We start from the raw sequence: 57,671 nt of genomic DNA, 5'->3' as shown, positions 1-57,671 counted from the left end.
AAGAGAACGAAGGAATGTAAGGTCATCTTCTTCGAGGGTCACGTGGTTATAAATGGTTAGTAAATCATCTCTGTGCTCGTCCATACTATGGATGTATTGTTCTTTGGACATGCCCCTGTCAAACCAATTTGTTAGATCCATTGATCGCCCTCCTTTATTTGTGTCTAAATGAATTATACTACGAAAAAGCTCGAATTCCTTTTATACACAAGAGACTTTTCTCACTAAAGCATATTAATAGTGACATAACCATCAAAATGATACAATTGAGTCACTTAAAGGACGTGATAAAAGTGAATTCGGTCGGACCAATTCAGAGTAAAGAACAGATCGATCATTTAAAAAAAGTTTTATTAGAGCGATCGAAGCGAGATCATTTGTTATTTGTTCTTAGTATTAATACAGGGATGCGTCTAGCATCGCTTTTACATCTCACACTTGACCTTGTAATGATAAATGGTTCGATTAAAGAATACCTTGATGCCTCTATTACCGAAACAACAGATATCTACCTCAATTCAGAAGTGAAACGCGCTCTTACGCTTTATGTGAATGAGCATTCTTCAAATCATAACTTTTACCTTTTTCATACGAAAAAAGATCCTTCTCATCCAATTACAAGACAGCAGGTTCATCGTATCTTATCACAAGCGGGGAAAGATGCAGCACTTGAGCATCCCATTAGCTTTCATAGTTTAAGAAAAACGTTTGGTTATCATGCGTTCCAGCAGGGGGTAGCCGTGTCACTCATTCAAAAAATCTATGGACATGCGACGAGAAGTGAAACCTTAAAATATATCGGTATAAATTCTGAGCAAATTCCGAAACTGAAGATTGATGTGCATTTATAGAAGGGAGGAAGATCAATGGAGACAAATGCAGTAATCTTATTCAGCGCCATCTTTTTAATTGGTGGTGTTCTGATGGCCAAATTTTCTTCCCGGTTAGGTGTCCCGGCACTTGTCTTGTTTATTATTGTGGGAATGATTACAGGAAGTGATGGACTCGGTTATATTTATTTTGATAATGCTTCCCTAACACAGTCATTAGGTATTTTAGCACTCGTACTGATCTTGTTTGATGGTGGCTTACAAACAGAATGGCGTCGTACGAAAGCTGTTCTTCCTATTTCATTGTCTCTCGCAACAGCAGGCGTACTTATCACGTCAGGGTTATTTGGCGTTGCGGCTAAAATGATTTTAGATGTGAATTGGAATGAAGCGCTACTCTTAGGTGCGATTGTAGGGTCAACAGATGCAGCAGCGGTCTTTGCCGTGTTGAAAGGGAAGAACATTAAGCGGAAGTTGCAATCGACTCTTGAAGCAGAATCAGGATCGAATGACCCAATGGCTATGTTTTTAACGCTTACTTTATTACAGCTCGCCATTGGAGAGACTGCCTTTGGTGCGTCCGTCATTCTGTCGTTCTTCTGGCAAATGGGCGCTGGACTACTACTAGGTGTCTTGTTTGGATTTGCGGCCTCATGGGCGATGAAGAATATCGAGTTAGGTTCTAACGGGTTATACCCTGTTTTTTCAATTGCGATTGCCTTAATTACATATAGCGCAACAGATTTAATCAACGCAAGCGGACTGCTTGCCGTTTATGCTGCAGCGCTTGTACTTGGTAATACGAAAAGCCTTCCATATGGCCAAACAATTTTCCGCTTCCACGATGGAATCGCTTGGATGATGCAAATCTTAATGTTTATTATGCTAGGTCTCCTTGTGAATCCTTCCGAACTATTCTCAACGTGGATTGTATTGAAAGGGTTAGCCCTCTCATTTATCTTGATTGTGATCGCTCGCCCGATTGCTGTCTTTCTTTCAAGTATCCCGTTTAAGTTCACCCTGAAAGAAAAAACCTTTCTTTCTTGGGCCGGATTAAGAGGCGCCGTGCCAATTGTGTTAGCGACTTTCCCGCTATTAGAAGGATTAGAAAATAGCCAGCTTTTCTTTAACCTTATTTTCTTTATCGTTCTCACTTCTGCCCTTGTACAGGGAGCGACAATTCCTTTAATAGGGAAAAGGTTAGGATTGACTGGTCCTGAAGTTCATGTGCCTTCTCATTCATTAGAGCTCGTTTCATCGACTACGGTTAATGCAGAGATGATTCCTTATACAATTACATCATCCTCTAAGTTAATTGGAAAAGAGTTATCCGATATTTCTTTTCCCGATAAAGTGCTGGTTAGTGCGATTATAAGACGAGATGAATTAATCGCTCCTTCTGGAGATACACAAATCAAGGTAAATGATGTGCTTTATATTCTTGTTGAAAATCAGAAAAAGTCAGAGCTTGAAAAGGTACTAGGGATTCGAAAAACAATCGGAAGTTAGTTATAAAATGGATTAAAGGGGCTTTCCACTGGAAAGTCCCTTCAATCGTTTCGTTCATATTCAGTTAGGGAAAATTCATTTTACCTAACTATTTTCTAGTGTGGTAGTAGAAGAAAATAAGTGTCTAACAATGAAGAAGGAAGGTTATTGACAATGCCTGAAGGTCCTGAAATTAGAAGAGCTGCAGACCAGGTTGAGAAAGCGTTACGAAAAGGAAGCGTGATGGATGTATTCTTTGCTTTCGAACATTTAAAGGGATATGAATCCATATTAAGTGGGGCAGAGGTAACGAAGGTCGATACGAAAGGAAAGGCGATGCTGATTCGGTTTGATAATGGATATACGATTTACTCGCACAATCAGCTTTATGGGAAATGGGTGATACGGAATGCCTACAATTATCCAAAAACAAATCGGCAGCTACGTTTAGCCCTTCATAATGAGAAGAAGTCTGCCCTCCTATATAGTGCATCAGATATTGAAGTACTACGCGATGAAGAAGTGCCTCTCCATCCGTTTATTGCAAAGGTTGGGCCTGATTTACTGAGTGAAGACGTAAGTGCGGACCAATTGAAGGAGCGCTTTGTATCAAAAGCCTTCCATAAGAAAAAGTGGACTTCCCTTTTACTAGATCAGTCATTTATTGGAGGTATTGGAAACTATTTAAGAAGTGAGATTCTCTTTCTTGCAGGTATTCATCCGGATTTACGGCCGATTGATTGCTCAGAGCGGCAGTTAACGAAAGCGGCTGAAGCTACGGTGAAGCTCGTACATCAATCCTATCAACATAACGGGATTACAAATGATCTTGAGCTAGCAATGAAGCTGAAGGAGAAAGGACAAAAACGCCCCCAATATAGACACTGGGTTTTTAATCGAGAAGGGGAGGCATGCCGAATTGATGGTACAGAGATTCAAAAAGTCAGAGTGGGTTCTAGAAGATTGTATTTTTGCCCAACGTGTCAAACAAAATAGAAAAACCTTGCAAACGCATTCAAGGGTATGGTAAATTATCTGTAACCGGTTACACAAAGGTGAAGGAGTGAAGCAAATGGCTACAATTCGAGATGTAGCAGAACAAGCGGGAGTATCTGTCGCGACCGTTTCTCGTGTTCTAAATGATAATGGTTATGTAGGAGCGGAAACGAGAAAACGTGTGATGGCTGCGATCGAAGGTTTGAACTACAGTCCAAATGAAGTAGCACGCTCACTCTATAAACGTGAATCAAGGTTAATTGGACTGCTTCTTCCTGATATTACGAACCCCTTTTTTCCTCAGTTAGCCCGTGGGATTGAGGACGAGGTTCATCGCGCTGGATTCCGGTTATTACTTGGAAATAGCGATGAAGAAGCGAGTAAAGAGTTAGAATATATTCAAACCTTTTTACAAAATCAAGTTGTTGGCATCATGTCAGCAACAAATAATACAGATAGCGAGAATTATACAAATCTAGATTTACCGGTTGTTTTTCTAGACCGTGTGTCGAAACAACACCCTTCCGTGTATGCAGATGGAATAGAGGGAGGGCGACTTGCAGCACGAACACTTGTTGAGAGGGGTTCAAAAAGAATTACTCTTATAAAAGGACCTGGCCATATACAGCCCGCTATGGATCGATTTCAGGGAGCACTTGCAGTATTAAGTGAAGCGGAAGTTGATTTTTCTGTTCTCTCAACATCGTCTTATGCGTTTGATGATGCGCGTACATGGGCTGAAGAACTATTTGCAAAGTATCCTGATACAGATGGAGTGATCGCAAGTAATGATATTGTAGCGATTGCCATTTTACATGAAGCACTTCGTCTTGGCAGAAGGATTCCGGACGACTTACAGCTGATTGGATACGATGATATTCCGTTTAGTAGCTTGTCCTATCCTTCTTTATCAACGATTAGGCAACCTGCTTATGAAATGGGGAAGGAAGCAGCGAAGTTACTCATTCGAATGATTCAAAAAGAAAAAGAAGTTGAGCAGACGATTCAATTACCAGTGACGCTAATCGAACGAAATACAACAAGAAAGGTTGATCCAAATGCGTAAAGCAAAAATAGCTGTGATCGGAAGTTCTTCAATGGATCTTGTCGTAACTTCCAAGAAACGTCCAGGAGCTGGAGAAACGATATTAGGAGAATCATTTAAAACCATTCCTGGTGGGAAAGGGGCAAACCAAGCCGTTGCTGCTGCACGACTTGGTGCGGAAGTGTATATGATTGGCTGTGTCGGAGACGATCATTACGGCGAGGCGATCTTAAGAAACTTTCAAAATAATGGTGTTAACACTGAATATGTGGAACCGGTTACAGGTGTTGAAAGCGGAACAGCTCATATCATTTTAGCAGAAGGTGATAACAGCATTGTTGTTGTTAAAGGGGCGAATGATTACGTTACACCTCGTTATATCAATCAAACAGCTGAGCTTATTGAAAGCTGCGATCTTGTGATGATTCAGCAGGAAATACCTGAAGAAACAGTCGAGTTTGTGGCTGAACTATGTAAGAAAGTCGAAGTTCCATTGCTACTTAATCCAGCACCCGCTAGAGTCATCTCACAAAAAGTGATTGACTGTTCAACGTACATGACACCTAATGAACATGAAGCGAACGTTCTTTTTGATGGCCAAGCAATGAGCCATTCATTAAGAACTTATCCAGAAAAATTGTTCATCACGGAAGGCGCTGCAGGCGTGCGTTATTTTAATGGACAGGAAGAAGTGTTGGTTCCCTCCTTTAAAGTAGAGGCGGTTGATACAACAGGAGCTGGGGATACATTTAACGCTGCATTTGGAACAGCCATTGCGGAAGGGAAGACGCTTACAGAAAGCATAACGTTTGGTAATCGAGCAGCTTCTCTTTCTGTTACCGGGTTTGGTGCACAGGGTGGTATGCCAACACGTGAAGAAGTAGAAAGGATGCTAGCAGAATGAAGAAAAGAGGAATGTTAAATAGTCACATTTCAAAAGTGCTTGCCGATTTAGGACATACAGATCAGATTGTGGTTGCAGATGCTGGTCTACCTGTCCCTGATGGGGTAAAGAAAATTGATCTTGCCTTAAAACCGGGTGTGCCTGCTTTTACTGATGTTGTTAACGAACTTCTACATGAAATGGTTGTGGAGCGTGTCACGCTTGCAAGTGAAATTGAAGGCAACGAGAACGTACATGATTGGCTAAAGAAAGAACTTCAAGGAATAGAACAAATCTATGTTGATCATGAAGCATTTAAAGAGCAAACGAGGCAGGCAAAAGTTGTCATCCGTACAGGTGAGACAACGCCATATGCCAACTGCATTCTTCATTCAGGAGTAATCTTTTAAACGAGGTGAATAGCATGCAAATTAGCATGAGAGACATTCATAAAGCATTTGGAGCGAATAAAGTGCTTGAGGGAGTGAACATCGACATTCAAGATGCCGAAGTTCATGCGCTTATGGGGGAGAATGGAGCAGGGAAGTCAACGCTCATGAACATTCTTACTGGTCTTCATAAGAAAGATCAGGGAACAATCGAAATTGATGGAAAAGAACGTGTCTTTGACAATCCGAAAGAAGCTGAGGAAAATGGCGTCGCCTTCATTCATCAGGAGTTAAATATTTGGCCTGAATTAACGGTTTTGGAGAATTTATTTATTAATAAGGAACCGGTTACATCTTTTGGACTGATTCATACGAAAAAAATGAAAGCGATTGCGAATGAGCAGTTTAAGAAACTAGCTATCTCCATTCCTCTTCAGCAGGAAGCCGGAAAATGTTCCGTTGGGCAGCAGCAAATGATTGAAATTGCAAAAGCATTAATGACGGATGCGAAAGTGATTATAATGGATGAGCCTACAGCAGCGTTAACAGAACGTGAAATTCAAACGCTGTTTCAGGTCATACGCTCGTTAAAGAAGAGCGGCGTTTCCATCGTCTATATATCGCACCGAATGGAAGAGATTTTCACCATCTGTGACAGAATCACCGTGATGCGAGATGGAAAAACAGTGGATACAAAGCCAATCCCAGATACAAGCTTTGATGAAGTCGTTCGGAAAATGGTTGGTCGAGAATTAACCGATCGCTTCCCTGAGCGTGCTCCTAAGCCTGGTGAGACGATGTTAGAAGTAAAGGGCCTTGCAAGAAAAGGAATCTTCCAGAATGTGAGTTTTAAAGTAAGATCAGGTGAGATTGTAGGGGTTTCCGGATTAATGGGTGCTGGACGAACAGAAGTGATGCGCACCATTTTTGGACTGGATGGAAAATACACGGGTGATATCTACATTAAAGGCCAAAAAGTGGTCATTAAAAATCCTTCTCAGGCTGTTCAGCTGGGACTTGGTTTTATTACAGAGGACCGAAAAGAAGAGGGACTTGTGCTCGATTTCTCTCTTAAAGACAATATCGCATTACCGAGTCTTTATAGTTTTGCTCCTAAAGGCTTAATTAATGAAAAGAGTGAGCAAGACTTTGTTGAGCTACTCATTAAACGGTTAACGATTAAAACGGAGTCTGCTAAAACAAGTGCTAAAAACCTTTCTGGTGGTAATCAACAAAAAGTGGTTATCGCAAAATGGATTGGAATCGGACCTAAAGTATTAATATTAGATGAGCCTACACGTGGTGTTGATGTTGGAGCGAAGCGTGAGATCTATCAATTAATGAATGAGTTAACGGATCGTGGAGTTGCGATTATCATGGTTTCCTCAGAACTACCTGAAGTGCTTGGTATGAGCGATCGGATTCTTGTTTTCCGTGAAGGTCAACTGACTGGTGAAGTATCCAAAGAGGAAGCGACGCAAGAGAAAATAATGACGCTGGCAACAGGAGGTCAAGAAAATGAAGAATGAAATGAAAACAAATCATGTGGGTAACGTGATGCAGAAGCTTGGACCGCTATTAGGTTTACTGGTTCTTGTTGTAACCGTTTCCATATTAAACCCAAGTTTTTTAGAACCTCTTAACTTATTAAACTTGCTGCGACAAGTGGCAATTAATGCACTTATTGCTTACGGAATGACATTTGTTATTTTAACAGGCGGAATTGACTTATCGGTTGGTTCGATATTAGCGCTCTCAAGTGCACTAATGGCTGGCATGATGGTGTCAGGAATTGATCCGATTCTAGCGATACTGATTGGCTCATTACTTGGTGCTGTTATGGGAATGGTCAATGGACTGTTGATTACGAAAGGAAAAATGGCGCCATTTATTGCAACGCTTGCAACGATGACATTATTCCGTGGATTAACGCTCGTCTATACAGATGGGAATCCGATTACAGGGCTTGGCGATAGCTATGCTTTCCAGCTTTTCGGAAGAGGCTATTTCCTTGGTATCCCAGTTCCGGCGATCACGATGTTACTCTCATTTGCTGTTCTCTGGGTGATTCTTCATAAAACACCGTTTGGTCGTAAAACGTATGCCATCGGTGGAAATGAAAAAGCGGCTCTTATCTCAGGTATTAAAGTGAATCGTATGAAAGTGATGATTTATTCTCTAGCTGGACTACTTTCAGCTTTAGCGGGAGCGATTCTAACGTCGAGATTAAATTCAGCACAACCAACAGCAGGGACATCGTATGAGCTTGATGCGATCGCTGCCGTTGTCCTTGGTGGAACAAGCCTTTCCGGTGGCCGTGGTTTAATTGTCGGTACGTTAATCGGTGCGCTCATTATCGGTACATTAAATAACGGGTTAAATCTTCTCGGTGTATCATCATTCTTCCAGATGGTTGTTAAAGGAATTGTTATTATCATTGCAGTCTTGATCGATCGTAAAAAAGCGGCTTAGGAGGATTACTATGAAAAAGTTATTGCCATTCCTGCTCAGTTTGTCCTTACTTGTTCTTGGAGCGTGTTCGCTTCAACCGCCTGAATGGGCCAAGCCGAGTCAGGAAACGGATATAAAAGATATTAAAATTGGTTTATCTGTTTCAACGTTAAATAATCCCTTTTTCGTTTCAATGAAAGATGGGGTAGAAGCTGAAGCAAAAGAAAAAGGAATGGATGTTGTCGTCGTAGATGCGCAAAATGATGCAGCAAAACAAATTAGCGACGTGGAAGATTTGATTCAACAGGGTGTCGATGTTCTTCTAATTAATCCAACCGATTCAGCTGCCATTTCGACGGCGGTTCAATCAGCGAATAGCCTTGGCATTCCCGTCGTAACGCTCGACCGTTCAGCTGAAAAGGGCGAGGTCGCAACCCTCGTTTCCTCTGATAACGAAAAAGGTGGAGAGATGGCTGGCGAGTTTTTGGTTGAGCAGTTAGGAGAAGGCGCCAAAGTAGCTGAGCTTGAGGGGGTACCAGGTGCATCGGCTACTCGAGAGCGCGGGAAAGGATTCCATCATATTGCTGATGAGCAGCTTGATGTTGTTGCAAAGCAGACAGCTAATTTCGATCGTACAGAAGGTTTAAATACGATGGAAAACTTGCTCCAGGGTAATCCCGATATCAAAGCGGTATTTGCTCACAATGATGAAATGGCGCTAGGAGCCCTACAAGCCATTCAAAGCTCAGGGAAAGACATTCTCGTTGTTGGATTTGATGGCAATGAAGATGCCATTAATAGTATTCAAGATGGAAAGCTATCAGCGACAGTTGCACAGCAACCTGAGGAAATTGGTTCACTCGCCGTTCAGGCTGGAGTGGATGTACTAAAAGGAAACGAAGTCGATGAAACGATACCTGTTCCATTGAAACTTGTATCAGAAGAAACAAAATAAGACGAAGCGCTCCCACTTATGGGGGCGTTTTGTCGTTTAAGAGGAAATGGAAGAGAAAAGTCGAACTCAATTACTAGAAGTGAAGGAGGTTGTGGAGATGGAAGCATGGATTGAAGCAATGTTCTCAGAAAAGATTGTTGATGAAGCGATTAACCGGTTTGGAATCGAAGCGACAAATATAAAGAAACAAGGCGACTTCGAAAACTATGTTTTTGAAGTAGAAGAAGATGAAAAGGCATGGATTCTTCGTTTGACTCATAGCTCTCACCGTACGGTTGAGGAAATAAACTCCGAACTTGTTTGGGTTAATCAATTACATCATGAAGGCGTTCATGTTGCATGCGCCTATCCTTCAAAAAATAACGACATGGTGGAGTGTTTTTCAACAGAAAAAGGGCAATTTTTTGCGTGTTTATTTGAAAAAGTTCCTGGAGATGCGGTTAAAGTGAATGAGGCCATATTTGGACCTCCTCTATTCGAAGCGTGGGGAAGAGAGATCGGGAAAATGCACCGTCTATCGATGAAAAGGAAGCTATCCTTTCAGCGACAGAGATGGGACGAAGGAGACTTGCTTCAATTCGACCGCTATCTCTCCAAAAGCGAAGATGCCAAAATCATAATAGAAGGCAAAAGACTCATTGAAGAAATACAAACATTCCATGAAACAGGGAAAACGTTCGGACTTATTCATTCGGATGTTCATCACGGTAACTTTCATTATGACGGTCAGCACATTCATCTCTTCGATTTCGATGATAGTATGTATCATTATTATATTAGTGATCTTGCTATTCCTGTCTATTATGCGGTATGGCATAAATGTGGAAATGCGTCTCTTACTGAGCGTTCAAGCTTTGCCACAGCATTTTTACGCTCGTTTTTGAAAGGGTACCGTGAAGAAGAGAATGTCTCCTATGAATGGCTTAAAACACTTCCGTATTTTCTTCGATTAAGAGATTTTGAGCTTTATACCGTGTTTCATAAAAAGTTTGATATAGCTAAGATGAATTCAAAAGAAAAAGCCCTATTGAATGATATACGTGAACGTTTGATTCACTCTGAATTAATCGCAGAGCCTGCTTTTGAAGATAGAGAGAATTGGGTTGAAAGCACGTAACGATGTTTTCCAATTACTAAGAAGTGGTAATGTACTTTGCGTAGCTTTTAACAGAAAGGATGATTGAAAGTGGCAAAAGTACAAATTGGAAATTCAGGTTTACAGGCAAATCCAATCGGGTTAGGTACAAACGCTGTTGGTGGACATAACATTTATCCGAATTTAAATGAAGAAACAGGGAAAGACCTTGTAAGAGCAGCATTAGATAATGGCATCAATTTATTGGATACAGCTTATATATATGGCCCTGAGCGTTCTGAAGAACTTGTTGGCGAAGTGATAAAGGAACGTGGAAGCCGAGATGATATCGTGCTCGCAACAAAAGGAGCTCATGAATTTAAAGGAGAAGAAGTTGTTTATAATAATTCACCTTCGTTCCTAAAACAATCGGTAGAGAATAGCTTAAAGCGACTTCAAACGGATTACATCGATTTATTCTATATTCATTTTCCGGATGAACAGACTAACAAAGCTGAAGCTGTAGGTGCTCTTAAAGAATTGAAAGACCAGGGGAAGATAAAATCAATTGGTGTTTCTAATTTTGATTTAGAGCAGTTGAAAGAAGCAAACCAGGATGGCTATGTTGATGTGTTGCAAAGTCACTACAACTTATTCCATCGTGAGGCTGAGGAAGATCTCCTTCCTTATACAGCAGAACAGGGGATTTCTTTTATCCCATACTTCCCACTTGCCTCCGGACTTTTAGCAGGTAAATATGATGAAAAGACAACGTTCGATGATTTTCGCTCAAAGAATCCTCTCTTCCAAGGAGAAGCTTTTAAAGCAAACTTAAAAAAAGTCGATCAGGTACGCAATATTGCGAATGCGAAGGGTGTTGAGGTGCCACACCTTGTCCTTGCGTGGTATTTAACACGTGATAGCATTGATGTCCTTATCCCAGGGGCCAAGCGACAAGAACAAGTGGTTGATAACTTGAAAACACTTGATGTGAAGTTAACAAGTGAAGAAATCCAGCGAATTGACCAAATTTTCAAGTGAAAAAAGGAGAAGCCAGGGGCGTTCACGTCCTCTGGTTTTTTAGTAGGCAATACCGGAGTTTACTGAAAGGAGTCAAGACACGATGAAAAAAAACGTGCTGTTTATCTTAACTTTAACGATCGTGCTCATTGCTATTCTCCTTATTTTTCTTTTCGAAGAAGACCGCGCCGCACGTCCGGGAATGATTCTATCTCTTGGTGCAGTGGCCGTGGTCTTTCAACGGGTTATCTGGTTAGTGGCAAAAAGAAAAAAGAAGAGGCAAAGAAGATAGCTCTGGAAATCATGAACGTATCGCCTGTTACAGAATGGAAGTAGTTGGTGAAAAAACCTTAGATGTTTGCCTAAGAGGGAAAGCTTGTTCTTACATAAAAAAAGATTTGAAAGGCTGCTACGTTATGTGTTGGTAGACACTAAAAGCAAAGCGCTAGGTAACTGTCATCTAAATGAAATATCAAATTCAGTCCATATTCTTTCAATGCGTAGGAAAGACTACTATAATGAGTACTGGATGGGGAATATAAAGTTCCTATCTTAGAATAAAGGGTGAACATCATGGAACGTAAATCAAATGAAGCTGAGATTGCGAGTTATGTTGGAAAACTGTTAAGAGATAACTTTGGGAAAGGCCCTTCATCGGTATACGTCTCGATTCATGAGCCGTATATGACGATTTACTTTCGCGATTTTCTTGCTCCGATGGAACGTGTTCTTGTGGATCAGAAAGAAGACATGCGTGTAGAAGAAACGCGCGATTTGCTCATTCAAGGCCTATTGCCCGAAATTAAAGCGTCGATTCGAGTCATGACAGGTGTTGAAATCGAGTCCTTTTATCATGATTGGTCGCTTCAAAATCGATCTGGTGTTATTGTGGGTGTGATGAAAAACATTCTTGCACTGGAAGGAAAAGAACTTCCTGCATACGATGAGAAAGAACGTGTCCATGAGGAAATTATTCGCGTGAGTATGCTTGCGGAAAAAGCGCCAGAAAAAGTAGACTCCTGTATGTTAAATGATCGAACGCTCGTTGTTCTTCGAGATGGCATTCTTGTTCGCATCGAAAAAGAGTTAATTCGCGATGGTTTTGAAGAGCAATTGAAATTAACAAAAAGGCGACTTGAGAAAAGTTTGCTTCATGATCACCAATTTGAATCAATCCTTTCTACAAAAGTGGAAGATATCTTTGTAGATTGGGATTTTAATTTAGATAAAAGCTATATTACATTAATCCTTAAACCAAATGGATAATAGGTGGAAATAAACTGGGCGATAGAACCAGTTATAAGCCAAAAAGAACCAGACCTCTGGTTCTTTTTGGCTTTTTTTATTTTACTATCCTTCCAATGCAACTATAGACACTCTATGAACAAAGAATCAGTCAAGGAGGAAGATAATGAAATACCTTATCGATCATTCAAAAAGAACCATTCATCGAACACCATTTGCTGGTGATCAATGTGAATTCCACACCACCCCTATTACCAAAAGAGAAGGAACGCACGATCATCTTTACCTTCAAAAGCTAATCGATAAAGAATCATATGAAATTTGCAGTTATTGTAAAGGTAGTATTCGGTAGGCGTTCACTGATCGTAAAAAGAAGGAAGTCCCTCCTCTCGAATCGAATGGCTTAATGATGTGGAGCAGTTGGTGAGGAGGGAAGACATGGGTCGAAACAGAGCTGGAGTGATCATCATTCAAGATGACCAAATCGCGTTAATTGAGCGAAAACGACATGATGAAACGTATTATGTTATTCCAGGCGGTGGAGTGGAAGAAAATGAAACTTTCAACCAGGCTGCCAAAAGAGAAGCTCTTGAAGAACTAGGAGTAGACGTCTGTGTAAAAGCGTTGTATACGTCTTTCCAATTTAATGGGAAACATTTTTACTTTACGGCTGAAATCACCGGTGGAGAATTTGGAAACGGAACCGGTAGTGAATATCAGTCTTCTTCTCATAAACAAGGTACGTATAAAGCGGTTTGGATACCATTAGATGAATTAAATGAATTATGTATCTACCCTGAAGCTGTGATGTCAGTATTGGTTGCTGACGCTAGGCGTAACCTGACTGAAGGAAATCGAGAGACAGAAGAGAGAAACGATCATTTAAGCTGGGTGGGAAGTAAGGATCCTTATTTAGATAAACCAAACTGCACTCTCATTGGGAAGGTCTGGGTAGGACGATTCGGGGGGGATTTGACTGCTGGCCAGGTCAAGAATGAAGATGGATGTCTTATCTGGAATGGAGCGGACTGGGAACTGGCCATCGTGTTAGATGCCCATAAATCAGCGAGTAGTGCAGCTCTTATTATAGATGAATTTGAGCAGAACCAATCGTACTTGACAAACATCCTTGCTAAGGAGACAGCAGAAGCGATGATGGTATTGCCGAATGCGATTTTAGCCCTTTTTCAAAACGAAGCATTTAAGCAAAAGTGTCGGGATGTGGAAGGGGAAACAGCCTGTTTGATCGCTGTCCGAAAAGACAAGTATCTCTGGTGGTTCTCAGTAGGTGATTGTCTCTTGTTTTTGATGCATCCAGAGTTAGAATCACTTGGAGAATCGGTACAAAATCATCGGAGCTTCTACGAATGGGTCGGCGAAGTTAACACATTTGATGCGACCGTTCCATGCTATAGTACAGGCACAAAGGAATTGAGAAAAGGAAATAATCGCATCTTGTTAACGACGGATGGGTTATTAGAGTGTCCTCATACAAATTTCTATTTACCAGAGCAAGTTGTCGCCATGATGAAAGATAAATCAGTTCGAAAAGGTTTACAACTGCTATTAAATGAGATACAGGTTAAAGGCGTAAGAGATAGCACGACGATCTTGGCATGGGATCAATTCATTCTTGAAGAGGGCACTATGCCGAGTGACATATAATGAACGAAGACGTCGCATCCATGCGACGTCTTCATTTAGAATGAATTGATAAGCTGAATCACATACCCTCCTATGATTCCAATTCCCACGATCATCCATGCTGGCCATTTCCAAATGGATAAAAGTGCGAATAGCACCGCGGCAAGAGCAAAATCTTCTCCTGACAAGATGGCGCTTTTGAAAACTGGATCGTAAAAGGCCGCTAACAAAATCCCTACCACGCTTGCATTCACGCCTATTAAAAGTTTTTGGAAGGATGCCCGTTTTCGTAACTCGTTTAGAAAAGGCAGGGCAGCGGTAATCAATAGAAAGGATGGTAAGAAAATCGCAATCGTTACAACAATTGCGCCTGTTACGCCCCCTATCATCGTACCGAGATAGCTTGCGAACGTAAATAAAGGACCTGGAACTGCCTGTGCCATTCCATAACCTGAAAGAAATTGATCAGCTGTAAGAAGTCCTTCGGGAACAATTTCTCGTTCAATCATAGGTAGGACGACATGTCCTCCCCCGAATACCAGTGCACCGACTCGAAAGAAGGTGTCGAATAAATGAAGTAGCGGGTGATCGGTTAATCGCTTAAGAATCGGAAGGACAATTAATAGTGATCCTAATAAAACAAGCGCAGAAACGCCAACTTTTTTGGATAAGGAAACAGGAAATGGCTCTACGTTTGTCTCTGTTTTGTCGCTAAAAAGTCGTAATCCAAGCAATCCAGCACCTGCAATAATAAGGAGTTGCATCCAGGCAGACGGATAGAGTAGCAAGATAAAAGCTGCTGCTAACGCGATCGCCATTCTTGTGCGATCAGGTGTTAACTTTTTCCCGAGTCCAATAACTGCGTGAAGCACGACCGCAGCTGCAACGATCTTCAAACTATGAATGAATGTGCCGTCTCCTAGCGAAAAGGTTTGATAAAGCAAGGCGAAGACGACAAGAATAAAAACAGAAGGTACTGTAAAGCCGAACCACGATAGAAAGCCACCGAGCATGCCACCGCGCATCATCCCGATTGCAATTCCGACTTGACTACTAGCGGGTCCAGGGAGAAATTGACAGAGCGCAATGATGTCAGCATACATTTTGTCATCAAGCCATTTTCTCCGATCAACATACTCATCTTTAAAATAAGCAAGATGCGCCACGGGGCCACCAAAAGATGTTAAGCCAAGACGCGTTGATACGAGAAGAATTTCAATAAACGTTTTAAATGAGTGTTTTGCTGGCATGTCGATCCCCCATTAGTCTTTGATTTCTTTAAAAAGCTCGTATGCTTTTGATTGCGCCTCTGATAGAATTAGTGCGCCTTTCTCAGTTGTTCGATAGTATTTTCGAATTTTCCCATTCACATTACTTTCTTCCTTAGAAAGCAGATCATCCTTCTCCATGTTGTGAAGGATAGGATATAATGTACCAGAGCTCATTTCATACCCATGCTCACGAAGTTCTTCTAGCATCCAGGATCCATATATAGGCTCTTCCTTAGCGTGATGGAGAATATGAATTTGTATGAATCCTAAAAATAGCTTTCGCAGTATCTTATTATCCACTTGTTTCCCTCCTCAATATCTAACACCGATATCGAAAATCGATATTGGTGTTCTAGATTAGTGTAGATGGAAATGGGAGAGGGTACAAGAGAAATCTAATACTTTTAATTAAGCTTTAACAATAATCTTCCATATAGGTTGTAAAAGAACATCCAATTAATCCGTAATCATGATGGAGCGCTTATGCTTAATTTCTTTTCTTAACGCTTCAGGTATAGTAAGATATTGACTGTTGTTTAGAAAATGAATAGACAGTAAATTCTAATGGAAGTAAAATAAATTGTATTTCATGATTATCGAAAAGGGAGGGGAATACATGGAGGAAAAACAGACATATGAATTTTTAGCTGATGATCCGGATTTTAATGTGAAACCAGTTATGATTTCCCTTATTATTGGCGCGTTTTTTGCTATCTTAAATGAGACACTTTTAAATATCGCTTTAACCACATTAATGGATAAATTTAGCGTAACGCCTGCAACGGTCCAATGGATGGCCACCGGCTTCTTATTAGTAATGGGGATCTTAACGCCGATTTCGGCTCTTCTTCTCCAATCATTTACCACAAGACAGATGTTTATTGGAACAATGACGATCTTTACAATCGGAACGCTTATATGTGCAGTAGCGCCAACGTTTGCCGTTCTATTAACTGGTCGACTACTTCAGGCAGTTGGAACGGGATTGTTAATTCCAATCATATTTAACACCTTTCTTCTTATATTTCCGCCTGAGCGTCGCGGAACGGTTATGGGAACAGTTGGACTTGTCATCATGTTTGCACCAGCGATTGGGCCAACACTTTCAGGAATCATTGTGGATCAGCTCGGTTGGAGATATCTATTTCTTACAGTAATCCCATTTGCTTTGTTTTCAATTGCATTTGGCTATAAATTCTTAAAGAACGTTGGAGAAGTAACAAAGCCAAAAGTGGATGTCCTTTCTATCCTTTTATCTACAGTTGGGTTCGGTGGAATTGTACTAGCATTTAGCTTTGCGGGAGAAGGAGAAGTGAGCTATTTAGCTCCACAAGTCTTTTTTCCTCTTATCATTGGAATCGTAACATTAATCCTATTTGTCATGAGGCAGCTTAAATTAGAGGAGCCATTGCTCGATGTTCGAGTCTTTAAATATCCAATGTTCACCGTTGCGGTATTACTCTTCATTATCATTATTATGGCTATGTTCTCATCGGAGATTATTTTACCAATGTACATGCAAGGGCCGCTAGCTTTATCTCCTCAAACGGCTGGCTTAATTCTACTTCCTGGGGCACTGTTAAATGGATTGATGTCACCAGTTATGGGGAAATTATTTGATAAATTTGGTCCGAGAAAACTCATTATTCCAGCAAGCTTTGTGCTAGTTGGCGTTATGTTTACTTTTAGTAAAGTTGGATTAGACACCTCCATCACGTTAATTGTAGTCACTTACATCTTACTCATGTTATCCATATCAGCGATCATGATGCCAGCTCAAACGAATGGGTTAAATGGACTGCCGAAAAAGCTCTATCCCCATGGAACAGCCATTATGAACACGCTCCAACCTGTTTCAGGAGCGATTGGGGTCTCGGTATTCATTAGTATCATGACAAATCGTCAACAAAACTATCTCGATCATGCTTCAAATCCTGCGAGTGCACAAACCATTAGTGAGTCTCTTGTATCAGGAGTTGAGCTTGTCTACCTTGTTGCCTTTGGATTTACGATTGTTGGTTTCTTCGTTTCTCTCTTTATTCGTAAGGCATTACCTGAAAACCATTCAGATCAGCCCGAGGTTCAAGCTGTAAATGAATAACAAAAAGCGTCTCTCATTGAGACGCTTTTTTTAGTTGTCACAACTCTGTAACGAAATATCCGACTTTATGCTTTTATGGAGAAAGAGGAACTGTAATATAATTGAAAAGATATGTAATCAATGTTTAGAAGCTGTGAAGAAAAGGTAAATGATGAGAGGGTTTTTCGTTACATTCCTAGTTATCCCCTGGTTCTTTCCTTATTTTCTCTATTCTTTAACAGGAAGGTTACGATTCATGGAGCAACTTTACGACAGTATTAAAAGAACGTTTTCATGAATAGACGAGGAATTGGACACCCTTTATATGAAATTTGACATTAAATTTTTTAGGGAGTATTATACTCAAGTATTAGGATTTAAACAAAATTAACATTTTTACATTTAAAATATATTCTTAAACGTATTTTACAATTTACAAGGAGGTTTACAACTGACATGCGAAACAAATTAAGCAGTCAGATTAATAAGCCATGGACATTGTTCTTTGGAGTCATTCTATTATTCTGGTTAAAAACGTATGCCGTCTATCAAACTGAATTTGATTTAGGAATTCAAAATAGTATGCAGTCGTTCCTATTAGTATTAAATCCGATTAGTTCTTTGCTTCTATTCTTTGGATTTGCGCTATTCTTTAAAGGGCGCAAACGGGCGTGGGCTATTCTAATTATTGATTTTATCCTTTCATTTATTCTTTATGCAAATGTTGTGTACTATCGTTTCTTTAATGACTTTATTACACTTCCAACCGTCATGCACACAAATGACGCCGGTGAATTGAAAGACAGTGCGTTTGCATTGATGCATTTCTCAGATGCGTTCTATTTTATTGACACGCTGCTAATTCTCGGATTAATTCTCTTTAAAGTGGTTAAACCTCAAGTAGCGATCAAGAAGAAGAAGATTGCGCTCGTATTTGCATCAGCAGCCGTTTTCTTTACCGTGAACCTTGGCCTTGCTGAAGCAGATCGTCCTGAACTTCTCACACGTGCTTTTGATCGTACGTATCTTGTGAAGTATATTGGACAGTTTAATTATCAAATTTTTGATGTTGTCACTACTGTTAAGTCTAGCTCTCAAAGTGCATTTGCAAGCAGTGATGACCTAACGGATGTTCGAAACTTCGTTGAAGCAAACCGTACAGAGCCAAATCCAGAGTATTTTGGTAAGGCTGAGGGAATGAATGTTATTTATATTTCCCTTGAATCGCTTCAAAACTTTGTGATTGGAAAAGAAGTTGATGGTCAAGAAGTTACTCCATTCTTAAACAGTCTTATTGAAGATAAAAATACGTTTTATTTCGATAATATCTTCCATCAGGTTGGACAGGGGAAAACATCGGATGCTGAATTCATGATGGCAAACTCACTCTATCCACTCCCAAGTGGATCAGTAGCGATGGAAAAAGCGCGTAACACCTATCAGGCGCAGCCAGCTATTTTGGAACAAAAAGGGTATTCAACGGCATCCCTACACGGTAATGGTAAAACGTTCTGGAACCGTGATGAAATGTATAAATCATTCGGTATTCAGAAATTCTTTGATTCAAGCTACTATGATATGAATGAAGAAGACGTTCATAATTATGGTTTAAAAGATAAGCCGTTCTTTAAACAATCGATTCCATATCTTGAAAGTCTTGAACAACCGTTTCATGCGAAAATGTTGACTTTATCAAACCACTTTCCGTTTACAATGGACGAAGGTGATGTTGATTTCCCAACCCCTGAAACGAATGATTCAGTTGTAAATGGTTACTTCCAAACGGCAAAATACATGGATGAATCCATTGAACAATTCTTTAATGATTTGAAAGAATCAGGGCTTTATGACAACACTGTGATTGTGATGTATGGGGATCATTATGGTATCTCAAATAACCACAATACAGCTATGTCAGAAGTAATGGGTGAAGAAGTAGGTCCTTACGAAAATGCTCAACTTCAGCGCGTACCGTTATTCATTACGGCACCTGGTGTAGAAGGGAAGCAAGTGCATAAATATGGTGGTCACATGGATGTTCGTGATACTGTGCTTCACCTACTTGGTGTTGAAACAGATGATTACATCTCATTTGGTTCCGATCTTCTATCAGAAGATCACCGTGAAATCGTGCCATTCCGTAATGGGGATTTCGTGACCCCAGAGGTTACGTCAGTTAACGAGAAATGTTATGCTAATCCGACCGGTGAAAAAGTGGATGCAGAGAAATGTGAGCAGGCAGGACAATTTGCAAAAGAGTCACTCGAACTTTCAGACAAAGTCGTTTATGGTGACTTGCTCCGCTTCTACGAACCTGAAGGATTTACTCCAGTTGATCGTAATGATTACAACTATACAGTTGACCAGGTAGAACCGACTCAAGAGGATCCTGCACAAGAAAAAGAACAGAAATAAAGACAAAGCATCCCGCCTCGCGGGATGCTTTTTTTTAGTCAAATAAGACCATTTTACATCTAAAGTTGTAGAGAGAGATGAGACAATGTTTGGTGGTAGTTAATAGATTTATAGGGTATCATTTCCATATAAATAGGAAGTGAGGAGATCATGATGAAACGACCAATATGCATCACATGTGGAACTCAGTACGAGGAAATGGAATCCAACCCAAGTAGTTGCCTGATTTGTAAAGAAGAAAGACAATATGTAAATCCGGATGGGCAGGAATGGACGACGCTTGTGGAAATGCAAAACAAACCGTTTCAGAATCAAGTGATTGAAGAACAACCAGGATTATATAGTATCACGACAGCCCCGACCTTCGCGATTGGCCAAACAGCGTATCTGGTGCAGAGTAATGGATTTAATGTGTTATGGGACTGCATTTCCTATCTTGATGAAGATACAATTCAAGCGATTAATGAGATTGGAGGGATTGATGCTATTGCTCTTTCGCATCCTCATTATTATTCTTCTCAAGTAGAATGGGCTGAAGTCTTTAATGTCCCAATCTACATCCATGAAGACGATACAAAATGGGTGATGAGAGAGAGTGAAAGAATGATATTCTGGCATGGTGAGTCGTGGGAGCTTGCCCCTGGCTTAACCATTCATCGTCTTGGAGGACACTTTCAGGGTGGCGCAGTACTTCATGTGAAAGAAGGTAATGAAGGGCAGGGCTTACTGTTAACCGGTGATATTATTCAGGTTGTTGCGGATCAGGAGTGGGTGAGTTTCATGTATAGCTATCCTAATTTAATACCTCTTCCTGCTAGTAAAGTGAAGGAAATGGCTCATAAGGTCAAGCTGCTGAAGTTTGCTCGCCTTTATAACGCCTTTCATCGTGTCGTCAAGTCTAACGCAGATCAAGCTGTCCAGCGTTCAGCTGTACGCTATCTTAAAGCGCTTGAAGGCACGCTTTTTCAAACGTAAAAACAACACCTCCTTTAAAAAAGGGGGTGTTGTTTTGAAGAAGAAGGAGAAGGGAAAGAGCTTTTCATAATCGAATACAGTTAAAAGAGGAGAGGATAAGAGATGAGAATTTACAATTATAGTCGATCGGCTGGAAAAGAAATAACAAAATTCGGATCGCAGTTTGTCATGTCTCGTATTACTCAAACTGAATCAAGTGTACATATTGGCGCCATGTACCTGGATAAAGAGGGACTTATAGGCTTTCACCAGGCAGTGACACCGCAATTATTATTAATCATAAGTGGAGAAGGCCTGGTAAGAGGAGAAGAGAATGAGTTAGTAAAAGTAAAAGAAGGAGATGCTGTGTTTTGGAATAAAGATGAATGGCATGAAACGACGTCTGAAAAAGGGTTAACGGCCATTGCGATTGAAGGTGAATTTGACCCGGATTTGTTTTTGGTTGAAAAAGAAAAATCAGAAGCACAAGAGGAAGTTTAATCGTAATGAATAACACAGTTGGAGATAAGAACACAAAAAAGCTCTTCCACCGGGGAAGAGCTTTTTTAATATGATTTACGCTTTAACTACGTTAGTAGCTTGTGGTCCGCGGTTACCTTGCTCAGTGTCAAAAGTAACTGTTTGACCTTCTTCAAGAGTTTTGAAACCTTCGCCTTGAATAGCTGAGAAATGTACGAATACGTCGTCTCCGCCTTCAACTTCGATGAAGCCAAAACCTTTTTCTGCGTTAAACCATTTTACTGTACCTTTATTCATGTGTGTATCCTCCAAGTGCATTTTGCACAAATATTACTATTCCTGCTCTACATAATCATTTGAGATGTAAGTACTTCCTAAAGTAGCCTGCTCTTTAATAATCAGTACCGAACAACAATAATTAACCTTAGTATAACACGTCTCCCAAAAAAAGCAAACCTCTTCTGAAAAATCCTGTTTTTTTTGCTTTTAAAATAGAAAGTGGACTGAAGTTGATTGTCACTTTTGTTAGCGTTTATTCCTGATTCTAATAAAGCGAAGTGAAAATATTTAATGTAAAATGAAATGCGTTCCTCTATGATAGAATAGAGATTCGATTTATCAGCGGAGGTAAAAGAGATGCCAGTTCAAGAATCCATAATTGCCCAAGAAGTTCAATTAATTGGAAAGCAGTTAGAAGCACGAAAATTAGATATTGCAAAAAGCTTATTGAAACCTGGTGAGGGTACTGCAGAAGCCCTTAGGTTACATACTGAGCTTGTTCAGCTATGTGCAGATACAATTTTAATTGGTTTAGAAGACACAATGCCACGGATCACAAAGTGGGGAAGAGAGACAGGAGATCTGGCTGTTCAATACGGTTCAGAATTAGATGAATCTCTAAAAACGACGTCAGAATTTAGGCAGGCCATTTGGGACGTTATTGAACTCATAACGGTTGAAGTGAATCAAACGGTTCAAAGTGTTTTTAGAGCTGGTAAGTTGGTTGATCGGTTACTTGATCAAGCAGTTTATGCCTACAGCACTGCTTACGTTACCTCATATAAGAATAATCTCAGTCATGCGCAAGAGGTATTTCTTGAGCTATCTGTTCCGGTTGTGCCAATCCTTGAAGGCGTCGCTGTCTTACCAATTATTGGAGATATCGACACGCATCGTGCCAGCCTTCTTATGGAAACAGCACTGAGAGAATCAACTGTAAAAAGCTTAACGCATTTATTTATCGATCTTTCTGGAGTCACGATTGTTGATACTATGGTTGCCAACAATATTTTTAACATTGTTTATTCTCTTGAACTTCTTGGAGTAAAGGGGATTCTATCCGGTATTAGGCCGGAAGTGGCTCAAACGATGATCCATCTTGGAATTGATTTTTCATCTATTCAAACACATAGTACGTTAAAACAAGCATTGGCTAGACATATATTGTAGTTTCAACACGGTGGAGGAAAAAAACTGTCCAAATGGGCAGTTTTTTTTTGAACTTTTTCTGAAAAAACGGAAAAAATTCAATCCATTGACGATGAAGAAAATCACTAATAAAATGGTCTCGAAAAATCTTAGTTATATCCTCTCTTCCACAAGCAAGAACAAAGCCATCTTAACGGTTTGTTTCTAGTCCAATTGTCTAGCAGAGGGAATCAAGATGCTTTTTCTAAGCATCATGTCATAAGATTTTCTTTATTTATTAGGAAGGGAGGATGTCGTAATGCTTTATCGAATTACGGTTTATCTTCTAGGTATGTTTATAAACTTTTTTGGTGTTGCGCTTGTGATTCATGCAACCCTTGGAGCTGGATTTTGGACATCCTTTTTTATTGGGTTATCAGATTTAGCCGGACTGACAGTTGGTTTTTGGTACGGGGTGTTTCAAATTCTTGTCATTTTTCTCAATGGCAGCTTAATGAAAAAGAAACCGGAATATGGTGCAATTCTGCCAATTATTCTAGAGAGCTTTATACTCGATTTCTGGTTAGAAATCGCTTTTGCTTCAGTCCAGTTAACGACAGCCCCACTAATGGCGAAAGTGGGAGTCCTGATTTTAGGGATGATTGCAATTGGTTTAGGGGTAGCTATTTATATTTTGCCGCAATTTCCACGAGCCCCGTTCGATCAGCTATTTCTTGTCATTAGTGCTAGATTCAACCTAAGTCTGCAAATGGGACAGACGATGGTCGCAGTTGTGATGGCAACTCTTGCTCTACTAATTGGCGGTCCGGTTGGGATAGGGACAATTGCGCTCGTGTTTCTACTTGGCCCAATTATACAGTTCTGGTATGAAAGAGCGTACCCGATGTATTATATGCTTTATCCAGCGCAAGCACCGCATGAGGAATATTTATAAATGTGTATCACAAGACGCTTTTGTTCAAATGCAAAAGCGTCTTTTTCTTGATAGAGGTATTCTGTCATTTAATTTAGACTTTTGCGAACTTTAAAACAAGGGTATACCCATTCTGGGAGGGGTTAACTGATGAAGAAAATAATCAATCAACCAGATGACGTTGTAAGCCAAATGCTGGACGGAATGGTGAAAGCACATCCCGAATCCTATCTACGACTGGAAGGTACAACTGTCCTAGTGAGAAAAAATCTGTCGGAAAACAAAGTAGGTATTGTTAGCGGAGGAGGAAGTGGACATGAACCTGCACATGCCGGTTTCGTTGGAGAAGGTATGCTTGATGCAGCTGTGAGCGGAGAAGTTTTTACGTCTCCTACACCTGATCAGATGTTAGAAGCGATTAAGGCAGTTGATCAGGGGGCTGGAGTTCTCCTTATCACTAAAAATTACACTGGGGATGTCATGAACTTTGAAATGGCGGCTGAGATGGCAGAGGACGAAGGCATATCTGTCGAACAAGTGATTGTCAATGATGATGTTGCCGTAGAAGACAGTACTCATACAACAGGACGAAGAGGTGTAGCAGGCACTATTTTCGTTCATAAAATTGCAGGGGCGGCAGCAAAAGAAGGGAAGCCATTGAAGGAAGTGAAAGCGCTTGCTGAGGATGCGATTCAAAACGTGAGATCAATGGGGGCGGCGCTTCATCCAGCCCAGGTTCCTGGCTCAGGAAACCCGGGGTTTGATATTAAAGAAAATGAAATGGAGCTTGGAATTGGTATTCATGGTGAGCCTGGAATGGAAACGATCGGACTGGTTTCGGCAGATGAATTGGCAGAGCGTCTTGTAGAAGAAGTACTACCCGAACTAGAACTAAAACAAGGCGATGAAACAGCGGTCATTGTGAACGGAATGGGAGCAACTCCATTAATGGAACTTTACATTCTAAACAATCGTATTCAAGATCTCTTAAAGGAAAAAGGCATTAAATCGGAATTAACGTTAGTTGGCAACTATATGACTGCGCTTGAAATGGCAGGTGCTTCTTTAACAGTTCTAAAATTAACGAATGAACGAAAGAAATACGTGACAAACCCATGTCAGACGATTGCATGGACGATAAACGACTAAGGAGGATCATGTATGTTTACGGCAGAGATGGCTAGACAATGGATCAAAGAGTCTGCTAAAAAGATAGAATCGAATAAAGAACAGCTAACTGATCTTGACCAGGTGCTTGGTGATGGCGATCATGGGCTTAACATGACAAGAGGCTTTAAGGCTGCTGTCGAACAGCTGAATGAAGAGACAGATGAACCAGGGAAAGTACTGAAGGCTGTTGGAACGAGTCTGTTGTCTAAGATAGGCGGTGCTTCAGGACCGCTTTACGGTACTCTTTTCATGAAAGCTGGAAATCAGTTAGAAGGAACAGAAGTGCAGCTCAGCGATCTTTCTTCAAGTCTTCGAGTTGGCGTGGATGGAATGAAGAAACGAGGGAAGGCTGATCGAGAAGAGAAGACGATGATCGACTTACTTGAACCTGTAATTGAGTTAATGGAAGAGAAGGGAAATGAGCTTACATCTGCTCATTTGATCGACAAGGCGAAGGAAGCGCTTGAGCATGTAAAAGAGTATGAAGCCAAGAAAGGGAGAGCCGCTTACTACAAAGAAAAATCAAAAGGGAAACAGGATGCGGGGGCGCAGTCTTCTTATTATTTAATAGAGTCTCTTGCGACAGTACTCGATAAGGACGGTGAAGCTTAATGGTCAGTCTTGTCCTTGTCTCACATAGTCCTGATATTTCAAAGGGATTAAAAAAGATGCTTGATGAAGCTCAGCCTGAAGTCACTGTGATCGATGCTGGAGGAACAGATGATGGGGATATGGGAACGAGTGCTATTAAAATTCAGACAGCTATTGAAAAGGCGGACCATGGGGATGGCGTCGTTATTCTCGTGGATTTCGGAAGCTCAGTCATGAATGCAGAGATGGCAATCGATTTATTAGAGGAGTCACATTCCGTTAAGATTGCAGATGCGCCATTGATTGAGGGCGCCTATAGTGCGGTGATGGAAGCAGGATTTGGCAAGTCACTAGATGAAGTGGTGGAATCTGCAGTTCATGCAAAAGCTGCGAAGAAAGTGCAGTGAAAAGAAGAATTGATAAAACAACAGCGCATCCGCCAGGATGCGCTGTTTTCTATATTTTAAGCGCCAGCCCATACGTCTTTCGCATATCGGCCGTCTCGCTCAAGTTCTTCTAGCCATTGAATCGCTTCTTGCTCAGTTGTTTCATACATCGATTGATAGCTTGTAATAATCGTTTGCTCTACTTCAGGAGCCATATGACTACCATCGCCACAAACGTATAAGCGTCCACCATCTTTTAATAGTGGGATGACATCTTTCGCGTTCTCAGATACAAGGTGCTGAACATATGTTTTTTTCTGTCCAGGGCAACGTGAAAAGGCTGTATGAAGGGTAACAAGTCCATCTTTTTCAGCCTGTTCAAGCTCTTCCTGATATAAGTAATCATGTTCAGGATTACGGCAGCCGAAGTAAAGGTGAGCTGCACCAAGCTCGTTGCCCTGGTTGCTTAATTCCCGGCGGGCTTGAATGAATCCTCTAAATGGTGCAATACCTGTTCCAGGTCCAATTAAGACCATTGGTGTTTCTGGATCTTCTGGAAGCTGGAAGTTGGATTGTGGCGTATTGATAAAGCAGGCTACTTTGTCACCAAATTCTCGCGTTGCCAGGTAGTTCGAAGCAACACCTTTGTACTCTCCCTTTCCATTCCATGCTGGGTCACGAACGACACTAACCGTCATGCTTGCTTCTCGTTCTTTATAGAGTGGAGAACTTGAAATTGAATAATAACGAGCTTTCAATGGTGGAAGCAGGGCAATGAATCGTTCAAATGGAATCTCACAAGCCATATAGTGCTCAACGAGTTCGAGCATGGTCACGCGCTTCTCAAGCACTTCTTTTTTATATGTGGTGTCTTCAAGTAATTGCTCGAGCTCGACAACATGAGGTGGACACACTGTATGTGCCGCTAGCGCACGTATTTGTGAACGAGTGGCTGGTTCTTGAAGCTCTACATAAGAAGAAAGGAGCTCCTGGAGTTTCACTGGTTTGTCCGTAGGAAGATGCGCTGCTTTCCCTGAATCCCCAGTTAGTAGTACGTGATCCTGACCATTAAGTGAGAAGCGATCAAGAACACGGTTAACCATCTCATCACTATTCTGTGGAAGGATACCGACATGATCCCCTTCTTTGTATGAAACGCCATCAGGAAGCATAAGTTCGATGTGGCGCGTGCTTCTACCGCTCTCTGTATGCTGTAATTCAACATTTCGATTAATAATAGCAGTGAAAGCATGATGCGTTCTAGCGAGAGGCGTATCACTTACACCACTTACAAAGCTCATTGAAATCGCACTGTTTTCTGAGTTATTTTCATTTAGTTCAATATTCATTGCATTTGCGAGATTTGGCCAAAGTGTCTCTTCCCATTTCTCATAATCGCCTTCAAAGTCATCGCTAGCGTCGCCAAATCCAGTCTCTGCAATTCGCTTTGCACCCTTTGTAGACAATTGATTATCAATGAAAGATGGAATACGTTGATACGTATTGGCCCAGTTGCGGTCACCGCAACCAAAGACTGCATATTGAACGCCATTCACCGCACCGTCTTCCATCTGCTCGAGCCATTGGACAAACTCATCGGCATTGTCAGGAGGATTTCCATTATAGGAAGCTGAGACGATTAAAACAGCTCCGTTCTCAGGAAGCTCATTTACATAGTCGTTCAGTGGAGCAACATTCGTGCTAAAGCCTTGTTGTCGACCTGTCTCAGCCAGATCACGGGCAATTCCTTCAGCTGTGCCAAGGTTAGATCCGTATAAGACGAGAAGAGGAGTACCGTGCGCATTTTCAACTGCGACAGGCGCTGTTTTTTTCTCTTTTTCATTCGCTTCAGAAGCTGGTACAGCAAAAGAAATCGATTCCTTTCGTTGCTTCACTTTCATTTTTAGACCATCGGGTTTGAGCGTTAATGTTTCTTTAACATCAAGTTGATAATTCGAATGATCGATCAGTTCAAAGTGTTGAATAATCATACCAAGGACGAGTGTCGCTTCATGTAGTGAGAATTGTTGCCCAATACATGCGCGCTGTCCATTTCCAAATGGCTTATATGCGTGTAGTGGGATAGAAGACGGGTCTTCAAAGCGTTCAGGCACGAAATCTTCCACATTATCGCCCCAAATGGATTTATCACGATGTAGTTCTGGGAGTAGGAGAGTGAACTCGTCACCTTTTTCGACTTCGTATTCTCCATTCAATGTTGTATCTTCCTTCGCATAAAGTGAAAAGGCAGGAGCGGTTGGCCATAGGCGAAGGGATTCATTTAGAATCATTCGAACATATTTGAGCTGCTTCACTTGCTTATAATCAGGAATAGCATCGCCAACGACACGATCTACCTCTTCTTGAGCTTTGGCAAGCTTATCTGGATTATTCATTAGATAGTAAAGTGTAAAGGAAAGCAATCCACTTGTCGTTTCATGTCCAGCGATGAGGAATGTGATAATTTGGAAGCGGATATTTTCATCATCAAGTGGTTCACCCGTTTCAGGGTCTTTTCCTTTTAGCATATGTGCTAAAAGATCATCCTCGCCTTGATCACCATTCTTCTTACGGTCTGCGATTAAGCCATCGACAAGAGAAAACATATAGTCGATATCATCTTTAAATTGTTTTTTGGAGCGCACCATCAGTTTATCCTGAACCCCTAGACGCTGAGATTGATTCATCGCTTCATCTAATGCCCGTACCATTGCATCAACAAATTCATGATTGGTTTCTCTGTAAAAGCTATTAAAGCGAAAGTCAAATCCACAAAGCCCAATTGTATCAAGAGTCAACCGCGTCATATCTTCGGGTACGTCAATTTCTTCATCTGGATTAAGACGTGCCCACTTCTGAATAAGTTGAGTGGCAAGATCGACCATTTTATTATGATAGCCTTTCATCGCTTGTTGACTAAAACTTGGAAGCAGGATGTTATGTGCTTTTTTCCAATTCTTTTCGTTCGTTTCACTTGTAAATAAGCCATCTCCTCCAAAAGCACGAACTTTTTGAAGAACTGGTCCTACTTTTTTATCGAAGCGTTTTTCATTTGTTATTTCAGCAACAAGAGAGGCACTTGAAACGAACGTACTAGTACGTCCGGGGAATTGGAATTGATAAATAGGTCCAAGCTCTTTTGAAAGCTTCATAAAGGACTGAATTGGTTTTTCTTTATCAATAAGAGGTAAATTACCTAGTGGTCCATAGGTTTTTGGCTGTGGGAACGATTTCTTAGTGGTCATCATTTATCACCTCAATAGTTATTTGAAAGCGGAATGAACGTTCATTCATTTGGTGTTGTGAAGAGAAAGATCTCTTCACGCATGTAATCGAACAGAATCCCATAAACTTTCTTCAATTTTTGAAAGAAGTTCAGGTTCTGAGGAAAGCTCACCTGCTCGAACAAGATTCTGAAGTTCTAGAAAAGCACCGTATAGAATGGCGATCAATGCTTCAGAAGGCAAATCGCGAATCTCTGACTGTTTCTTTCCAGTATCAAAAAAAGCTTTCAACAGATTGAGAAGTTCGGTGAAATCACTTTGACTCTGGTTATCCAGAAAGTGACCGGCACTGTGTTTCTTAATGAAATAAAGCGCATGCTCATTTTGATTGGTAAAGAGAATCATGGTTTTATAAATGTGTTGAAACTGCTGACGAGTCGATTGGTGATATGGGAATTGATCTTCAATCGTTTTTGTAAATGTAGCAACCGTGTCCTGAAAGAGCGTGTTAACGAGCACCTCTTTGTTTTCAAAATAACGGTAGATTGTGCCGGCACCAACATTCGCTGAATTGGCAATCATCGGCACAGTCGTAGCATCAAAACCTCGCTCGGCAAATAACACAAGAGCGCTTTTCAAAATACTGTCCCGTTTATTCAGGGTCGTCATACGCAGCTTCCTTTCTTACTTAGCATGCGGAATGAATATTCATTCCTGTTTTCCATTTTAAACCTGTTGGAAAAGCTTAACAATAAAGCAGAGGTCCTAAAAAGATTGAAGATCTTGTTAACTAGAGGGTCTATTCACCTATTGTAATGCTATTAAATGGAAAAGATCATTGGAAGTTCTAACAATTTCATCTCGGGATATTCGTTCCAATCCTCCCATCATATAGGCGACAGTTTCCTCTATTATCGTTTTCATTCTTCTATTTCCATAATAATTTTGAATGAAACCTTATATTTCACCAAAACAAAAAGGCTTCTTAAGAAAAAAGCCTCCTTCATCTTCATTATCTTCTTAGTCGATTGGATCCTCAGCTTTCCCAAATCTGATAACATCGATAATCGCCATGCCATCACTCGGTTTTCCTGCATCATTTCGATAAGGCATAAGAGAAAAGAAAATAAAATAAATCGAGAAGTAAGTAAATTGATAGAAAAAGAGATCCACTGGAAGAACTTCGGCATAAATTAGCGCGTTTAGAATGAGAATAACAATAATGTTAAATAGGCTACCGGCCGCATAAATGGCGACGTGAGCCCATGTTTTGTTATAGGTTAAATCTTCATATTGGCACCAACCTTCCATAAAATATTTCTTTTTCACTTCAAGGGGACCAATATGAAAAATGGTCTTGCCGGTACCGATACAGAATTTGATTTTGCCTCCAAAAACTCTTGCTATAAGAACATGGCCAGCTTCGTGTAGGAGCGTGATGATTGGTAATATAATGAAAAAGTTCACGAAGAACATTGGAATATCGCTTAAAGTAAACATTGAAAACCTCCAAAAAAATCGTTTAAAAATTGCTCTTTTCGTAAATAGTACACTGAGATAGAGCGTTCCCGATTAAAGGAATTCCAAACCTGTATGAAGAAGTTTCTTTTTGATATAAGTAATAAAAGCATGAGGGTTGCTGAATAAAGAAAAAAAGTTTATGATAATGTTATATACCCCATGGGGTAATTAAAAACTGTTTCTAGGAGGATAAAGACATGTATTTACGTACGTTTTTTGATGAGAAATTGGCTCAGTATTCTTATATGATCGGCTGTCAACGAACGGGTGAAGCGCTTGTAATTGATCCGGCACGAGATGTTAGACCGTATTTAGAAACAGCGAAAAAGGAAGGCTTTCATTTAGCAGCAGCAGAGACGCACATTCATGCTGATTTCGTCTCAGGTGCAAGACAATTAGCAGAAAAGCATGACGTAAAGCTGTACTTATCCGATGAGGGTGATCAAGACTGGAAATATGGTTATCTCGATGGTTTAAATGTGGAACTTGTAACAGATGGTTCTATGATTCATGTAGGTAACGTGGAACTTCGCGTGATGCATACCCCTGGGCATACCCCAGAAAGTATTTCGTTCGTACTGACAGATCGCGGTGGTGGCTCTGAAGTACCAATGGGAATTTTTACAGGAGATTTTGTATTTGTAGGAGACATTGGTCGTCCAGATTTGCTTGAAAAAGCAGCAGGGGCTGTGGGAACAGCTGAAACGGGAGCGAAATCAATGTTCAAATCTCTCCAAAAGTTTAAAGAGCTACCAGAATTCGTAACAGTCTGGCCTGGTCACGGCGCAGGAAGCGCATGTGGAAAGTCACTTGGTGCTGTTCCACAATCAACAGTTGGTTATGAACTTCGTAATAACTGGGCATTGAAGGAAGAAAAGGAAGAAACGTTTGTAAAAGAACTATTAAATGAACAGCCGGAAGCTCCGACTTACTTTGCAGTGATGAAGAAAGTAAATAAAGAAGGTCCCAACGTCTTAACAGGTGAAGAACTTGAAAAGGTTGAGAGCGTTGATGAAGTTCGTGCGCTTGCAACAAATGGGCAGACGACAATCGTAGATACCCGTTCGGCCCAGGATTTCGCGGATGGTCATATCGACGGAGCGATTAATCTCCCATTCAATAAAGCATTTACGAACTGGTCAGGTTGGGTGCTAAACTATGAACGAGACTTGCTTCTTATCGCAGAGGATGATCAAAAAGAAGAGATCGTAAAAGCATTACACTCCATTGGCATTGATCGGATCAAAGCATACGCTGGTCCTGAACTTCTCTCTCAATGGGATGATCTTGAAGGCTATTCCTTTGTGACAACAGAAGAATTGAAAGATGTTTACGACAAAGACGATGTATATGTCGTTGATATTCGAAAAGAAAATGAATGGAATGCGGGTCACATCCCTGGGGCCAATCACCATATGCTTGGGTATTTAGAAGATCAGGCGAAGGATATTCCAGAAGATAAAACAGTTGTGGTGCACTGCCAATCAGGAACACGATCAGCGATTGGAACAAGTTTATTGCAGTCCCTTGGCTTTAAGGACATTTTGAACTATAGCGGTGGCTTTGCTGCGTGGGAAAAAGAGGGAGATAAAATCGAAAAATAAGATAAGAAAGAGCGTAAAGCTAATGCCTTACGCTCTTTTTTCTATGCACTCATTTCGCTTTCGATTGTAGCCGGTTTCGGTTTCATCACCATTAGACCAATGCCCCCAACACTAAGGACAGCTGCCACAAGGAACGGTGCATGAGCAGAAACACTCTGACCGATTAGTCCTGATAAGACAGGAGCAATGGCTGCGCCAAGCCAGCGAAGGAAGTTATATCCCCCAGAAGTAATGCTTCGTTCGTATGGCGATACTTCCATAACGTAGCTTGTAAACAAAGCGTTGTTTAGCCCGGAAGCCAGTCCAGATAGGATAACAAGTGTGATGAGTAACGGTGTTGATGGAACAACAAAGAGTAGTCCAAGTAACACAGCAAACGTTAGTAAGCTATACGGTAAGATTTTTTTCGGTAAAAACTTTTTCTCAAGCTGGTGACTTAAAATCGCTGAACCGTATGCCAGCATAAGGCCCCAACCAAAGAATACAAATCCAATTTGAATGGCATCAAGTCTGATAATCAGTGGTGTATACGCTAAAACGACGAAGAAACCATAATAATAAAGCATCGCCGCGAGAGCGGATGTAACAAATGGTTTGTAAGAAAACAATCCTTTTAACTCATGCATGCCAACAGGTTTACGTTTTTGTTTGCCATTAGGTTCAAACACAAAAAAGAGTACAAGACAGAAAGCAGCTAGAATTAAAACGGATGTTGCGAAGAAAGGAAATCTCCATGAATAGCCACCAAGAATCCCACCAACAAGTGGTCCGCCTGCCATACCTAATCCAATGGCGGCTTCATAGTAGCCGACAGCTTTTTGTGGATCTTTTGATAAGGCTATTAACAGTGTCATCGCAGTAGCGAAGAACATTGAGTTACCGAAGCCCCAACCTGCTCTAAATATGGAAAGACTTGCAATCCCGTTTGAAAGCGCACAGAGGAGCGCAAAAACGGTCACAATACACAAGCCAAATACCATCATGCGCTTATCTCCAAAGCGACTTGCAAAAATACCTGCAGGAATCATCATAATGGCCATTGTTAAAATGTAGGCGGTGAACAACATTTCTACTTGCCAGTGGTTTGCACCAATCTGCTCGGCAATCGTTGGAAGGATTGGATCCACAATTCCGATCCCCATAAAAGCAAGAAAGGTTGCTGCAATTGTAATCCACCGAGCTTTTGTAAATTTCTTCTCATTCATTTCATTTAACCTCCTATAAAAATCGTTCAAAAAGAACAACGGTTGTTATTTATACAACAAGTGTCGTAAAATATTGTAACAGAGTCATGAAATTGAGCAATAATCAAGTTATTGAGTTATGTAGTCTAAACGACAAAAGAGGAATAAACGTCGATAAAAAGTTGATTTTGGAGGGGATTTATCATGAGAGAGAAGGAAGACCCACGTGTTAAGCGAACACGAAAGCTTTTACAGGATGGATTTATTCACCTTATGTCAGTCAAAGAATATGAGAAAATCACGATTGCAGATATTACAACAGAAGCAACGGTTAACCGCGCTACCTTTTACTTGCATTATCAGGATAAAGAAGAATTGCTTCTTCAAACAGTTGATGAAATGCTTCGGCAGCTCTTTGGTGAAGCCCTGACAATTCCTCCTGGTAATTTACCAATTGATGAACTTCAGCGTTATATCGCAGAACATATTTTCTCAAGCATTGCAGAATACGATAAATTTTTTCACGTGATGTTAATTAAAAAAGGTATGCCGAACTTCCTTGATCATATGCGCAGCTTCTTTTTTGATTTCTATGACAATCGAATTGCAAAGGGAAGGTTTGATCCTCTCCCCTTACCAAGTGAAGTGATCGCAAGTTATATTGCGTCTGCCTATACCGGAATGATTTCATGGTGGCTTGAAAATGAGATGCCTTACACACCAAAAGAGATGGCAGAGCAAATGATTCTGTTAAATCAAAAAGGACCTACGGGGATATTGAAAATGCACGTTAAGAAACAAGAAGAGCGATAGGAAGTCCTCCTATCGCATCATTCGCTCATATCGTTTTAGTAAAGAGTAAAGCAATAGAAGGTGATAAAGGATGCCAATGAAAAGAATGAGGAAAGCGGAAAGATTCCATCCATCTAGGAGAAGGAGGTATCCTTTTATGGGCCAGTAGGGAGGAAGAATTCCAGTGAGCATGATGGCTGGATGCTCAACGAAGAAAATAGCGATTGGAATAGCAAGAAGAATACTCACTACCTTTGCGGCAGCTAAGCCTTCTACCTTATTTTCTGCCATACTTGCCATAAAGAGGGCGATAATGGGGATTTCTAATAAAATTAACAATAAAAAAGGCAGAAGACGTAACGTTAAGATTTCTGTAAACCCTCCAATTAAGAGTACCGGATAAGCGAGTATTAGACTAACGAGTATTGGCAAAGTCAGGCGATAGAGTAAATATCCTTTTAATTGAAACGGTGTAACGGCAATCGACATGGCGACGCCTTCATCTTTTTCATCGAGAAGGATAAATCCACTCATGATGCCAAGCATGACTGGTGTTGCGAGAAGGAGAAGTAAACCGATGACCAGATTTTGATCAGTAGAAGTAAAGGATGTTCCTTCAAAAAACATTTTATTTAGAACAGGAGTGATAAAACGAAAGAAAAGTGCCATCAAAATCGGTGCGAAAATGGCGATCATCGTCATCAAGTCTTTTTGAATTGATCTTAAATCATAAGATAAGAGAAATAAAAGACGTGCCACATTAGACACCTGCTTTCTTAGAAAGAATACGTTCATAATGATACTTGACGAGAAAGAAGAAAAGAAAAATCCAGCTACTTAAAATAAATAGATGAAATGCTAAATCGGAAATCGAGTGAAATCCGCTTATTAGCTGCAGCGTACTATAACTAGGCGTCCACTCGAGAAACGAGGGAGCTGGTAATGAGAAGTAGTTTGCGAGCGGCAGAAAAAAGATTGGTACGAATAAAGGTGTGATAAGCAAGTATTGGTTAACAGATTTCGCGTTAATGGCAATCATCATCCCAAGAAATGTTGCAAACAAAGAGCAGCCAAACACGGCTAACAGGATAGACGTATAGGGAAGTGAAGGACCAAAGCTCGCAAATAAAATAACAAAGCTTGCTAAAGTGGCAAGGCAAGAAAGAGATAATGCTTTGCTAAGGATATATTCAGATATTCTAAGTGGACTGATCAGAAGTTGATCGATCATTCCCTGGTCTTTTTCAAGGAGAATGATGCCACCGATGAAAAAAGATCCGAGAAAAGAACAATCAGAGAATATAAGGAGTATAGCGCCAGTTTCTTTCCAGTCTAATGGGATGAATCTAAGAAAAATAATATAAATAATGGCGATGATAAAATAAGCAAGATAGAAACCATGTTTGACTTGAAAAGCAATATCTGTCTTTATCTGTGCCACGATCCTCACGTCAGTTCCCTCCCTGTTACTTCAATGAAAATATCCTCAAGTGTTGCTTCCTCCGTATACATCGAAATAAGTTGATTACTTTTTAGAACCTTCATAAATTGTTGGTTGCTAGCTAGATTTGTAATTGGAAGTGTAAGTGATGACATTCCTCCAGATTCCTTATGGTAAGTAAGGTGTAACGTCTGTTTACTTCGCTCTCTCATTAGCTTGTGTGGAGAATCAATTAACTTTACTTTCCCTTCAACAATAAATGCCACGCGATCACAGATCTCCTCAGCAATGTGCATGTTATGGGTAGTGATAATGATCGTTTTTCCCTGTTGCTTCAAATCCAAAATATAATCAATCATCGTGCGTGCATTTGTAGGATCAATACCTGACGTAGGTTCATCGAGAAATAGTATAGCTGGATCATGGAGTAGTGCTCTTACGAAATTCAAGCGCATCTTCATGCCTTTTGATAGGGAGGATGCTTTCAAGTGAGCAGCGTTCTCAAGACCAACATGCTTTAGGAGTTCAAGCGGCTCCTGACCTTTTCTATTATAAAATTTGGAGAAAAGCTTTAAGTTCTCCATCGCTGTAAACTTAGAATAGAAATTTGGAAATTCAAATGCTACCCCTATCTGCTCATAGAAATCAGAAGTCGTTTCACGAATTTCATAGCCATTGACAGTCGCAGAGCCCTGGTAGTCTTTGATTAAACCAATCAAAATCTTTTGAATGGTACTCTTTCCAGCTCCAGAGGGTCCAAGAAAGCCGAAAATTTCTCCCTTTGGAACAGTAAAATTAAGTTCAGTTAAGGTTTGATGGTGAGAACGTGGATAACGATAACTTAGTTGATTGACCTTAATCATTTCCTAATCCTCCCTTAGTATTTCATGTGCTAGTGCCCTTGCATAAAAATGAAGCGTGTCTTGAAACTCGTCCATCCCAATTTCCCTCTTATGCATAGTAAGAAGAAAGAATGCCCGTATCGCACTACTAATCGTCTTCTTTTTAGGATGATTTTGAATGGGAAGGATCTTCTCAATTGAAAATTGGTCTTGTTTCATATGACGATCAAATTGTTCCTTAGGTATTTTGCGAGAAAGTGCGCTCATTTGAGTAGGCGACAACATGAGCTCAATAAAAGGGTTGTCACTGGCTAGCTCAATCCCTCTTAATAAGAGAGAAGCAATCTCGTCTGCTGATGTAACTTGCTGGAATTCATTCGCCAAGGTTGCTTTAATTGACGCTTCTTCATTCTCGAGAATGGTAAAAATAAGCTCTTCTTTAGAAGAGAAAAATTTATAAAATGATCCAGGAGCGATTCCGATTGCATCCGTTACGTCTTTGATCCCGGTTTTAAATCCCTTTTTTTGGTACTGTTCTTTTGCTTCATCAATCAGTTGTTGACGAATCTCTCTTAATTCCTGTTCAGAAAAACCTCGGGCCATGTTAAAAACTCCTTCTTATGAATGTATGAATATTTTATATTTATATTCATATTAACACATTCTGTTTTAATGTGAATGTGGATTTTTATTTGACTAAAAATTCAATTTATTGTAAGGTGAATGTATTAGCTCATACTTCCCTTTAGAAAGGCAACCCCTTTCAAAATCAGGACAGTAGGGCATCGACTGAATGATAACAATCACAATAACTGATAAAACTGTTAAAGCTCTTGCCGGAGTTTCGTACGCAGTTTAAAGCCAGTATCTTTTTCTCGGAGGACGGGAGAAGTGTGCTGGCTTTTTTGTTTTTCTTGTCATTCTAATAACTATCTAAAGGAGAGATGTGTGAAATGGAACTTACAAGTATGAAGCAGGATGCAAGAAGTGTGAAAAAGGGCAAGGGGTATGAGATTAAACCGAGTGGTTCCCATGATCGACTCTATGTAGTAGAGCTAGAACAAGAGGTCATCAGCCGCTTTTTTGAAGACGTTCGCGAGATTAGCAGTCAGCAGTTAGAATATATTCCTTACATGCGTTTTATTCTCACCGAGAAACTATCAAGTCTTTTAGATAAAAACTTTCAAAAAACGGTTCGAGCGATTCTCCATGACCGAAAGACAGGTGGATTTACCGTTGGAGTGAACAAGCAAACGACTGATCCAGAGGACTATGTAAAGTTTTCAACGGCTTTTTCACATCTCGTAGGAATTCCTAATTTCGATGCAATGTCTGGAAACTACTACGCTCGTTTTTCAGTGAAACATACGGATACGAGTGATTCCTATCTCCGTCAGGCGTATCGTCTTTTTACGCTCCATACCGATGGGACGTATGTGGATGAAGCAACGGACTGGTTGTTAATGATGAAATTTGATGAGCAAAATGCGGTTGGGGGCCGTTCACGACTTCTTCATCTTGATGATTGGGAAGAACTTGAGCGGTTCTATCAACATCCGATGGCTTCGCAACGATTGATCTATAAGGCACCACCAAGCAAAAATGTCGCAAAGGAAGTGTTCCGTACGACGTTCTACGAACAAAACAATGAACCTTGTATTTGTTTTATCGACCAGTTCGTTCATCCAGAAAATATTGAGCAGGCGACTTATTTACAGGAGCTATCAAGTTCCATGGAGAATTCTTCTGCCACAAAAGGACTTGAGCTTCCGGCGGGAGAATTAATTATGTTGAATAACCGTTTTTGGCTTCATGGAAGGGAAGCTTTTGAAGAGAATACTGGACTGCACCGCGAACTTCTACGTCAGCGTGGGCGATTTGCTTAATTGGAATGGGAGGAAGCAACATGTATGATTATCTCGTGATTGGAGGGGGAATCGTTGGCTTGTCCACAGCCCTTTCGATTCAAAAGCGCTACCCTCACGCTACTCTTGCAGTAGTTGAAAAAGAAAACAAATGGGCAAGTCATCAAACAGGTAGAAACAGTGGTGTCATTCACTCAGGAATTTACTATAAGCCCGGAAGTTTAAAGGCTACTTTAGCGAAACTGGGCAGTGAATCAATGGTTCGTTTTTGTCAGGAAAACGGCATTGCGCATGAAGTATGTGGAAAAGTCATCGTAGCGGTTGATGATACGGAAAAAGCGAATTTAAATCATTTGTACGAGCGAGGTATAGAGAATGGACTTCAGGTTCAGAAGCTTACTAAAGAATCCCTTTTGGACATCGAACCACATGTGAAAGGCGTTGAAGGAATTCGTGTTCCCTCGACCGGAATTGTAGACTATCAAAAAGTGACGAAAAAACTAGCAGAAATTCTAGAGTATCAAGGTGCTCACTTGTTTTCTGGAACAAAAGTAACAAACATAGAAGAAGATAAGGATGAAGCAATCATTGATACAACCATGGGAACATTTAAATCCCGATATCTGATTAATTGCGCTGGACTGCATAGTGACCGAATGGCCCGTCTCGCCAATATTTATACCGATCTTAAAATTGTGCCATTTAGAGGGGAATATTTTGAGTTAAAGAAAGAAAAAAGCTACCTGGTGAAAAACTTAATCTACCCCGTGCCGAATCCTGACTTTCCGTTTCTGGGCGTCCATCTCACCCGTATGATGGATGGAACCATTCATGCGGGACCAAATGCGGTACTTAGCCTAAAGCGGGAGGGTTATCGTAAGCTTTCGTTTAATGCCAAAGATGCATTCGATGTTCTTGGATTTGAAGGTTTTTGGAAAATGGCAGGAGGTAATCTAAAAGAAGGGCTTAAAGAAATGGGACGGTCGTTTCACAAAAAATCGTTTGTGAGAAGTCTTCAGCGACTTGTTCCAGAAATTCAAGAGCAAGACGTTGTACCGACACACTCAGGCGTAAGGGCACAGGCTCTCTTGAAGAATGGTCAGCTTGTGGATGATTTCTTTATCATTCCGGGCAAAAGATCGCTTCATGTTTGTAACGCCCCGTCTCCTGCTGCAACAGCATCATTAGAGATTGGAGATGCGATCGCAGGAAAAGTGCCATCGTTTACTAGAAAAACAATATCATTATCGTAATTTGTTAGCCATCGAGGAGATCGATGGCTAATTTTTATAGAAAGGAAAATTTGGGAGAGGGATAGAATCGTTTTTTGAAAGTGGAGGGGATGAAAAGTGTTCATAGTAAAGAAATATTGGGTTCCCGTGTTTAACGAAGAAAGATCGCTTCGAATTTATTTACCAGAAGGTTATCATGAATCTAAAAAGAGCTATCCTGTTCTCTATATGCATGATGGACAAAATGTGTTTGAAGATCGTGATGCCGTAGGCGGAAGGTCATTACGAATGGAGGACTATCTTAAGAAAAACCATGTGCCACTTATTATTGTTGGAATTGATTCAGGTGCTAACCGGATGGAGGAATATCGCCTATGGGCTCCAGGAAAGCTGAGTGAGGAGCTGACAGGAAAAAGCGTTTCTCAGGAAGCAAAGGGGCGGGAATATCTCGATTTTATTGTCAAAGACCTAAAACCATTGATTGATGCTACGTATCGAACCCAGATCACCTCAAGTTATATGGCTGGTATTTCCCTTGGGGGATTGCTAACAGTCTATGCCCTATGTCGTTACCCAAATGTGTTTACTAGAGGAGTGGGGATTTCTTCTGCTTTTTTTCGCAATCAAGAGAAGTTGGAGGAGTTTATTTTAGAAATGGACTGTATTCCTATCGCTCGTCTTTATTTGGACTGTGGTGATAAGGAATCAGGTGATGAGCGAATTGATCGTGCCTTTTTAAATTCAAATGAACGAATTTATGAGATGTTAGAAAAAATAGGTGCGAGTGTTGAATTTAAGGTGATGAAAAATGGTGAGCATCACTATGAGTCATTTTCTAATAGAATCGATGAAGTTATGTCATTTTTATTGAGGGAAAGTTAAAGATCGAGAAAAGTTCATTTTCTAAATTATTGATTTAACTAAAAAAAAAAAAGCACGACTAGTTGTCGCACCTCTTTTATATGAAGATTAATTTGGAGTCCTTTTAAGAAGCATTTGATTCTTTCATAATTTTATTAATCTCATTTTTGTATAAATCAGAACGCCCACCGAAAATAGCTTGAATGTTTTGATCGACTTTCACAACACCAGCTGCGCCAAGTTCCTTTAGGCGATTTTCGTCAATTGCTTTTACTTCCGCTACTTCTACACGAAGTCGAGTAAAGCAGGCATCAACATGCTTTAAGTTGCTTTCGCCTCCAAGTGCTTCCATAATTTCTAATGCGAGTTCTTTGTTCTTGCCTTTTCCAGGCTTTTTCTTGTTGTAGTCTTTTCTAGTGAAGAGTTTGTTCTCTTGTCCACCTCGTCCAGGGGTAGCTAAATCCCATTTCTTGATTGCAAAGGAAAACGTGAAATAGTAGATGAAGAAAAAGACAGCACCAAGAACAAGGTTCATCCACCAATTATTCGTTCCGGGAATAGCATTAACTAAGACAAAATCGATTAATCCAGAGCCACCAGCCCAACCAAGATGGACATCTAGCATGTACGTTACAGCGAAAGAAATCCCCGCAAGGATCGCATGTACAAAGAATAAAACGGGCGCTACAAATAGGAAGGTGAATTCGATTGGTTCAGTAATACCAGTAAGAAAAGCAGTACCTGCTGCAGCAATTAACATCCCTTTGACTACTGGTCTGTTATTTTTATCTGCCTGACGATACATCGCAAGTGCTGCACCTACGAGTCCGAACATAATCACAGGGAATTTACCTGCCATGAATCGTCCCGCTGTCACATCAACGCCTTCTGCGATTTGAGCAAGGAAAATATACTGATCACCTGATACCATGCTGCCTGCAACTTCTGTCGTTCCACCAAGGGATGTCCATAAGAATGGGGCATACCAGATATGATGAAGACCCGTAGGAATTAATACGCGTTCTAGAAATCCGTATAATCCGATGTACAAAGGATTTGTTGAACCATTTGCAATGACATTTGCGACTGCATTGATGCCTGTTTGGATCGGTGGCCAAACGACCATCATAGCCATGGCTAGGAAGATCGAGGAGAAGACCATTGCAATGCCAACTGAACGATCTCCTGCAAAGAATCCTAGAACTTCAGGAGGATCGAATTCATGAAATTTATTGTAAATAAATACGGCGAGTAAACCGACAATAATTCCTCCGAGTACACCCGTTTCAAGTGTTGGAATTCCGAGAGCCATTCCATAGGCACCATTTTCCGCTACCATTTCTGGTGTAATCCCTAATGCAAAGGAGATGGTTTTGTTCATAATAATGTAGCCAAGCAGGGCGGCAAGTGCAGCAATACCTGAGCCACCTGTTAATCCGATCGCTACGCCAATTGCGAATATAATGGCTAGATTATTGAAAATACTAATTCCTATATCTGACATGCCTTGACCGATAAACTGAACCGTATCATTTTGTAAGAAAGAGATTGTTTCTGCGAGCGGTCCTGTTAAAGCAGCGCCAAGCCCTAATAAAATACCAGCTGCAGGAAGAAGAGCAACAGGGACCATTAATGATTTCCCGAATCTTTGTAAACTACCAAAGTATTTTTTCACTGAATAAAGCCTCCTCTGTTCATAAGCAAGCGTTTTCTTATGGTTGTGATCGAAAGACCCGGAAGTTCATCCTGGGTCTTTCTGTTTTTATTTGGTTAATACAAGTTCTTTTTTACGATGAAGTTCAGGCCATAATTCTTTATTAGTTTCAATCAAATCGTCGAGAATTTGACGAGCAACAGGCGCATCAACGACTGTTCGATTTAATGTCAGAGCTTGAAGGGCTTTCTCATAGCTGTTCTCGAAATAAGCGTCAACAACTAATTTCTCATATGCAAGCTGACCTTCAATCAATCCTTTGTAGAATGTTGAAATGTGGCCTACTGCAAATGGCTTTGGTCCTCGATTCGTCATCATCGCTGGAACTTCGACCATGGCATCGTCAGGTAAATTTGCGATAATGCCGTTGTTTTCGACCATTACGATGAAGATATCTCCATTGTTGTAGGCCATTGAAGCAGCTACTCGAATCATATATCGCCCATGGATATCAACTTCTAGTTCGACGTTTTTAGTTGAGTTATCCTGAATAATCTGATCCGCGAGCGTATGAACACGCTTCTCGCGACCATTGATTACCTGACGGGCGCGTGTATTTGTTACATCTTCTTTCGCAACCATATCGGAAGGATAGAGGTAATATTGCAAATACGTATTTGGTAGATATTCAGGGAAATCATTTACCATTTTCTCAACCTGTTTGAATGTTTTAATCCAGGATGGATCGTTTGCAATTTCTGCATCTTCCGGCATGAACCCTTTGTCAGTAATGGCATTTTTAATCGTATCCGTGTGATCGTTACCTTCTTTATCATAGATCTTCGTAAACCATCCAAAGTGATTTAAACCAAAGTATTCAGGGACAAGGTCAAATACTTCTTTCCCAAGAATTCCAGCGTAGCTCACCATAATGGCTGCTGGCATATCACAAATGTTTAAAATCTTTTTATCATTTGGAAATTCACGTCGAAGTGCTTCAGCAACAATGGCAGCAGGATTTGTGTAATTTAGAATCCATGCTTCAGGTGAATATTCGCGAATGTCATTAACTAATTCAATCATGTCTCCAATTGAACGGAGACCATATGCCATACCACCTGGTCCGCATGTTTCCTGTCCAACTGTACCGTATTTAAGAGGGATCTGCTCATCCTTTTCTCTCATTGGTAAACCGCCAGTTCGAATTTGGACAAAGACAAAATCGGCATCTGTTAACGCTGTCTTTTTATCTGTGGTGTAAGAGAAGCTCTCAAGCTCAGGGTATTTCTCTCGCAAAATGATCTCAGATGCTTTAGCAACTTTTTCTTGTCGTTCAGAGTCAGTATCATAAAAAGTAATCGTTTTCAAAGGGAATTGTTTTTTTTCTGCAATTAAACTCATGATCATTCCGATTGTATAAGTACTACCGCCGCCTACTACTACGAGATTTTGTTTTTTCATATGATTAGCCTCCAATAGGTATTATATTTGTATTAATTTAATTATAATATGAATATAATACATATATTGAATTTGGTCAATATGATTATTGGTTTTTAGTCAGTTTTCGTTATAATATAATGAGGGCTCATACTGGAGGAATTTATATGTCTACGCCGTTATATCGGAAAATTGCCGGACAACTTAAAGAAGATATTACGAATGGAACTTTAAGGGTTGGAGAAGCGATCCCAACTGAAGCGCATTTGTCTAACCATTACAAAGCTTCGCGCGTTACGATACGTCAGGCCATCCAAACTTTGGTAGAAGAAGGACTATTAGAGAAGGTTCAAGGGAGTGGAACTTACGTAAGCGAGAAGAAAATTGAGCACAACATTTTTGAACTACAAAGTTTTACTGAAGAAATGAAGAGACTAAACAAAACTCCTGTTAACCGAGTGATTGATTTTCAATTAAAAGCTCCTTCTGATCAAGTAAAACGAATGCTTCAGATTTCAGAGGACGAAAAGGTATTCTATGTAAGAAGACAGCGTCTGGTTGATGATGTTCCGTATGTTTTAGAGGATACATATCTACCTGTTTCAATGTTTCCAAACCTCTCCTATCAAATTATGAGCGGTTCAAAGTATGACTACATTGAAAAGGAAAAAGGAATGAAAATTAAGGAAAGTTTTCAAGAAATCATTCCGATTCTACCTGACGAAGATATATCAATGTTTCTGGAGGTAGATTCGAATTTACCGATTTTAAAGGTGCAATTGTATAGTATCTTTCAGGATTCCACTGTTTTCGAATATAGTGAAATTTATTTTAAAAGTGATGAGTATAAATTTACGTTACGTGCTTCTCGGCCCGGGAATTAATGTGAAGATTACCCGTGAATGCGGCGGTGGTGTCAAAAGCCCCTGCCGTATTTTTTTGTCATAAATCGAGAGTTACACTAAAACATAACTCGCTATAGGAATGGGGAACCTAATTAAAAAGCGAGGAGAGAATGCAAATTGAAGAAATTGGGTTTCCTATTTATTTGGACCTTTATGGTTGTCAGCTTAGTTGGTTATATGGATCAGGTGTATGCTACGAATCAAATGGAAGAAAGTGCGCAATTAGAACGAGATCTCAGTGAAGTCACCTACCTTAAATCAGAAACGAAAAAAGACGCTGCTCTTGAAGAAACGTTTTCTAAAGAGTTTGGTCTTACGAAAGGGACTGATTCCATTCGTTATTACTACAATAAAATAGATTTAAACGGTGATCAGATACCTGAAACGTTTGTCTATTTAGTCGGTCCGACGGTATGTGGGACAGGAGGATGCAGTGGCCTTTTGTTAGAAGAAAAGGATGGAGGTTATCAAGTGATTTCCCGCTTTTCTTTAGTCAGAACTCCGGTCATCATTCAAAATGAAACAACAAACGGGTGGAAGGATATCATCATGTATGTAGCGGGTGGAGGAATCGAACCTAGCTATCACCAGCTAAAATTTAATGGAGAAAGCTATCCTTCTAATCCCTCTGTTGAACCGGTTGTAAAAGAGGAAAAGATAATGGGGATAGGGATCTTAAACGATGAAGTTGGTCAAGATAATGGCATCGTTTTTTAAAGAGAGGCAGAGGACAAATTAGAGCATTTGTCCTCTACCTCTTCTACGTATTGATAGGTTCAGGGTGCATCTCGTATTGCTTTTGAGCATCCTTAAGCGCAGCAGCAAGCGCGTTCCCCGCTTTTCCGAGATAGCCCTCTTTTAGTTGATGAAGTGGTTCTGTAATACCATCTTTTAAACTGAATCCTTTTAATAATTGTTTGACGAATTGCTTGCTATGTTCTGTTGCTAAAGTACAAGATGCGTCGACAATCACGCCATATACCTTATCAACTTCAAGGGTAAGGGTTAAGGTGTCTGATATGTTGTTAGCGGCCATGCCGGTTGGGAGTTTGGAATGGCCGGCGACGAAAAGTGTGTTCATTAAGTAAATCATCTCCTTTTATTTGGTAGCGTTTTCAATAGTGTAGCACAACAAAACTGATTGTAGCGTGGTAGAATAGAAGAAAATGACATCTAAAATGGAGTGGGTATGGATGGATCTCAATCTAAAAGAAAAATCAGTCGTCGTAACAGCTGCAAGCAAGGGACTTGGAAGAGCTTCGGCACTCGCATTCGCAAAAGAAGGAGCTCATGTGATTCTTTCAAGTCGAAGTGAAGATGAGCTTAAAAAAGCATGTGAAGAAATCATTGAAGTGACAGGGAATGAGCATGTGACCTATATCGTTTGCGACATGACAAAAGCAAATGAGATCACCCAATTGATGACGTTTGCTGCAGAAACGAATGGAACAGTGGATGTGTTAATTAATAATGCAGGAGGCCCGCCAGCCGGTGGATTTGAGGATTTCAATGATGAAGATTGGCAAAATGCGTTTGAATTGAATCTATTAAGCTTCATTCGTACATCAAGAGCTGCCCTTCCTTACATGAAGCAACAGGGATGGGGACGCATCATCAATATTGCCTCTTCTTCCATAAAACAGTCTCTTGATAACTTAATTCTCTCCAATACGTTTCGAGCAGGTATCGTCGGACTTGCGAAAAGTTTATCTCAAGAATATGCCGAATACAATATTCTTGTAAACACCGTAGGTCCGGGACGAATTGCAACGGATCGTGTCGAGCAACTTGATCGAATCAAGGCGGATCAGTTAGGAATTAACGCTGCTGAATTAAAAAGTCAGGCGGAGAAATCCATTCCGATGAAAAGATACGGTGAACCGGATGAATTCGCGAAGGCAATTGTGTTTCTAGGTTCCGATGCAAATACGTATATGACCGGGCAATCGCTCGTTGTCGATGGTGGATTTGTGAAGGCATTATAAAGAGATGAGGGGCGTACTAGCTGCGTCCTTTTTTCTTTGTGAATCTCCCCTAATCATTTTTCTTTTAGGAAGAAACCGATATAATAGAAGAAGATGAACATGACTAATTCTGGTGTTGCTAAACCCTTTGGTTTCAAAGCAATTGTCGGTACAGGGAGGGTGATTGGATGGTAGATGCGAAAGAACGGATTCTTGAAGCAACGGATATTCATAAAGCAACTGAGATGATCAGCATTGCGACGAACAAGCCGGTTATTATTGAAAATAAAAATTTCGAATTGATTTCATACAGCACGGCATCAGAGAGCTTTGATCAAACTCAGCAAAAAACCATTTTATATAAAAAATGTCCAGTTTTCATTATTGATCGTTTGAAAAAAGAAGGGATTGTTCAACAGCTAGAGAGCAATGAGGCTCCGATTCGGATTGCTCCTATTGAGGAGATCGGTTTTTATCAGCGCGTGGTTGTGAAAGCGATTTATGAAGAGCGGACGATGGGCTATCTTTGGGTGCAGGAAACCAACAGCCCCTTGACGGAAGAAGAGGTGGATTTTCTTACTGAAATCACCCCTCACATCGGAAAGCTTATTCATGATTCTTATCAAAAAGGAAAAGAGCATGAAGGAAAGCAGGAGAAATTGCTATGGAATGTACTTCTTCATGAATATGAAAGCGAAAATCAAATGAGGCGAAAAGCCCAGGTGGCAAGCTTGCCACTGCCTGAACGCTTTTCTGTACTGGTTATGTCCATTGCAGAGCCTTCACAAGAACCGCTGTTGAATGAAGTTATCGATCTCCTTTCTCGGTTTAAGCGTCATAAAATCCAAGTGCTGAAAACCGATCTGCAAGTGGTCGCAGTGATATCAGGTGATAAAAACAGGAAGGGATCGGCTATTGAAAATAGTCGTGAGCTTGTTGAGTATGTGAAAAGCGCATTAACTCATGAAGAGTTTTATTCGTTTCTCATCGGAATCGGAAAAGAATACGTGGAACTCATTGATATGAGAAAGAGTTTTCTAGAAGCACTTGAAGTCATTGAGACAGCTGACTTTATTGGGCCAAGACCAGATGTCATGCCAAGAGAATTCTCAAAGCTCGGGGTATACCGGTATCTTGCCGCCCTTTATGAGAAAAATAATACTGAGCATTATTACAATCAAAACTTACTTAACTTGATGGAAAAAGATTCTGTTAGCCATTCAAGTCTGTTGAAGACGCTCGAGGTGTATTTATCGAACAACGGTAAAGGAAAAAGTACCGCGGCTGAACTGTTTATCCATCCCAATACGCTCAATTATCGCATGAAGCAAATTCAGGATCTGACCGATATTGATTTTGATGATTTTAATATGAAAAGTCACATATATATAGAGTTATTGTTGCTAAACAACATACCTTCCTACTATAATCGCTACCTTTCCGCTGTAGAAGATCAGAAAAGCACGGCGAAGTAGCCGATTTGAATGAGGATGGGCTAGTTTATGGGGCAAATTGAGAAGCTGTACATGGTACAGCTTCTTTTTAAGTTTGCGTATCCGTTATGTAGCCAATTGAGGTGAACGAGTTAGGTTTATTGGCCAAAATTGAACTTCACCCTCCAACTCGAACATAAAGACCGTGTTCTTTTTGTGGGGCTCCAGTGCTTGTCGCCCCTAAACGCCCCCTTCCGCTTTTCCCTGATCCAGTTGCAGCCTCCAGACCCTCGGTCACTTCACCCTCCAACTCGAACACAAAGACCGTGTTCCATTTGGAGGGTTCCAGTGCCTGCCGGGTCTAAACGGAGGCTTCCGCTTTTCCCTAGATCCAGCTACGACTCGCAGAAACTGCGATATTTCACTCTTTCATCAGAACACAAAGGGCGTGTTCTCGTTCAAGAGTTCCAATATCTCCGTTTTTCCTGAGATCCAGCTGCAGTGGGCAGGGGCTCGATCGCTTCACCCCACAAAATGAACACAAAGACCGTGTTCTTTTTGTGGGGCTCCAGCGCTTGTCGCCCCTAAACGCCCCCTTCCGCTTTTCCTATTGTGTTTAAACCACAAAATCTCAGCTGAACTATTGTGCTTTAACCACGTTGCCAGATGCCCCTCGAAATCGATATAATTTTCACAAGAAAACAAAAACTTTCTTTGAAGTATTTCACAAGCTTGATGAATGATTGGAGATATAGGGTGAAAGGGAGCGTGGTAGAGTTGGAAGCCATCAACAAGAGTTTTTTCCTTTTTCTCGCTAGCAGGCCCTCGCTTGATAGGCTGGCCAAACGATGGGGTAGTAAGTTTGGGGCAGACAAGATTGTTGGGGGTGAGACTTTTGAACATGCGGTGCCTCTTATTCAGAACTTGAATAGTCAGGGGCTTCGTGTAACGGTGGATCACCTTGGCGAATTCGTTTCATCTGAAACGGAAGCGAAGGAACGTACACAAGAGTGTCTGGATACGATCCGCATGATTAGTGCTCATCAATTAAATTCTCAAATGTCTTTGAAAGTCACTTCACTCGGTCTTGATATTAACCGTGATCTCGTCTGGCAAAACATGATTACGATTATGGAAGAAGCAGTGAAGCATGATGTGTTCGTTACGATCGATATGGAAGATTCCACACGAACGGAAGCGACGCTCGATCTTTACAAAGAGCTGAAGAAAAAGTACGACAATATTGGAACGGTCATTCAGTCTTATTTATACCGATCTGATCAAGATCTGGATAATTTGAATGAAGTAAAGCCGAATTTACGTCTTGTCAAAGGGGCTTACAAAGAATCGGCGAATGTTGCCTTTCCAGCAAAATCAGATGTGGATCATAACTTGAAGCAGCTGATTAAAAAGCATTTATTGAATGGGAATTTTACAGCCATCGCAAGTCACGATGATGCCATTATTAACTACACGAAAGAGTTCGTGAAGGAGCATAACATTCCAAGAGATCAGTTTGAGTTTCAAATGCTTTACGGCATGAGAAGTCAGAGTCAGCTGGATCTTCTAGCGGAAGGTTATGCGGTCAGAGTATACCTACCATATGGGAACGATTGGTATGGGTATTTTATGCGGCGATTGGCGGAACGACCTGCGAACATCGCCTTTGCTTTCAATGGAATCTTTAAAAAATAAACTTCTTATATTTGAAAGGGGAATTTACTCATGGTAGTACCATACAAACACGAACCGTTTACAGATTTCACTGTTAAGGAAAATAAAAAGGCTTTTGAAGAGGCGCTAAAGCTAGTAAAAGAAGAGCTTGGAAAAGATCATGATCTTCTTATCAATGGTGAGCGTGTCAGCACGGAAGATAAAATCGTATCCATTAATCCTGCAAATAAAGAGCAAATCGTTGGCCGCGTATCGAAGGCAACGAAAGAGCATGCGGAACGCGCCATTCAATCTGCAGATGAAGCATTTGAAGGTTGGAGAAAATGGTCGGCTCGCTCTCGTGCTGAGCTTTTATTCCGCGCAGCTGCGATTGTTCGTCGCCGTAAGCATGAATTCTCTGCATACCTTGTCTATGAAGCAGGAAAGCCGTGGAAAGAAGCGGATGCGGATACAGCTGAAGCAATTGACTTTATGGAATACTATGCGCGTCAAATGATCGAGCTAGGAGAAGGTAAAGCGATTGAAAGTCGTCCTGGCGAGCAGAACCGTTACGTTTACACGCCAAGCGGTGTTGCCCTTGTTATTCCTCCATGGAACTTTGCGTTTGCCATCATGGCAGGTACGACGGTAGCTCCACTTGTAACAGGAAACACTGTTCTTCTTAAGCCAGCAAGTGCAACTCCGGTTGTTGCAGCGAAGTTTGTTGAAGTACTTGAAGAAGCTGGTCTTCCTAAAGGTGTCTTGAACTTTGTTCCAGGTAGCGGAGCTGAAGTAGGAGACTATCTCGTGGATCACCCGAAAACATCGATCATCACATTCACTGGTTCTCGTGAAGTGGGTACGCGTATTTATGAACGTGCGGCGAAAGTACAGCCAGGTCAGCAGCATTTGAAGCGCGTTATTGTCGAAATGGGCGGTAAAGATACGGTTGTTGTTGATAATGATGCGGATCTTGAACTAGCTGCACAGTCCATTGTAGTTTCTGCATTTGGCTTCTCAGGACAAAAATGTTCTGCAGGATCACGTGCGGTCATTCATAAAGATGTGTACGATCAAGTACGCGATCGCGTCGTTGAACTTACAAATGAACTGACAATGGGCGAGACGACAGGACCAGATGTATATATGGGACCAGTCATTGATCAGGCGTCATTTGATAAAATCATGAGCTACATTGAGATTGGGAAAGAAGAAGGCCGTCTCGTGGCTGGTGGTGAAGGTGATGATTCAAAAGGATACTTCATTAAACCAACTGTATTCGCGGATCTCGCTCCAAAATCTCGCATGCAGCAGGAAGAAATCTTCGGACCGGTTGTCTGCTTAACAAAAGTAGATAACTTCGATGAAGCCATTGAAGTAGCAAACAATACGGAGTATGGTCTGACGGGTGCTGTCATCACGAATAATCGTGCACACATCGAACAGGCGAAAATGGACTTCCACGTAGGGAATCTGTATTTCAACCGTAACTGTACGGGAGCGATTGTTGGGTACCATCCATTTGGTGGTTTTAAAATGTCTGGTACCGATTCAAAAGCCGGCGGTCCGGATTATCTTGGTCTTCACATGCAGGCAAAAACGGTTTCAGAAATGTTTTAATCGTATAAACAAGGGCTGTCACTCGCTGTGACAGCCCTTGTTTTGTTTCGCCTATGAGAAGGGAATGGACGGATAAGGAAGTGGTGCTAAATTGAAATTGTCGCGGCAACGACGATCATGATCGGAATTATTCTAGTACGTGTGATTGGTTTCTTTTATCCGTCATTACTTGAAATCAAAGGAAATCGTTTATCAGAAGGGCAAAAGTATGCCATTGATGCCGTGGCCATTGGGATTTTGCTCCTTATGTTCATCATTGTATCGATGTTGTAAGAGGCTTAGCTCTCTTCCTGTTGAAGGGGAAGAAGAAGTTTGGCAGTTGTACCGACACCTTCTTCTGAATCAATGACAATGTTTCCGTGATGAGCTTTCATAATATCGAAGCAAATCGATAAGCCAATGCCAAGCCCGCTGCTCTTCGTACTGAAAAAAGGCGTTCCAAGTTGTTTTACCTCTTTTTCACTCATCCCTTTACCAGTATCTGTTATTGAAATCACAGCTTTATTATCTTCTTTTGCTAAAGAGACCGTGATTTTGCCTCCATTAGGCATGGATTCAATGGCGTTTTTGATGAAATTAATAAGCACCTGTTTAATTTGTGAGGAATCCATACATACCGACATTTGCTCCTCTGTAGAATGGTCATTGATTTCAACATTATGTAAATGAGCGTTACTTCTCATTAACTCCACTGTTTCTTCAATTAACGGGTTTAAATGACCCGTTTTCCGTTCACTACTCGTTTGTTTTCCCATCATGACGAATTGGTTTACGAGGTTTTTCATGCGCTCGAGCTCAGCTGTAATAATATCGATATAGTGGGATTGCTTTTCATCAACATCCAACAGCTGGGTAAAACCAATAATTGAGGTGAGAGGATTACGAATTTCATGAGCTAATCCTGCACCTAATTTTCCGATAGCAGAAAGTTTCTCAGATTGAATCACCTGGTCTTGCAGTTGATAATAAGAGGTCATATCTCGAAATTGAGCAAAAGCTCCGCTTAACTGGTTGTTGTGATTATAGAGAGGTAAAATATCAAGGAGACACTTCCGCTCATTAAGAGTTGAAAAGATGATTTCAATATCCTCAATTCCCTTTTTTCTGGTAAGCACATGATCGAAAAACGGTTTAAGAACGGGAACTTCTGAAATGTGAGAGCCAATCATGTTTTTCTTGTTCAGTCCTGTGAGATCCGCTGCACTATTATTAAATTCTCTTATATGTCCTGCTTCATCGGAAATCACAATTCCAATTGGTGTAGCGCTCATTAGCATTTGATTATAAAGGTGAAGCTGCTCATTTTGTTCATGAAGCTGAATTTCACGTTCAATGGTGTCGATTGATGAGGAAAGCAATCCGAGGTGCAATGATGATGCATACTGCCTAGTTGTCATAATAGAAATCGTTCCGATCACTTCTCCATTACGATACCGATACGGTGCAGAATAGCAAGCCACCTCGCTAAAACAATGATGATAATGATCTTCTCCAACTAAATGAATTGGTTCATTATGTTTTAATGCAAGTGTAATGGCATTCGTGCCTGCCGTTTCTTCATCAAACTTAACACCAGTTTGAATACCGAATGAAGCGGTCATCTGTTTAAACCGTTCGTCTCCATATGAATCCAATACATATCCTTCGTCATCCGTTGTTACAATTAAAGTAGGAGTATCTGCTAAAAAGCTTAGAAGTTTTGTCATGAATTTTTGAATAATGGATATCGCACGTTCATATTTCTGCAAGCGCTCGGCTAACTCTTCCTCAGTTAGGATAACCCGAAGAACAGGAATTGAGTTGGGATCCATTTGATAAACATGCTCGCAGGTGGTTTTAGAGTGTTGAATGTACGTTTCACGTTGCGTCATGGGGCATCCTCTTTTCCTGGAAATAGTAATAGTTTTATATAGAAGATATTGGTGGTAGATTTTAATAAATCACTTTTTTATAGAGTATCATACTTTGGTCCCTACTGGTTTGGTTTTCCCATAAATAAAGTAGGAAGCGATGGTGAACGGATGAGCCATTTCTTTATATGAAAATGTAGGACGGGAGCCATATATAAAGGAGGAGCATAACAAGTGAAGACGATTTTTTTGTTTTTTTTAGCGGGGCTTGCTGAGATTGGTGGAGGTTATCTTATATGGCTTTGGCTTCGGGAAGGGTATTCGAGCTTACTAGGATTAACGGGTGGACTAGCTCTGGCCTTGTATGGCGTCATTGCCACTTTACAAGTTTATCCTGACTTCGGAAGGGTCTACGCAGCGTATGGTGGAGTGTTTATTGTCATGTCGATTGTTTGGGGATGGGGGATCGATAAAAAGGTACCTGATTGTTATGATTTATTTGGAGGCGCGCTTTGTTTGGTAGGCGTAATAGTAATGCTCTTCCCTCGTCATTAACCATCTATAGTTGAATAAAAGGAATTTCAGCTACTTTAGAAGAATGGAAGAGAGATGGCTTTATAAAGGAGTTGAAAGTTATATGAAGATCAATGAGTACAACCAGGGAATTTGGGATAAAAAAGTGGAAGACGGTGTTTCTTATACAAAGCCCGTCACAAGTGAAATGATTGAAGAAAGCAAGAAAGGAAACTGGCGGATTACCGTAACGACGGAAAAGCCCGTTCCTCGTCAATGGTTTCCCGATTCTCTTAGTGGTGTTAAAATTCTGTGTCTCGCTTCTGGAGGTGGACAGCAGGGACCGATTCTTGCCGCTGCAGGGGCTGAGGTTACAGTTGTTGATTTATCAGAGAAGCAGCTTGAGCAGGATCGGTATGTTGCAGAGAGAGAGAATTTGCAGTTAACGGTTGAAAAAGGAGACATGACAGACCTATCATTTATCGCCGATTCCACATTTGATCTGATTGTTCATCCTGTCTCAAATGGTTTCGTGGAAGATAATTTGCCCGTTTGGAAAGAAGCCGCTAGAGTATTAAAGGACGGTGGCACGCTCATTTCAGGATTTGCAAACCCATTGCTATACCTTTTTGATGATGAGAAGGAAGAGAGAGGAATTCTTGATGTGACGAACAGTATTCCCTATTCTCCTCTTAAGCAATTAAGTGACGATGAGCTTAAGACTTACAAAGAAAGAAATCTGGCACTTGAGTTTGGTCACACGCTAGAAGATCAAATTCAGGGACAAATTGACGCGGGATTTATCATTTCCGGTTTCTATGAAGATGATTTCGGGGGAAAGCGCCTTTTAGATCAATATATCAAAACATTTATCGCAACAAAGGCAATTAAAACTATGTAGCGTTGCCAATTCACTCTGCATGAAAAAGGGGATCTTAATATGGAACACGTAGGTTCATCAGTCTACGATAATCATGCTTTTTATGAACAGTACATGGCGAGAAGACATCGAGAAGAAAGTCCAAATAAGATCATTGAATACCCTGCTCTTATGTCATTACTAGGAGATGTTCGCGATAAAACAATTCTTGATCTTGGGTGTGGAGATGCTTCACTTGGAGAAGCATTACTCAAGCAGGGATGTGAAGGATATGTTGGGTTGGATGGCTCTCAAAACATGATTGAGCAAGCGATGTTAAAGCTAGATGGAACGAAAGGAAGCGTCGTTCATACGTCGCTAGAAGACTATTCTTATCCGGCAGATACTTTTGATCGCGTCGTTTCACAATTAGCCCTTCATTACATAGAAGACCTTGAGGCAATTGTTAAGAACGTATACGAAACGTTAAAGCCTGGTGGAGAATTTGTTTTTAGCGTTCTTCACCCTGTCATGACAGCTTCTTTTAAAAGTATGACGGGAAAAAGGGCCGATTGGATTGTTGACGATTATTTTCAGTCTGGGAAGAGAATTGAGCCCTGGATTGGGGAACAAGTCGTAAAATACCACAGGACAATTGAGGAATATTTTCTTATGCTTCAAAGCGCTGGGTTTTCCATTCAGGGCTTAAAAGAAGGAACCCCACAGCGAGAGCATTTTCAACAAGAGGAAGAATTTAAAAGAAGACAAAGAATCCCGTTATTTTTAATTATGTCTTGCATAAAATAATCATTGACAGCTAGGAAACAATGCATTATGATGATTTTAAATATTTCGAATTTAATAGCGGAACTCCTAAAGGGGAGTAGCTTTTACAGCAAAGTCGTCATTCCAGAGCTTTTTCGCTCTCGGCTTTGTTGGCAACATTCGTGTTGTTAGCAAGACCTTTACTTTTACGGTAAAGGTCTTTATTTGTGTCATAGACCTTTGCCAGGCAGGCAAGGGTCTTTTTTCATGCAAAAGGATCAACTTCATAAATAAAAGGAGGATGAACGAATGGATGTTTCAATGTTGTTAGAATATGGGTGGGTACTGCTCCTTCTCATTGCACTTGAAGGATTACTTGCCGCAGATAATGCTCTTGTATTAGCGATAATGGTGAAGCATTTACCTGAAGAAGAGCGTAAAAAAGCCTTGTTTTATGGGTTAGCTGGTGCATTTGTTTTTCGCTTTGCCTCTCTCTTTGCCATTTCTTTTCTTGTTGGTGTGTGGCAAGTTCAAGCGATCGGTGCGCTCTACCTCTTATTTATTGCGATCAATCATATCGTACGAAAGCAGCTAATGAAAAAGGGGAAAAACGAGGTTGAAAAGAAATCAAAAAAACAATCAGGATTTTGGGGAACTGTGTTAAAAGTCGAGTTAGCAGATATCGCATTTGCTGTTGATTCGATTTTAGCAGCGGTCGCATTAGCAGTAACGCTACCAAATACATCACTCCCACAAATCGGTGGATTAGATGGTGGGAAATTCCTTGTTATTTTTGCTGGTGGGCTAATCGGTTTAATAGTGATGCGATTTGCGGCCAATTATTTTGTGAAACTATTAAAAGCTAAGCCAGGGTTAGAGATTGCTGCTTTTATGATCGTGGGCTGGGTTGGTGTGAAATTATCGGTGTATACCCTCTCTCATCCAGAATTAGGTGTTCTCCCTGAAGCTTTTGCAAAGTCTCCGGAGTGGAAAATAACGTTCTATACGGTATTACTGCTTCTTGCAGGAGGGGGCTGGTTCTTATCTTCTTCGAAAAAAACGGAGGTAGCCAGGGAAGACGTACGATAAAAAGGAGGAATTCTAGGAGAAATCCCTAAATGGAGTAAGAGATCTGGTAAACTATATAGGTAAAAAATGGTTTGTTGTATTCGAAATGGGAGGGATAAGATGAACAGAGTGGATGTAGTGTATACCCTGCTTTATAACGAAAGCGACGATCAGGTGTTAATGGTTCAAAATAAGAAGCATGACAACTGGTCACTGCCAGGCGGTGCTGTGGAAAAAGGAGAAACGTTAGTTCAAGCAGCCGTTCGGGAGATGAGAGAAGAGACGGGATTAAAGGTGGAAGTGGGAGAAGTGTTGAGTGTGAATGAAGCGTTTATTGGGAATCATCATGCTCACTTTTTTACGTTTCGTGGCAAAATAACAGGTGGAACGATTGCGATTCAAGACACAGAAACGATTGCTGATGCGAAGTGGATGGACCGAGCAGAAGCAGATGTGTGGATGCCTTATTATCAAGGCGGAATTCAATCTTTACTACAAGCTTCCATACCGTATGTCTTTCAAGGCTAAATCGAATAGCGCGGTAAGGGCAGAACCCTTACCGCTGTTTTAAACTTTGTGATTTTTAAAAATTAAAAGTGATTCTTTCTTCTTTTCCTTCATTTAATGTCTTCAAGATAATCTCCTTATTCTTTACTTCTTCTTTTCCAATAAGGATAACATTTTCAATTCCTCTTTTACTCGCTCGTTCAAGGGATTTACTAAGGCGTTTCTCGCTCATGTCGACTTCAATCTGATAACCTAGCTTTCGATAAGCAGATGCCACAATTAAAGCTTCACGTTTAGCATCGATCGGAATGATTACATAGTCAGGTTTGTCCTCCTTAATAATTGCTGTCGTCCTTCCTTTTAACGCAGTGAAAATAACATCTAAACCAAACGAAATGCCAACAGTTGAAAAAGTTTCTTCGCTGCCAAGTAAACCCCCGATTGCACTATCGTAGCGACCGCCACTCCCAATGCTAGAAGAGATCGATTGATCACTGAGGAAAATTTCATAAATGGTTCCAGTATAAATATCAAGACCTCTTGCAAGAAAGGGGTTAAAAGAACAATCTTGAAGAATGTTAAGTCCATCTAAATAAGATGTCAGTTCGGAAAGCTCATTCAGTCCTTCCTGCACATTGTCATTCTCGGCGGCAAATTGTTCAAAATAAGTGAGGTCTTGTCCGATCCACTCCTGCGCGTAGCGCTCAACGCTACGTATCGCTTCAGGGGAGATGTTCTTTTGTTGAAGCTCCTTTTTAACACCGTCAATCCCGATTTTCTCAAGTTTGTCCATTGTGAGAATGACGTCATTTAATCGAGAGCTAGGAACCGATATGAATGTTAGCATTCCAGCTAGAAGCTTGCGATTATTGTACTGAATCGTTACGTTAAGGCCGAGTTCATTGAAAATGTCGAGGGCCATCTCGATTAATTCTGCTTCAGCCATTTGTGAACTTACGCCGGTGATATCTACATCACATTGAGTGAACTCGCGAAAACGTCCTGGTTTGACAGGTCCATCTCGAAAGACCTTTCCGATTTCATATCTCTTGAAAGGCATGCGTAAACCTGGATTCATGGCTACCACCTTTGCAAATGGAATCGTAAGGTCATAACGAAGCGCAAGCTCTCTTTTTCCACGATCGGAGAGGGTGTACATTTCTTC

At 40.8% G+C, this 57,671-nt stretch carries 58 protein-coding genes (2 of these 58 cut by a window edge); 41 read left to right on the top strand and 17 right to left on the bottom strand.

Translation table 11 applies throughout. The features are described from left to right. Positions 1-141 carry the 5' portion of a thioredoxin family protein gene (locus tag LC090_RS17555; RefSeq protein WP_226659300.1) on the bottom strand. Its footprint begins 432 nt before the window's first position, so the window shows 141 of its 573 coding nt (coding positions 1-141); the start codon lies at positions 139-141; its stop codon lies off the left edge, out of view. Between the two features lie 152 nt (positions 142-293). Here LC090_RS17555 and LC090_RS17550 point away from each other — a divergent pair, with 152 nt between their 5' ends. The 15 genes from LC090_RS17550 to LC090_RS17480 all read left to right on the top strand — a co-directional run bounded on the left by LC090_RS17550 (position 294) and on the right by LC090_RS17480 (position 14,042). Further along, entirely contained in the window at positions 294-851 is a 558-nt protein-coding gene (locus LC090_RS17550) for a tyrosine-type recombinase/integrase (protein ID WP_226659299.1), read from the top strand. Positions 852-866: 15 nt separating this feature from the next. Then, positions 867-2,339 (top strand): potassium/proton antiporter, encoded by a 1,473-nt coding sequence (locus tag LC090_RS17545; protein WP_226659298.1) that lies wholly within the window; start codon positions 867-869, stop codon positions 2,337-2,339. Between the two features lie 153 nt (positions 2,340-2,492). Next, complete coding sequence (gene nei, locus LC090_RS17540) at positions 2,493-3,314, top strand: endonuclease VIII (RefSeq protein ID WP_226659406.1); 822 nt, start codon at positions 2,493-2,495, stop codon at positions 3,312-3,314. 76 nt (positions 3,315-3,390) lie between these two features. After that, on the top strand, positions 3,391-4,380 hold the full coding sequence (locus LC090_RS17535) for a LacI family DNA-binding transcriptional regulator (RefSeq protein WP_226659297.1): 990 nt from the start codon (positions 3,391-3,393) through the stop codon (positions 4,378-4,380). After that, positions 4,373-5,263: a ribokinase gene (gene rbsK / locus LC090_RS17530; protein WP_226659296.1), complete on the top strand. Its 891-nt coding sequence runs from the start codon at positions 4,373-4,375 to the stop codon at positions 5,261-5,263. Before LC090_RS17535 ends, rbsK begins: the two co-directional genes overlap by 8 nt. Next, a complete protein-coding gene (gene rbsD, locus LC090_RS17525; RefSeq protein WP_226659295.1) occupies positions 5,260-5,652 on the top strand; it encodes a D-ribose pyranase in 393 nt (130 codons plus the stop codon). Before rbsK ends, rbsD begins: the two co-directional genes overlap by 4 nt. A gap of 14 nt (positions 5,653-5,666) precedes the next feature. Continuing rightward, entirely contained in the window at positions 5,667-7,160 is a 1,494-nt protein-coding gene (locus LC090_RS17520) for a sugar ABC transporter ATP-binding protein (RefSeq protein WP_226659294.1), read from the top strand. Then, complete coding sequence (rbsC, locus tag LC090_RS17515; protein WP_226659293.1) at positions 7,150-8,103, top strand: ABC transporter permease subunit; 954 nt, start codon at positions 7,150-7,152, stop codon at positions 8,101-8,103. The genes LC090_RS17520 and rbsC overlap by 11 nt, the downstream gene beginning before the upstream one ends. A 10-nt stretch (positions 8,104-8,113) precedes the next feature. Beyond that, positions 8,114-9,037, top strand: a complete 924-nt coding sequence (rbsB, locus tag LC090_RS17510) for a ribose ABC transporter substrate-binding protein RbsB (protein ID WP_226659292.1) — start codon at positions 8,114-8,116, stop codon at positions 9,035-9,037. Between the two features lie 97 nt (positions 9,038-9,134). After that, on the top strand, positions 9,135-10,154 hold the full coding sequence (locus LC090_RS17505) for a phosphotransferase enzyme family protein (protein ID WP_226659291.1): 1,020 nt from the start codon (positions 9,135-9,137) through the stop codon (positions 10,152-10,154). 69 nt (positions 10,155-10,223) lie between these two features. Next, positions 10,224-11,153 (top strand): aldo/keto reductase, encoded by a 930-nt coding sequence (locus LC090_RS17500; protein ID WP_226659290.1) that lies wholly within the window; start codon positions 10,224-10,226, stop codon positions 11,151-11,153. Between the two features lie 82 nt (positions 11,154-11,235). Beyond that, positions 11,236-11,424: a hypothetical protein gene (locus LC090_RS17495; protein ID WP_226659289.1), complete on the top strand. Its 189-nt coding sequence runs from the start codon at positions 11,236-11,238 to the stop codon at positions 11,422-11,424. 281 nt (positions 11,425-11,705) lie between these two features. Next, complete coding sequence (locus LC090_RS17490) at positions 11,706-12,398, top strand: Na-translocating system protein MpsC family protein (protein WP_226659288.1); 693 nt, start codon at positions 11,706-11,708, stop codon at positions 12,396-12,398. A 145-nt stretch (positions 12,399-12,543) separates the two neighbouring features. Then, positions 12,544-12,729 carry a hypothetical protein gene (locus tag LC090_RS17485; protein WP_226659287.1) on the top strand — a complete coding sequence of 62 codons (186 nt, stop codon included), beginning with the start codon at positions 12,544-12,546 and terminating at the stop codon, positions 12,727-12,729. A gap of 86 nt (positions 12,730-12,815) precedes the next feature. Next, positions 12,816-14,042: a protein phosphatase 2C domain-containing protein gene (locus tag LC090_RS17480; RefSeq protein ID WP_226659286.1), complete on the top strand. Its 1,227-nt coding sequence runs from the start codon at positions 12,816-12,818 to the stop codon at positions 14,040-14,042. 35 nt (positions 14,043-14,077) lie between these two features. On the opposite strand, the gene chrA is transcribed toward LC090_RS17480, so the two are convergent. Then, entirely contained in the window at positions 14,078-15,271 is a 1,194-nt protein-coding gene (gene chrA, locus LC090_RS17475) for a chromate efflux transporter (RefSeq protein ID WP_226659285.1), read from the bottom strand. Between the two features lie 12 nt (positions 15,272-15,283). Beyond that, complete coding sequence (locus LC090_RS17470) at positions 15,284-15,592, bottom strand: PadR family transcriptional regulator (protein ID WP_226659284.1); 309 nt, start codon at positions 15,590-15,592, stop codon at positions 15,284-15,286. 316 nt (positions 15,593-15,908) lie between these two features. Between LC090_RS17470 and LC090_RS17465 the strand changes: the two genes are divergently transcribed. The 4 genes from LC090_RS17465 (at position 15,909) to LC090_RS17450 (ending at position 21,242) form a co-directional block, all read left to right on the top strand. After that, complete coding sequence (locus LC090_RS17465) at positions 15,909-17,393, top strand: MDR family MFS transporter (protein WP_226659283.1); 1,485 nt, start codon at positions 15,909-15,911, stop codon at positions 17,391-17,393. A gap of 435 nt (positions 17,394-17,828) precedes the next feature. After that, a complete protein-coding gene (locus LC090_RS17460; protein WP_226659282.1) occupies positions 17,829-19,787 on the top strand; it encodes an LTA synthase family protein in 1,959 nt (652 codons plus the stop codon). Positions 19,788-19,937: 150 nt separating this feature from the next. Further along, positions 19,938-20,762: an MBL fold metallo-hydrolase gene (locus tag LC090_RS17455; protein ID WP_226659281.1), complete on the top strand. Its 825-nt coding sequence runs from the start codon at positions 19,938-19,940 to the stop codon at positions 20,760-20,762. 102 nt (positions 20,763-20,864) lie between these two features. Then, a complete protein-coding gene (locus tag LC090_RS17450; protein ID WP_226659280.1) occupies positions 20,865-21,242 on the top strand; it encodes a cupin in 378 nt (125 codons plus the stop codon). Positions 21,243-21,317: 75 nt separating this feature from the next. Here the strand turns inward: LC090_RS17450 and LC090_RS17445 are convergent, their stop codons facing one another. Further along, the gene (locus tag LC090_RS17445) at positions 21,318-21,518 is read right to left on the bottom strand and encodes a cold-shock protein (RefSeq protein ID WP_098442444.1); all 201 of its coding nucleotides are present in this window, start codon (positions 21,516-21,518) and stop codon (positions 21,318-21,320) included. Positions 21,519-21,857: 339 nt separating this feature from the next. Here LC090_RS17445 and LC090_RS17440 point away from each other — a divergent pair, with 339 nt between their 5' ends. The 5 genes from LC090_RS17440 (at position 21,858) to dhaM (ending at position 25,730) form a co-directional block, all read left to right on the top strand. Then, on the top strand, positions 21,858-22,670 hold the full coding sequence (locus LC090_RS17440; protein ID WP_226659279.1) for an STAS domain-containing protein: 813 nt from the start codon (positions 21,858-21,860) through the stop codon (positions 22,668-22,670). 277 nt (positions 22,671-22,947) lie between these two features. Beyond that, the gene (locus tag LC090_RS17435; RefSeq protein WP_226659278.1) at positions 22,948-23,583 is read left to right on the top strand and encodes a YczE/YyaS/YitT family protein; all 636 of its coding nucleotides are present in this window, start codon (positions 22,948-22,950) and stop codon (positions 23,581-23,583) included. Between the two features lie 129 nt (positions 23,584-23,712). Continuing rightward, positions 23,713-24,711 carry a dihydroxyacetone kinase subunit DhaK gene (dhaK, locus tag LC090_RS17430; RefSeq protein ID WP_226659277.1) on the top strand — a complete coding sequence of 333 codons (999 nt, stop codon included), beginning with the start codon at positions 23,713-23,715 and terminating at the stop codon, positions 24,709-24,711. 12 nt (positions 24,712-24,723) lie between these two features. Continuing rightward, positions 24,724-25,344 (top strand): dihydroxyacetone kinase subunit DhaL, encoded by a 621-nt coding sequence (gene dhaL / locus LC090_RS17425; RefSeq protein ID WP_226659276.1) that lies wholly within the window; start codon positions 24,724-24,726, stop codon positions 25,342-25,344. Next, positions 25,344-25,730 (top strand): dihydroxyacetone kinase phosphoryl donor subunit DhaM, encoded by a 387-nt coding sequence (dhaM, locus tag LC090_RS17420; RefSeq protein WP_226659275.1) that lies wholly within the window; start codon positions 25,344-25,346, stop codon positions 25,728-25,730. The genes dhaL and dhaM overlap by 1 nt, the downstream gene beginning before the upstream one ends. A 56-nt stretch (positions 25,731-25,786) precedes the next feature. Here the strand turns inward: dhaM and LC090_RS17415 are convergent, their stop codons facing one another. The 3 genes from LC090_RS17415 to LC090_RS17405 all read right to left on the bottom strand — a co-directional run bounded on the left by LC090_RS17415 (position 25,787) and on the right by LC090_RS17405 (position 30,433). Further along, positions 25,787-28,954 carry a bifunctional cytochrome P450/NADPH--P450 reductase gene (locus LC090_RS17415; RefSeq protein ID WP_226659405.1) on the bottom strand — a complete coding sequence of 1,056 codons (3,168 nt, stop codon included), beginning with the start codon at positions 28,952-28,954 and terminating at the stop codon, positions 25,787-25,789. A gap of 75 nt (positions 28,955-29,029) precedes the next feature. Next, complete coding sequence (locus tag LC090_RS17410; RefSeq protein ID WP_226659274.1) at positions 29,030-29,602, bottom strand: TetR/AcrR family transcriptional regulator; 573 nt, start codon at positions 29,600-29,602, stop codon at positions 29,030-29,032. Positions 29,603-29,953: 351 nt separating this feature from the next. Then, positions 29,954-30,433, bottom strand: a complete 480-nt coding sequence (locus LC090_RS17405) for a site-2 protease family protein (RefSeq protein ID WP_226659273.1) — start codon at positions 30,431-30,433, stop codon at positions 29,954-29,956. A gap of 218 nt (positions 30,434-30,651) precedes the next feature. On the opposite strand from LC090_RS17405, the gene LC090_RS17400 reads away from it, so the two are divergent. Then, positions 30,652-32,058 (top strand): MBL fold metallo-hydrolase, encoded by a 1,407-nt coding sequence (locus LC090_RS17400; protein WP_226659272.1) that lies wholly within the window; start codon positions 30,652-30,654, stop codon positions 32,056-32,058. A gap of 41 nt (positions 32,059-32,099) precedes the next feature. Here the strand turns inward: LC090_RS17400 and LC090_RS17395 are convergent, their stop codons facing one another. Continuing rightward, the gene (locus LC090_RS17395) at positions 32,100-33,263 is read right to left on the bottom strand and encodes an MFS transporter (RefSeq protein WP_226659271.1); all 1,164 of its coding nucleotides are present in this window, start codon (positions 33,261-33,263) and stop codon (positions 32,100-32,102) included. A 183-nt stretch (positions 33,264-33,446) separates the two neighbouring features. Between LC090_RS17395 and LC090_RS17390 the strand changes: the two genes are divergently transcribed. Then, the gene (locus LC090_RS17390) at positions 33,447-34,055 is read left to right on the top strand and encodes a TetR/AcrR family transcriptional regulator (protein WP_226659270.1); all 609 of its coding nucleotides are present in this window, start codon (positions 33,447-33,449) and stop codon (positions 34,053-34,055) included. 9 nt (positions 34,056-34,064) lie between these two features. On the opposite strand, the gene LC090_RS17385 is transcribed toward LC090_RS17390, so the two are convergent. Genes LC090_RS17385 through LC090_RS17370 form a run of 4 tightly spaced genes read right to left on the bottom strand, consistent with a single transcriptional unit; the run spans position 34,065 to position 36,920 of the window. Then, on the bottom strand, positions 34,065-34,793 hold the full coding sequence (locus tag LC090_RS17385) for a hypothetical protein (RefSeq protein WP_226659269.1): 729 nt from the start codon (positions 34,791-34,793) through the stop codon (positions 34,065-34,067). A 1-nt stretch (position 34,794) separates the two neighbouring features. Beyond that, on the bottom strand, positions 34,795-35,484 hold the full coding sequence (locus LC090_RS17380) for an ABC transporter permease (protein ID WP_226659268.1): 690 nt from the start codon (positions 35,482-35,484) through the stop codon (positions 34,795-34,797). Further along, on the bottom strand, positions 35,481-36,338 hold the full coding sequence (locus tag LC090_RS17375) for an ABC transporter ATP-binding protein (RefSeq protein WP_226659267.1): 858 nt from the start codon (positions 36,336-36,338) through the stop codon (positions 35,481-35,483). Before LC090_RS17375 ends, LC090_RS17380 begins: the two co-directional genes overlap by 4 nt. A gap of 3 nt (positions 36,339-36,341) precedes the next feature. Then, on the bottom strand, positions 36,342-36,920 hold the full coding sequence (locus tag LC090_RS17370) for a TetR/AcrR family transcriptional regulator (RefSeq protein WP_226659266.1): 579 nt from the start codon (positions 36,918-36,920) through the stop codon (positions 36,342-36,344). 350 nt (positions 36,921-37,270) lie between these two features. Between LC090_RS17370 and glaH the strand changes: the two genes are divergently transcribed. The 3 genes from glaH to LC090_RS17355 all read left to right on the top strand — a co-directional run bounded on the left by glaH (position 37,271) and on the right by LC090_RS17355 (position 40,296). Beyond that, on the top strand, positions 37,271-38,203 hold the full coding sequence (gene glaH, locus LC090_RS17365; protein ID WP_226659265.1) for a glutarate dioxygenase GlaH: 933 nt from the start codon (positions 37,271-37,273) through the stop codon (positions 38,201-38,203). Positions 38,204-38,223: 20 nt separating this feature from the next. Next, complete coding sequence (gene lhgO, locus LC090_RS17360) at positions 38,224-39,435, top strand: L-2-hydroxyglutarate oxidase (RefSeq protein ID WP_226659264.1); 1,212 nt, start codon at positions 38,224-38,226, stop codon at positions 39,433-39,435. A gap of 96 nt (positions 39,436-39,531) precedes the next feature. Continuing rightward, positions 39,532-40,296: an alpha/beta hydrolase gene (locus tag LC090_RS17355; RefSeq protein WP_226659263.1), complete on the top strand. Its 765-nt coding sequence runs from the start codon at positions 39,532-39,534 to the stop codon at positions 40,294-40,296. A gap of 103 nt (positions 40,297-40,399) precedes the next feature. Here the strand turns inward: LC090_RS17355 and LC090_RS17350 are convergent, their stop codons facing one another. Both LC090_RS17350 and LC090_RS17345 read right to left on the bottom strand, forming a co-directional pair. Continuing rightward, a complete protein-coding gene (locus LC090_RS17350; RefSeq protein ID WP_226659262.1) occupies positions 40,400-41,950 on the bottom strand; it encodes a PTS transporter subunit EIIC in 1,551 nt (516 codons plus the stop codon). A gap of 87 nt (positions 41,951-42,037) precedes the next feature. After that, positions 42,038-43,390: a 6-phospho-alpha-glucosidase gene (locus LC090_RS17345; protein ID WP_226659261.1), complete on the bottom strand. Its 1,353-nt coding sequence runs from the start codon at positions 43,388-43,390 to the stop codon at positions 42,038-42,040. Positions 43,391-43,536: 146 nt separating this feature from the next. Here LC090_RS17345 and LC090_RS17340 point away from each other — a divergent pair, with 146 nt between their 5' ends. Next, the gene (locus tag LC090_RS17340; RefSeq protein ID WP_226659260.1) at positions 43,537-44,253 is read left to right on the top strand and encodes a GntR family transcriptional regulator; all 717 of its coding nucleotides are present in this window, start codon (positions 43,537-43,539) and stop codon (positions 44,251-44,253) included. 138 nt (positions 44,254-44,391) lie between these two features. Beyond that, on the top strand, positions 44,392-44,991 hold the full coding sequence (locus LC090_RS17335; RefSeq protein ID WP_226659259.1) for a hypothetical protein: 600 nt from the start codon (positions 44,392-44,394) through the stop codon (positions 44,989-44,991). A gap of 43 nt (positions 44,992-45,034) precedes the next feature. On the opposite strand, the gene LC090_RS17330 is transcribed toward LC090_RS17335, so the two are convergent. Next, positions 45,035-45,355, bottom strand: coding sequence for a DUF3870 domain-containing protein (locus tag LC090_RS17330; protein WP_226659258.1), 321 nt, complete (start codon positions 45,353-45,355; stop codon positions 45,035-45,037). 112 nt (positions 45,356-45,467) lie between these two features. Here LC090_RS17330 and LC090_RS17325 point away from each other — a divergent pair, with 112 nt between their 5' ends. From LC090_RS17325 to LC090_RS17305, 5 genes are all read left to right on the top strand, one after another. After that, entirely contained in the window at positions 45,468-46,259 is a 792-nt protein-coding gene (locus LC090_RS17325) for an SDR family oxidoreductase (RefSeq protein ID WP_226659257.1), read from the top strand. Positions 46,260-46,426: 167 nt separating this feature from the next. Then, positions 46,427-47,713: a PucR family transcriptional regulator gene (locus LC090_RS17320; protein ID WP_226659256.1), complete on the top strand. Its 1,287-nt coding sequence runs from the start codon at positions 46,427-46,429 to the stop codon at positions 47,711-47,713. A 735-nt stretch (positions 47,714-48,448) separates the two neighbouring features. Next, positions 48,449-49,366, top strand: coding sequence for a proline dehydrogenase (locus LC090_RS17315; RefSeq protein WP_305077007.1), 918 nt, complete (start codon positions 48,449-48,451; stop codon positions 49,364-49,366). Between the two features lie 30 nt (positions 49,367-49,396). Then, positions 49,397-50,944 carry an L-glutamate gamma-semialdehyde dehydrogenase gene (gene pruA, locus LC090_RS17310; RefSeq protein ID WP_224883018.1) on the top strand — a complete coding sequence of 516 codons (1,548 nt, stop codon included), beginning with the start codon at positions 49,397-49,399 and terminating at the stop codon, positions 50,942-50,944. Positions 50,945-51,061: 117 nt separating this feature from the next. After that, on the top strand, positions 51,062-51,217 hold the full coding sequence (locus tag LC090_RS17305) for a hypothetical protein (RefSeq protein WP_226659254.1): 156 nt from the start codon (positions 51,062-51,064) through the stop codon (positions 51,215-51,217). A 5-nt stretch (positions 51,218-51,222) separates the two neighbouring features. Here the strand turns inward: LC090_RS17305 and LC090_RS17300 are convergent, their stop codons facing one another. Further along, positions 51,223-52,815 carry an ATP-binding protein gene (locus LC090_RS17300; protein WP_226659253.1) on the bottom strand — a complete coding sequence of 531 codons (1,593 nt, stop codon included), beginning with the start codon at positions 52,813-52,815 and terminating at the stop codon, positions 51,223-51,225. 213 nt (positions 52,816-53,028) lie between these two features. Here LC090_RS17300 and LC090_RS17295 point away from each other — a divergent pair, with 213 nt between their 5' ends. The 5 genes from LC090_RS17295 (at position 53,029) to LC090_RS17275 (ending at position 56,527) form a co-directional block, all read left to right on the top strand. After that, a complete protein-coding gene (locus tag LC090_RS17295) occupies positions 53,029-53,349 on the top strand; it encodes a YnfA family protein (protein WP_226659252.1) in 321 nt (106 codons plus the stop codon). 82 nt (positions 53,350-53,431) lie between these two features. Next, the gene (locus LC090_RS17290) at positions 53,432-54,208 is read left to right on the top strand and encodes a class I SAM-dependent methyltransferase (protein WP_226659251.1); all 777 of its coding nucleotides are present in this window, start codon (positions 53,432-53,434) and stop codon (positions 54,206-54,208) included. A gap of 39 nt (positions 54,209-54,247) precedes the next feature. Beyond that, positions 54,248-54,973, top strand: coding sequence for a class I SAM-dependent methyltransferase (locus LC090_RS17285; RefSeq protein WP_226659250.1), 726 nt, complete (start codon positions 54,248-54,250; stop codon positions 54,971-54,973). Between the two features lie 267 nt (positions 54,974-55,240). Continuing rightward, the gene (locus LC090_RS17280; protein ID WP_226659249.1) at positions 55,241-56,020 is read left to right on the top strand and encodes a TerC family protein; all 780 of its coding nucleotides are present in this window, start codon (positions 55,241-55,243) and stop codon (positions 56,018-56,020) included. Between the two features lie 99 nt (positions 56,021-56,119). Next, positions 56,120-56,527, top strand: coding sequence for an NUDIX hydrolase (locus tag LC090_RS17275; RefSeq protein WP_226659248.1), 408 nt, complete (start codon positions 56,120-56,122; stop codon positions 56,525-56,527). 55 nt (positions 56,528-56,582) lie between these two features. Here the strand turns inward: LC090_RS17275 and LC090_RS17270 are convergent, their stop codons facing one another. After that, positions 56,583-57,671: the 3' portion of a histidine--tRNA ligase gene (locus LC090_RS17270; RefSeq protein ID WP_226659247.1), read on the bottom strand. It continues 192 nt past the right edge of the window; 1,089 of the gene's 1,281 nt are visible here — the last part of the coding sequence; the start codon falls outside the window, past its right edge — the gene reads right to left on this strand; its stop codon occupies positions 56,583-56,585.

This window comes from Guptibacillus hwajinpoensis (genome assembly GCF_020524165.1).
Classification (GTDB): domain Bacteria; phylum Bacillota; class Bacilli; order Bacillales; family Guptibacillaceae; genus Guptibacillus; species Guptibacillus hwajinpoensis_D.
This window is presented reverse-complemented; position numbering and strand designations above follow the sequence as displayed.

Bases quoted from the DNA above. Each gene is read 5' to 3' on its own strand.
- LC090_RS17545 (WP_226659298.1), top strand. From the start codon at position 867: ATGGAGACAAATGCAGTAATCTTATTCAGCGCCATCTTTTTAATTGGT.
- nei (WP_226659406.1), top strand. From the start codon at position 2,493: ATGCCTGAAGGTCCTGAAATTAGAAGAGCTGCAGACCAGGTTGAGAAA.
- LC090_RS17535 (WP_226659297.1), top strand. From the start codon at position 3,391: ATGGCTACAATTCGAGATGTAGCAGAACAAGCGGGAGTATCTGTCGCG.
- rbsK (WP_226659296.1), top strand. From the start codon at position 4,373: ATGCGTAAAGCAAAAATAGCTGTGATCGGAAGTTCTTCAATGGATCTT.
- rbsD (WP_226659295.1), top strand. From the start codon at position 5,260: ATGAAGAAAAGAGGAATGTTAAATAGTCACATTTCAAAAGTGCTTGCC.
- LC090_RS17520 (WP_226659294.1), top strand. From the start codon at position 5,667: ATGCAAATTAGCATGAGAGACATTCATAAAGCATTTGGAGCGAATAAA.
- rbsC (WP_226659293.1), top strand. From the start codon at position 7,150: ATGAAGAATGAAATGAAAACAAATCATGTGGGTAACGTGATGCAGAAG.
- rbsB (WP_226659292.1), top strand. From the start codon at position 8,114: ATGAAAAAGTTATTGCCATTCCTGCTCAGTTTGTCCTTACTTGTTCTT.
- LC090_RS17505 (WP_226659291.1), top strand. From the start codon at position 9,135: ATGGAAGCATGGATTGAAGCAATGTTCTCAGAAAAGATTGTTGATGAA.
- LC090_RS17495 (WP_226659289.1), top strand. From the start codon at position 11,236: ATGAAAAAAAACGTGCTGTTTATCTTAACTTTAACGATCGTGCTCATT.
- LC090_RS17490 (WP_226659288.1), top strand. From the start codon at position 11,706: ATGGAACGTAAATCAAATGAAGCTGAGATTGCGAGTTATGTTGGAAAA.
- LC090_RS17485 (WP_226659287.1), top strand. From the start codon at position 12,544: ATGAAATACCTTATCGATCATTCAAAAAGAACCATTCATCGAACACCA.
- LC090_RS17480 (WP_226659286.1), top strand. From the start codon at position 12,816: ATGGGTCGAAACAGAGCTGGAGTGATCATCATTCAAGATGACCAAATC.
- chrA (WP_226659285.1), bottom strand. From the start codon at position 15,271: ATGCCAGCAAAACACTCATTTAAAACGTTTATTGAAATTCTTCTCGTA.
- LC090_RS17465 (WP_226659283.1), top strand. From the start codon at position 15,909: ATGGAGGAAAAACAGACATATGAATTTTTAGCTGATGATCCGGATTTT.
- LC090_RS17460 (WP_226659282.1), top strand. From the start codon at position 17,829: ATGCGAAACAAATTAAGCAGTCAGATTAATAAGCCATGGACATTGTTC.
- LC090_RS17455 (WP_226659281.1), top strand. From the start codon at position 19,938: ATGATGAAACGACCAATATGCATCACATGTGGAACTCAGTACGAGGAA.
- LC090_RS17450 (WP_226659280.1), top strand. From the start codon at position 20,865: ATGAGAATTTACAATTATAGTCGATCGGCTGGAAAAGAAATAACAAAA.
- LC090_RS17445 (WP_098442444.1), bottom strand. From the start codon at position 21,518: ATGAATAAAGGTACAGTAAAATGGTTTAACGCAGAAAAAGGTTTTGGC.
- LC090_RS17440 (WP_226659279.1), top strand. From the start codon at position 21,858: ATGCCAGTTCAAGAATCCATAATTGCCCAAGAAGTTCAATTAATTGGA.
- LC090_RS17435 (WP_226659278.1), top strand. From the start codon at position 22,948: ATGCTTTATCGAATTACGGTTTATCTTCTAGGTATGTTTATAAACTTT.
- dhaK (WP_226659277.1), top strand. From the start codon at position 23,713: ATGAAGAAAATAATCAATCAACCAGATGACGTTGTAAGCCAAATGCTG.
- dhaL (WP_226659276.1), top strand. From the start codon at position 24,724: ATGTTTACGGCAGAGATGGCTAGACAATGGATCAAAGAGTCTGCTAAA.
- dhaM (WP_226659275.1), top strand. From the start codon at position 25,344: ATGGTCAGTCTTGTCCTTGTCTCACATAGTCCTGATATTTCAAAGGGA.
- LC090_RS17415 (WP_226659405.1), bottom strand. From the start codon at position 28,954: ATGACCACTAAGAAATCGTTCCCACAGCCAAAAACCTATGGACCACTA.
- LC090_RS17410 (WP_226659274.1), bottom strand. From the start codon at position 29,602: ATGACGACCCTGAATAAACGGGACAGTATTTTGAAAAGCGCTCTTGTG.
- LC090_RS17405 (WP_226659273.1), bottom strand. From the start codon at position 30,433: ATGTTTACTTTAAGCGATATTCCAATGTTCTTCGTGAACTTTTTCATT.
- LC090_RS17400 (WP_226659272.1), top strand. From the start codon at position 30,652: ATGTATTTACGTACGTTTTTTGATGAGAAATTGGCTCAGTATTCTTAT.
- LC090_RS17395 (WP_226659271.1), bottom strand. From the start codon at position 33,263: ATGAATGAGAAGAAATTTACAAAAGCTCGGTGGATTACAATTGCAGCA.
- LC090_RS17390 (WP_226659270.1), top strand. From the start codon at position 33,447: ATGAGAGAGAAGGAAGACCCACGTGTTAAGCGAACACGAAAGCTTTTA.
- LC090_RS17375 (WP_226659267.1), bottom strand. From the start codon at position 36,338: ATGATTAAGGTCAATCAACTAAGTTATCGTTATCCACGTTCTCACCAT.
- LC090_RS17370 (WP_226659266.1), bottom strand. From the start codon at position 36,920: ATGGCCCGAGGTTTTTCTGAACAGGAATTAAGAGAGATTCGTCAACAA.
- glaH (WP_226659265.1), top strand. From the start codon at position 37,271: ATGGAACTTACAAGTATGAAGCAGGATGCAAGAAGTGTGAAAAAGGGC.
- lhgO (WP_226659264.1), top strand. From the start codon at position 38,224: ATGTATGATTATCTCGTGATTGGAGGGGGAATCGTTGGCTTGTCCACA.
- LC090_RS17345 (WP_226659261.1), bottom strand. From the start codon at position 43,390: ATGAAAAAACAAAATCTCGTAGTAGTAGGCGGCGGTAGTACTTATACA.
- LC090_RS17340 (WP_226659260.1), top strand. From the start codon at position 43,537: ATGTCTACGCCGTTATATCGGAAAATTGCCGGACAACTTAAAGAAGAT.
- LC090_RS17330 (WP_226659258.1), bottom strand. From the start codon at position 45,355: ATGAACACACTTTTCGTCGCCGGCCATTCCAAACTCCCAACCGGCATG.
- LC090_RS17325 (WP_226659257.1), top strand. From the start codon at position 45,468: ATGGATCTCAATCTAAAAGAAAAATCAGTCGTCGTAACAGCTGCAAGC.
- LC090_RS17320 (WP_226659256.1), top strand. From the start codon at position 46,427: ATGGTAGATGCGAAAGAACGGATTCTTGAAGCAACGGATATTCATAAA.
- pruA (WP_224883018.1), top strand. From the start codon at position 49,397: ATGGTAGTACCATACAAACACGAACCGTTTACAGATTTCACTGTTAAG.
- LC090_RS17305 (WP_226659254.1), top strand. From the start codon at position 51,062: ATGATCGGAATTATTCTAGTACGTGTGATTGGTTTCTTTTATCCGTCA.
- LC090_RS17300 (WP_226659253.1), bottom strand. From the start codon at position 52,815: ATGACGCAACGTGAAACGTACATTCAACACTCTAAAACCACCTGCGAG.
- LC090_RS17290 (WP_226659251.1), top strand. From the start codon at position 53,432: ATGAAGATCAATGAGTACAACCAGGGAATTTGGGATAAAAAAGTGGAA.
- LC090_RS17285 (WP_226659250.1), top strand. From the start codon at position 54,248: ATGGAACACGTAGGTTCATCAGTCTACGATAATCATGCTTTTTATGAA.
- LC090_RS17280 (WP_226659249.1), top strand. From the start codon at position 55,241: ATGGATGTTTCAATGTTGTTAGAATATGGGTGGGTACTGCTCCTTCTC.
- LC090_RS17275 (WP_226659248.1), top strand. From the start codon at position 56,120: ATGAACAGAGTGGATGTAGTGTATACCCTGCTTTATAACGAAAGCGAC.